Genomic DNA, 56,014 nt, shown 5'->3' with positions numbered 1-56,014 from the left:
GGGACAGCGCAGGCACGGGCCGATGCTAGGCCTCGCGACTGCGATCCGCTTGCACGTCGGCCGAGGGAGCGGTCGAGGCGGGTGCCGCAGACGCTGGGCCGCCGTGCTGCGCCGCCCAATGCGGGCTCCGGATGAGGCCGAGCACGTTGCCGAACGGGTCGACGACCGACGCGGTCACGAACCCGCCGCCGCGCTCGATCACCGGCTCGAACGTCGTCGCGCCGCGCTCGAGCAGCGCGGCGAGCGCCGTCAGCACGTCGTCCACGTGCATCGACACGACCGCGCCGCCAGGGCTGGCGAGCGCGGGCCGGTAGGCGCTCGACATGAGGGCGAGCTCGTCCTCGTCGTCGCCGAAGCGCCACTCCGCGTACTCGACGGGGCCCTCCTCGGGGCGCGCGAAGTACGGCTCCTCGGCGAGCACGATCGTGTACCAGGCGACCGCAGCGGGCATGTCGTCGGCGACGAGGTTCAGGTTCGCGAGTCCGCGCAGCACGGGTGCCTCCAACGATCGGGTGCCGCGATCCTCGTCCGCGAGCGAGCGCGGGGCGACCGCTTGCGCGTCTGGGCGTTCCGTGCAGCCATGCCGGTCAGGCGCGGTAGGCCACGAGGGAGCCCCGCTCGGGCACGAGCAGCACGTCGCCGAGCGCGAGGCCGACGACGGAGACGACGACCGGGTGCAGCAGCGGGTCGGCGACGACGTCCGCTGCCGTGTCGCACCAGGCGACGGAGCCCGACATCGTGACGCGCACGTCGTCGTACGCGAGGGTCTCCTGCTCGCCGACGCTGCACGGCAGCGCCGCGCCGGCTGGCACGGCGGTCGTCGCGCCCGATGCGACGTCGACGATCGTTGGCTGTCCGTCCGCGCCGGCGAGGATGAGCGGGTCGCCGAACCACGTCCACCCCTCGCGGTCGTTCTCGATCGCGAGGCCCGCGTCGTCGAGCGCGACGCTCCACCGCTCGCCGCCCGTGCGCGGGTCGACGCCGCGCACGACGATCGACGTGAACGATGGCGCGTCGTACGACCCGTCGCCCGTCGCGTCGCACAGCACGATCTCGTCGCTCGTCGCGCACGGGAACGAGCCCGGCGACGTCCACAGCAGGGCACCCGTCGCGACGTCGATCGCGGCGGTCTCGTAGCCGGTCGCATCGTTCGACCCCGTCGACCAGCCCGCGAACGTCGTCACGACCATCGTGTCGCCGTGCTGCACGGCCTCGAGGCCGCCGTCGACGAACGGCGCCTGGAAGACGTCGACCCACGGCCGGCTCCACCGGCGGCTGCCGTCGACGAGCAGCTCGACGGTCTCCTGCCCGTCGTCGGTGTAGACGCCGAGGTCGGTGGCGAAGATGCGGCTCGCCGTCGAGGGGTACGGCGTCGTGTCGATGCCCGCATCGGGCCGCAGGCGCAGGAACTCCGCCGTCTGCCCCGTGCCGTCGTCGACGGCGAAGCACAGCGCGGCCTGGTCGTCGCCCGGGGCGCACCGCCACACCTGGTGGATGCGTGGCCACACGGCCGACGACCCGTCGATGCGCGTCGTCCACTGCTGCACCTCGCCGGTCGCGACGTCGACGGCGCCCCATGCGACGCCGCCGTCGACGGGGGAGACGAGGGGGATGCGGGTGCCGGAGGCGACGGGCACCACGTCGGCGAGGAGGCCGTCTGCGAGCGGCGCCGTCGGCACGGTCCACGCCTGAGTGCCGTCGGCGCGCCACGCGGTGAGCGCGAGGTCGTCGTCGGCGGCAGACGTGTAGGCGACCGCGAGGTCGCCCACGATCTGCGGGTACGACACGAGGCGCTGCTCCACGCGCCACGCCTCCTCGGCCGCTGGAGCGACCGGCGGCTGCAGGACGCACCCGGTGAGCGCGAGGGCGAGGGTCGCGACGGCGGTGGCGGCGAGTCGGCGATGCATGCCCTCAGTGCAGCACGCGGCGCTGGATGCCCCGTGCGGTGCCGCTGGTCGGCGGCGGGACGCCCGGGGCGAAGCCCCTGGGCATCCGGCGTCGTCAGCCGACGGGAGCCAGCGCGGTCCGCCGCAGCTGGAAGCGCTGCCGGTAGGCGCTCGGCGTCGTCGACAGGTGCTGCTGGAAGTGGTGTCGCATGAGCGCTGCGGTGCCGAATCCCGCCTCGGACGCGACGGCGTCGAGTGCGAGGTCGGTCGCCTCGAGCAGCTGCTGCGCTCGGCGCACGCGGTGGCTCGCGAGCCACGCGGCAGGGGTCGTGCCGAGCTCGTCCTTGAACCGTCGCGCGAACGTGCGCTCCGACATGTGCGCGCGGGCGGCGAGCGATGCGACGGAGTGCTCCTGGTCGAGGGTGCCAGCCATCCACTCGACGAGCGGCGCGAGCGTCTCGGCGCGGCGCTCGACGACGGGGCCCGTCGCGTACTGGCTCTGGCCGCCGTCGCGCTGCGGCGGCATGACCATGCCGCGCGCGATCGTCGAGGCAGCCTGCGCGCCCAGCAGCAGCGTGACGAGGTGCAGCGCGGCGTCGATCGAGCCGGCGGTGCCCGCGCTCGTGATGACGCGACCGTGCTGCACGTAGAGGGCGTCGCACGCGACGTCGATCGTCGGGAAGTCGTGCTGCATGCGGTCGGCGTGGCGCCAGTGGGTCGTCGCGCGGCCGTCGTCGAGCAGGCCCGCGCGAGCGAGCACGAACGCGCCCGTGCACAGCGACAGGATCCACGCGCCACGGGCGTGCGCGCGACGGATGGCGTCGAGCACGGCGACGCCGCACGTCTCCTCCGCGCAGTCGCGGAACGCGGGCACGACGACGACGTCGGCCTCGTCGGCGAACGAGAGGTCGTGGTCGACGTGGAGCGAGAAGCCGCCCTGGTAGTCGACGGCGACGCGGCCGGGGGTGGGCGTCACGACCCGGAAGTCGAAGCGCGGCACGCCGCGGTCGGATCGGTCGTCGCCGAACACCTCGCAGGCCACGCCGAGCTCGAACGGGTTGACGAGGTCGTCGACGATGCACGCGACCTTCATGGGGGCCTCCGAGGCTGGGGATGCGTCGAGCGAGCCGGCTGGCGGGATCTTGCCGGACGTCGTCCATCCTGCCACTGGTGGCAGGATCTCGCAAGGAGTGCAATTGCTGCCATGAACCCGTTCTTCGTCATCGTCATCGCCCTCGTGATCCTCGCCATCGCCGTGGTCGTCTGGGACGTCCGCTCCGACGGCTACCGAGCCAGCCCGGTCGACCCAGAGCTGCGGCAGCGGCTCCTCGATCGCGAGGAGCTGCGCGTCGCCCACGAGGACGCGCAGCGCGCCCTCGAGGCGGCGCACCACGCGCCGGTGCCGCCGCAGCTCGCCGCCTACGGCGCATCGCAGCCCACCGCGACGCCGCGGCCGCGCGCCGGCGTGCAGCGCGTCGCCGGCTGACCGCGCACCGGCCGCCGCGCACCAGCCGCCGCGCAGCCGCACGCCGTCGGGTGGCCCGCACGGGGCCGGCCATCGACAGGACAGGATGGACGCATGCCCCCTCGCCACGTCGCCCTCGCGCTGCTCGTGGTGCTCCTCTGGGGCTCGAACTTCGTCGTCATCGACATCGGGCTCGAGGAGCTGCCGCCATTCCTGCTGCTCGCGCTGCGATTCGTGCTCGTGCTGGTCCCCGCCATTTTCCTCGTGCCGAAGCCCGACCTTCCGTGGCGCACGATCCTCGCCGTCGGCGCGACGATGTCGCTCGGGCAGTTCGCCCTGCTCTACCTCGGCCTCTCGCTCGGCATGCCGCCCGGCCTCGCCTCGCTCGTGCTGCAGGTGCAGGTCGTCGTCACGATCGTCGTCGCAGCCCTCGCGCTCGGCGAGCGCCCCGGCCGCATCCAGCTCGTCGGCATCGGCATCGCCGTGGCGGGCGTCGCGATCGTCGCGCTGGGCCGCTCGGGCGACGTGCCGCTCGTGGCGCTGCTGCTCGTCGTCGTCTCGGCGGCGACGTGGGCGACGGGCAACGTCATCACCCGCAAGGCCGGTGCGGCCAGCGGCCTGGGCCTCACGGTGTGGTCGGCGATCGTCGTCCCCGTGCCGATGGCCCTGCTGTCGCTCGTCGTCGAGGGCCCCGAGCGCATCGTCGACGCCCTCGCGCACGTGAGCCCGCTCGGCATCGGCTCGGTCGTGTACACCGCCGTGCTTGCGAGCCTCGTGGGCTACGGCATCTGGAACTCGCTGCTCGCGAGGCATCCGGCCTCGAGCGTCGTGCCGTTCGCGATGCTCGTGCCCGTCGTGGGCATCGCCGCGAGCGTGCTCGTGCGAGGCGAGCGGCCCGCACCGGCGGAGCTCGTCGGCGGCGCGGTGCTGCTCGTGGGCATCGCCGTGGCGAACGGGGTCGCGGCGCGGCTCATCGGCCTGTCGCGCGGCCGGCGCCGGGCGCCCGACGCCGAGACGGCCCCCATCACGATCGCGAGCGTCGTCGAGGATCCACCCGCCGAGCGCGACGTCGACCCGGCGGCGAGGCCGGGCACCGCCTGAGAGGCAGGTGGGTGGACCGCGTGCGTCTCGCCCGTCAGGCGATCGCGTAGACGTCGAACCCGGCGTCGGTCTGCACGAGCATCCGATCGTCTGCGAAGCCGCGCGGGGAGCCCGGGACGCCCTCGCTGCGCACGGCGCCGGAGCGATCGCGAGCGTGGATGCGGTCGCTGGTGCACCACACGTAGCCGTCGAGCGGCGTGAGCAGGTTCGCGGAGTCGTCGAGCGGCTCGGCGCCGGGCCTTGGCTCGTCGCCGGACGACGACCACAGCAGGTACTGCGCCTCGGCCTCCGGCACGGTCGCGACCCATGCGACGAGGGGTGCGCCGTCGACGTCGGTGCCCACGCGCGCCGACAGCGCCGCGTCCGCGAGCTCGGGGCCGTCGCCCAGCTCGACGATCGTCTCCCCCGAGCGGGCGTCGACGATCCACGCGCGCTCGCCGTCGCTCACGACGAGGCCCTCGGCCTCCTCGTGCGGCGTGCCGATCGCCTGACCGCGCTCCGCCTGCCAGAGATCGTCGCCCGTCTCGGGGTCGAGGACGACGTGCACGGTCTCGCCGCGGTCGTCGCGCAGCCCCACGACGACGACGCCGACGCCGATCGCGACGATGCCGGGGCGCTCCCACGCCACCGTGCCGTCTGCGACCGACAGCCCCACCGTGCGCGCCCGATCCGCGCGCGCGGGTGCCGTGCTCGGGTCGATGGCGTAGTCGCTGAGCCCGGCACGCGCCACGACGATCGTCGCGGTGCCTCCGACGGGCTCGACCCTCGTGTCGTTCGCGATCGTCGACGCCGGATCGCCGCGGTCGACGGGCGGCTGGACGAGCGCGTGCCAGCGCACGTCGCCCGAGCCGACGCCGATCGCGACGATGCCGCTGCCCTCGGTCGCGTCGGTCGACGAGCTCGAGCAGATGCCGGCGTTGCCTGGGCACGGGTTCACGTAGGTCGAGGTGAGCAGCAGACGGTCGTCGACGGGCCCGGCGGCGACGAACCTCGTCGGCGCGAAGGCGGAGACGCGGGGGTCGTCGGCCTCGATCTCCGCAGCCGCGTCGCGCCACGCCCACGCGGTCGCGCCCGTCGCGGCGTCGAGCGCCAGCAGCCGACTCTCGGTGGCCCCGGAGTCGTCGTACAGGAGCACGCGCCCGCCGACGAGCCCCATCGTGTAGAACGACGACGTCGACACGACCTCCTGGCCGAACAGTCGCGTGAGCGTGAGCTGCGGCAGCTCGTCGACGATCGGGTCGACGTCGGCGAACGGATCGGGCGGGGGCGTCTCGGAGGGCGACGGGTCGTCCTGCGTGCGCGCGCAGCCCGCGAGCGACAGCAGCCCGAGGCCGAGCAGGCCCGCAGAGCCGGCGAGGAGGGTCCTGCGATCGAGCGTGCGCATGGGGTCACGGTAGAGACGCCGCCTGGATGCGCGCTGTCGTGGACGCGCCCGTCGTCGATGCCGCGGGCGCGACGCGCACGCCAGTAGCGTGACGACGTGAGGATCACGCGCGCGCGACTGCAGGACGGCACGACGGTCGACGTGGAGGTCGGTGGCGGCCGCATCGCCGCCGTCGCACCGTCGTCCGGGGTCGCGGACGGCGACGTCGACCTCGACGGCCGCACCCTGCTGCCCGGCCTGTGGGACGAGCACGTGCACCTGGGGCAGTGGGCCGCGCATCGTCGTCGCCTCTCGATCCTCGACGCGGACAGCGCCGCCGAGGCTGCCGCGCGCATCCGCGATGCCCTGCGCACCCATCCGGCCGACGAGCCGCTCGTGGCCGTCGGCATGCGCGAGGGGCTGTGGTCGGACGCGCCGAGCCGTGCGCTGCTCGACGCCGTCGCAGGCGACCGCGCCGTCACGGTCATGAGCGCCGACCTGCACGCGTCGTGGTCGAGCAGCGCGATGGGGCGCATGCTGCACGTCGACCTGCCCGACGACGGCATGCTGCGCGAGGCGCCGAGCTTCGCGGCGATGCGCACGCTCGAGGCGACCGTCGACGACGCGACGCGCGAGCGCTGGATCCGCGACGCCCTCGCCGCCGCGGCCGCGAGGGGCGTGGTCGGCATGACCGACCTCGACCTCGACGACGCCGTCGGCGCGTGGTCGCGCCGTGCGGGCTCGCCGCTGCGCATCGAGGTGGGGGTCTACCCCCACGACCTCGACGAGGCGGAGGCGCGCGGCGACCGCACGGGCCGCGCCATCCACGACCGCGTGCACGTGGGGCCGCTCAAGGTCATCACCGACGGCTCCCTCGGCACGCGCACCGCCTACTGCCACGACCCCTACCCGGACGGCGGGCGCGGACTGCTCGAGGTGCCGCCCGACCAGCTCGCGGCGGTGCTCGGGCGCGGAGCGGCCATGGGGCTGCGGCCCGCGGTGCACGCGATCGGCGACGCGGCGCTCGCGCACGTGCTCGACGTGTTCGCCGCGACGGGCATCACGGGTCGCATCGAGCACGCGCAGCTCGCGACGGACGCCGACGTCGTGCGCATGGGCGAGCTGGGGGTCGTGGCCTCGCTGCAGCCGGAGCACATGCTCGACGACCGCGAGCTCATCGCCGTGTACTGGGCGGGCCGCGAGCGGCTCGCGTACCGCATCCGCTCCCTGCTCGACGCAGGCGCGCGCGTGATCCTCGGCTCGGATGCGCCGGTCGCGCCGCTGGATCCGTGGGTGGCGATGGCGGCGGCCGTGACGCGCACGCGCGACGGCGACGTGCGGTGGCAGCCGCAGGAGGGCATCGACGTCGCGACGGCGCTGTCGTGCTCGGTGCGCTCGCGCATCGCGGTCGGCGAGCCGGCCGACCTCGTGGCGGTCGGCGACGACCTGTCCGCGGAGCGTCTGCGGACCATGCCGGTCGACCTCACGATCGTCGGCGGCGACGTGCTGCACTCGACGCTGTCCTGATCGTTGTCGATCAGCCACCACCAACGCGCCCGCTGGTAGGAGGATCTCCACAAGTGAAGTCGGCCGGGCGCGAGCGTCGCTCGTGGCATGGCACAGGGGATGCCGAACGCCCCGGAACGAGGCGTACCGTCGCTGCCATCAGCGTCCGACGAGCGAAGTTCCAGGAGGATCCGGTGGTCGACACCCTGTCCGCATCCGAGCCGCTCGAGGTCGACGAGGCCCACACGCCCCTCGACCTCGCGCCCAAGCCGCGCACCGCAGCGATCGACGTCGACTGGCTCGGCCGCGACCTGCTGGGGCGGTGGGCCGACCGGCGCCTCGCCGCACGTGCGAAGGCCGCCACCCCCGCCTACCAGCGCATCCCGAACCAGACGATGGAAGACCACCGCGAACGCACCCTCGGGCAGCTGCGGATGCTCGTCGACGACCGCGCGGTGCTCGCCGCCTTCCCCGAGTCGCTCGGCGGCGAGGACGACCACGGCGGCAACATCGCAGGCTTCGAGGAGCTCGTGCTCGCCGACCCGTCGCTGCAGATCAAGTCGGGCGTGCAGTACGGCCTGTTCGGCGCCGCCGTGCTGCACCTGGGCACGGCGCACCACCACGAGACGCTCCTGCCGCCCATCATGCGCCTCGACGTGCCCGGCGCGTTCGCGATGACCGAGACGGGCCACGGCTCGGACGTCGCGTCGATCGGCACGACCGCGACGTACGACGAGGCGACGGAGGAGTTCGTCATCGCCACGCCGTTCCGTGGCGCGTGGAAGGACTACCTCGGCAATGCCGCGAACGACGGCCTCGCCGCCGTCGTGTTCGCGAAGCTCGTCACGAAGGGCGTCGACCACGGCGTGCACGCGTTCTACGTCGACATCCGCGACCCCGAGACGCGCGAGTTCCTGCCGGGCGTCGGCGGGGAGGACGACGGGTTCAAGGGCGGCCTCAACGGCATCGACAACGGCCGGCTGCACTTCGACGGCGTGCGCGTGCCCCGCACCAACCTCCTCAACCGCTACGGCGACGTCGCCGCCGACGGCACGTACTCCTCGCCGATCGAGAGCCCCGGCCGACGCTTCTTCACGATGCTCGGCACCCTCGTGCAGGGTCGCGTCTCGCTCGACGGCGCCTCCGTCGTCGCGTCGAAGGCGGCGCTCGCGATCGCGATCCGCTACGGAGCCGAGCGGCGCCAGTTCACGGCGTCGAGCGACGTCGACGAGGAGGTGCTGCTCGACTACCGCAGGCACCAGAAGCGCCTCTTCACGCGCCTCGCCGAGACGTACGCCATGTCGTACGCGCACGAGCGGCTGCTCGCCGAGTTCGACGGCGTCTTCTCCGGCCGCACCGACACCCCGGAGGCGCGTGAGGACCTCGAGACCCTCGCAGCAGGCCTCAAGGCGCTGTCGACGTGGGCGGCGCTCGACACGCTGCAGGAGGCTCGCGAGGCGTGCGGCGGCGCCGGGTTCCTGGCCGAGAACCGCCTGACGATGCTGCGCGCCGACCTCGACATCTACGCGACGTTCGAGGGCGACAACACCGTCATGCTGCAGCTCGTCGGCAAGCGGCTGCTCGGCGACTTCGCGAAGCAGTTCAAGGGCGCCTCGGCAGCGCACCTCGCGCAGTTCGCCGCGAAGGAGTTCGCCGGTCGTGCCGCGGCGCAGGTCGGCCTGCACACCGTCGCGCAGGACGTGCGCGACCTCGGCCAGCCGGCCACGGCATCCCGTGCGCTGCGGCAGGCGTCGGTGCAGCGCGAGCTGCTCACCGACCGCGTCGAGACGATGGTCTCGGAGATCGCCGGCCGGTTGCGCCACGTGACGCGCGGCGATCAGGCGAAGACGGCCAAGGCGTTCAACAACGTGCAGAACGAGCTCATCGAGGCTGCGCGCGCGTGGACGGAGCTGCAGCAGTGGAAGGCGCTCACGGAGGCCCTCGAGCGGATGACGGGCGAGACCGCACGCGTCATGACGTGGGTGCGCGACCTGTTCGCGCTGACGCTGCTCGAACGGCACCTCGCCTGGTACCTGTCGAACGGTCGGCTCTCCGGCGCTCGTGCGAAGGTCGTCACCTCGACGATCGAGCGACTCCTCGTGAAGCTGCGCCCGCATGCGCTCGACCTCGTCGACGCGTTCGGGCTCGGCGACGAGCACCTGCGTGCTCCGATCGCGTCGGGTGCCGAGGGGCGCCGTCAGGACGAGGCGAGGGCGTACTACGAGGCGCAGCGTGCCGCGGGCACGCTGCCCACGCCCGAGAAGCAGGCCAAGCGCCGCTGATGCGCTGACGGAGGCGGGTGCATCCCACGGGATGCGCCCGCCTTCGTCGTGCGCATCGCACCGCAGCATCGCCGCGGCCCGGTATCGTCGCAGCACGTGAGCGAGAGTCTGTGGGACGTGTCCGGCGACGAGCTGCTGCGACGCACGGCATCGGCCGATCCGACCCCGGGCGGCGGCTCGATCGCCGCCGTCTCGGCATCGCTCGGCGCCGGCCTCGTGCTCATGGCGATCGACGTGACCCTCGGGGCGTCGAGCACCGACGAGGATGCCGCCGCGACGCTGCGCGAGGCGCGCACGCGCGGCACGAGCCTGCTCGAGACGCTGCGCGGCGCCGTCGACGACGACGTGGAGGTGTTCGACGCCCTCATGGCCGCGTATCGGATGCCTCGCAGCGACGACGCCGAGCGAGCCGAGCGCACCGCGGCCATCCGCGTCGAGACCGTCGTCGCGACGGTCGCACCCCTCGACGTCGCAGACGCCGCGCTCGAGGCCGTCGCGTTCTCGCACGCCGTCGAGCCGCTCGTGAAGCCCGGCGTGCGCAGCGACGTGCTCGCCGGGCGCGACCTGCTGCTGGGCGCCGCGCGCGCCGCGATCCGCACCGCCGACGTCAACCTCGCGAGCCTCGACGGCGAGCCCGCGCTCCACGAGCGCAGGCAGCGCGCGTGGGATGCGATCCTCACCGCCCTCTGACCGCCCACCCTGGAGGCTCCATGCCCGCGATCGTCGTCGACCCGTCCGAGGTCGCACGCGCCTACCGCGACGAGGTGCGCGCATCCGTCGCCGCGCTCGCCGACCGCGGCCGCACCCTGCGCGTCGTCGGCATCCTCAGCCAGCACGACGGCCCGGCCGCGACCTACGCCCGCTACGCGGCGAAGGGGTGCGAGGCCGTCGGCATCGCGATGGACGTGCAGCACGTGGGTGCGGACGGCGTCGAGGCCGCCATCGCCGCCGCGAACGCCGACGCGTCGGTCGACGGCATCTTCCTCTACTACCCGCTCATCGACCCGCAGGCCGACCGGTGGCTGCGCGAGCTCGTCGATCCGCGCAAGGACATCGAGGGCATGCACTCCTTCTGGAGCCGCCTGCTGTACGAGAATCGCCGCTTCGTCGACGACGGCGGCCTGCAGCGCGCCATCCTGCCGTGCACGCCGCTGGCGATCCTCAAGCTGCTGCAGCACGCCGGGATGCGCGGCGAGGGCTCCGAGGCTCCCCTCGAGGGCATCACGGCGTGCGTCGTCAACCGGTCGGACATCGTGGGCAGGCCGCTCGCGGCGATGCTCGCGAACGACGGCGCCCGCGTCCACTCGCTCGACGTGCACGGCTCGCTGCTGCTCGAGCCCGCGATCGGCAGGCACACGCACGACGTGCGCGACTCCACGGCGACGCGCGCGGAGGCGCTGGCGCAGGCCGACGTCGTCGTCTCGGCGGTGCCCGCTGCGTCGTTCGCGCCCATCACGGGTGCGGAGCTGAAGCCCGGCGCGCTGCTCGTGAACGTCGCCGAGCGTCGCAACTTCGACGACTCGGCGATGGACGTCGCGTCGGCGTTCGTGCCGCGCGTGGGTCCGCTCACCGTCACGATGGCGACGCGCAACCTCGTGCGCCTCGTCGAGACGCTGCGGGCCTGACCCGTCGGGGCGGCGTCAGGCGGGGGAGTCGACGATGCCGACGAACCTGGAGCCGATGCCCTCGACCTCGGCGCGCACGGTGCCCGCGGCGCGACGCGGCGCCTCCGACGGGTCGTGGCGGTCGCACACGACGGCCGTGAGCTCCGGCCACCACTTCTTCGGCCGCTCCCACTCGACGAGGCCGCAGACGACGCACTCGAGTCGCACCCACACGGGCCGGGCATCGGCGCGACGGTTCGCGCGCGACTGCACGAGCCACGCGGGCGGCTCCGCCTCGAGGGCGGCGAGCTCCGACTCGCGCAGCGAGGAGGGGATGCCGTGCCGCTGCGCCATCTCGAGGGGGATGTCGAGTCGGATGGCCGCCTCGCGTCGCGTGAACATCCCTCCAGCGTAGGCGGGTCGCTCGTGCGCGCCCTGCCTGCCGCGGGCGGCGACCCGCCGAACCGGCACGTGGGCGGGTCCTCGCGCGCACGGAGCGCCTCAGGGGTCGCTCACGTGTCGGTTCGGCACGGTGGCGCCGTGGCGCCGGCCTGCCTCACGCCGCCGAGGAGCGGGCGGCGACGAGATCCGGGTGGTGGATGGCGGCGACGTCGGGGTGCGCCCGCAGTCGCGACTTCAGCGCGTTGTCGCCGTAGGTCGCGTGGATGGGGTTGCCGGGGTCCTGGGAGACGCCGCGGGCCACGGCGGCGAGCTCGGGCGGCAGCTCGAGCACCGGCACCTGCGCGTCGAGCGACGGGTTGAGGAAGAAGGGGATCGAGACGCGATCGCTGCCGGACGGTGGCGAGAGCACGCGGTGGCGAGTCGCCTGCAGGTAGCCGCCGGTGGCGTGCTCGAGCAGCTCGCCGATGTTCACGACGAACGCGCCGTCGATGGGCGGCGCATCCACCCACTCCCCGTCGATCTCGACCTGCAGGCCGTCCTTGCCGGGCTCGACCCAGAGCAGCGTGAGCACGCCGGAGTCCTTGTGCGCGCCGACGCCCTGGCCGGCGCGGCGGGCGTCGGAGCCCGGGTAGCGCACGATCTTGATGAGCGTCGAGGGCGCGGCGAACGATGCGTCGAACACGTCGGCGGGCGCGCCGAGCGAGCGTGCCCACGCCGCGAGCAGTCGCTGGCCGACCTCGGTCAGCCGGTCATGCCACTCGGTGACGACGACGGCGAGCTCCGGCAGCGCGGCGGGCCAGAGGTTGGGGCCCTGCAGTCGCCAGTAGTCGGCGTCGTCGCGGTCGGTGGCGGGCCGCTCGGGGCCGATGTCGATCTGCTCGCGCCAGTCGACCTTGCCCTCGGTGCGCTCGCCGCCGACGCGCGTGTAGCCGCGGAAGTGCGGACTGGCGAGGTTCTCGATGCTGCGCTTGTCGTCGTCGGGCAGGGCGAAGAAGGCTCTCGCGAGCCCGTGGACGCGACTCTGCAGGTCGGGGTCGATGCCGTGGCCGACGAGGTAGAGGAACCCCACCTCGCGTGCCGCCTCGCGCAGCCGCGTGCGGAACGACGCGGCCGATGCCTCGCCGCGGTCGAGGTCGGTCAGGTCGAGGACGGGAAGGTTCGCCATGTCGGGCACGGTATCCGCGTCCCCCGACGCCGGCCAGGGAATCGCGTCACATGACGACCCGGGGGAGGAGCCTCCCGTCGGAGCACGCAGGGGCCTCCCGAGGGCGGACGCCGTCGCGTGGGCCGCTGGCTACGCTTTCGCCATGCCCGCCCGCCCGACGCGACTCGCGACCGTCGGCGCCGCCGTCTCCGTCGTGCTCGTGACGGGGGCGACGCTCGCGCGCCTCACGATCGCGCCGCGGGCCGGCCGAGCGTGGCAGCACGAGGGCCTCGACCTCGTCACGGCGCCCCTCGCGGTCGTCGCGGTCGTCGCAGGCCTCGTCGCATGCGCCGCCCTCCTCGTCGTCGACCGCCGGCCGCGCGCGGGCATGGCGATCGTCGCGGTCGCCGCGACCGCCACCTGGATGCTCGTGCCGTGGCCGCCGCCGGTGGCGGCGGTGCCGTACGCGATCGCGATCGTGCTCGCCGTGCGCCGAGGCGCCGCGACGTGGGCGGTGGGCAGCATCGTCGGCTCCCTCACCGTCACGGTCGTCGTCATCGCGCTCACGGGGCTGTCGCGCGGGTGGGTCGTCGGCACGATCGCGACGTGCGTCGCGCTCACGATCGTGCTGGTCGTGTCGGCCACGCGCCGCGCGCGCCGCGAGCAGGCGCGCATCGCCGCCGAGCAGGCCGACGAGCGGGCGCGCACGCGCCACGCTCGGGAGCGCGAGGACATGGCGCGCGAGCTGCACGACGTGCTCGCCCACTCGCTGTCGTCGATCTCGGTGCAGGCGAACGTGGCGCTGCACCTCGCCGACCGCGAGCCGGGTCGCGCGACCGAGGCGCTCGCGACCATCCGCGACACGAGCAGGCAGGCGCTCGACGACGTGCGTCACATGCTCGGCGTGCTGCGCGGCGACGCCGACGGCCCGCTCGTGCCCGAGGCGAGCCTCGACGCGCTGCCCGCGATCGTCGCAGGGGCGGAGGCGATGGGCGTGCTCGCGACGCTCGACGACGCCCTGCATCCCCGGCCGGCGACGGCGATCCAGTCGGCCATCGTGCGCATCGTGCGCGAGGCCCTCACGAACGCGGCACGCCACGCGCCCGGCGCGCACGTGCGCGTCGCCCTCGTGCGCGACGACGGGCGCGCGACGGTGCGGGTCGTCGACGACGGCCCCGCCGCAGCCGCAGCCGCGACGCCGGGGGCCGGCACGGGCATCCTCGGCATGCGCGAACGGGTGGCGCTGCTGGGCGGCACGCTCGAGGCTGGCAGCCACGGCGCCGGCTTCGCGGTCGTCGCGACGTTCCCGGAGGCCACGTGATCACGGTCGCGGTCGTCGACGACCAGGCGCTCATCCGCGCCGGCCTCCACGCGCTCGTCGACTCCGAGGACGACATGCGCGTCGTCGGCGAGGCGGCCACGGGCGAGGCCGCCGTCGCGCTCGTGCGCGCCGAGCGTCCGGACGTCGTGCTCATGGACGTGCGCATGCCGGGCGGCGACGGGCTGTGGGCGACGCGGCAGATCGTCGCCGACCCGGGCCTGGCAGGCACGCGTGTCGTCGTCGTCACGACGTTCGAGCTCGACGAGCTCGTCGGCGATGCGATCGTCGCAGGCGCGAGCGGCTACGTCGTGAAGGATGCCGACCCCGTCGACCTGCTGCGTGCAGTGCGCGTCGCAGCGGCAGGCGACGCGCTGCTGAGCCCCAGCGTGACCCGCAGGCTGCTCGACCGCGTCGCCGAGGGCATCCGCCCCGTCGACGACGCCGTGCTCGCCGTCCTCACCGACCGGGAGCGCGAGGTGCTCGCGCTCGTGGGCGAGGGCCTGACGAACGACGAGGTCGCGCGGCGCCTCGTGCTGAGCCCGCTCACGACGAAGACGCACGTGTCGCGCATGATGGGCAAGCTGGGCGCGCGCGACCGCGTGCGGCTCGTCGTGCTCGCCTACGAGACGGGGCTCGTGCGTCCGGGGTGGTCGCAGGGCTGACGCCCCGAGGCGCATCCCACGGGAGGTGCGAGGTGCATCCCGTCGCGGGACGCGGCAGGGGGCCGCGACGCGGGAGGTTCGACGTGCGGCCGCAATGGCCGTCTCGTCAGGAGGACGCCATGCTCACCACCATCACCCACGCTGCGGCCCCGGCCGCGCCCGCATTCGCCGAGCACGCGACCCGGTGGGGGCCGGGCGGCGGAGGAGGGCTCTGGCCGCTCGCGATCCTCGGTCCGCTCCTGTGGATCGCGCTCATCGTCACGCTCGTGCTGCTGCTCCGGCGATCGATGCAGCGTCGCCCGTTCGTGCATGCGGCAGCCGCGGGGGAGTCGGCGCTCGCCACCCGCTTCGCGAACGGCGACGTCGACGAGACCGAGTACCGGTCGCGGCTGGCGGTGCTGCGCTCCGAGCGCGGCGGGCGCTCCGCGTAGCGGGTCCCGCGGGGCCGGGCGCCGCCTCGCGGCGGCGCCCGGCACGGCACGGCTACGCGGACGCGGCCGCCGCGTTGCGCGCGGCGATGCGGCGCACGAGCCACATGACGAACGCCACCTCGACGGCGGGCATCGCGTCGGGCGCGTGCAGCTCGGGCTTGTACGACCAGAACGACGACGATCGCACCGAGCCCACCTCGGCGCCGCCTGCGCGTGGCTGCGGCATGCGCTCCCGCGTAGCGTGGTGGGAGCGAAGGGGGATTCGATGACGCAGCCACGCATGCCGATCCGGCGAGCGCTCGCCAGGATGTACTGGCGGTGCAGCAGATGGACGCTCGTGCGCGAGAGCCCCGCGGTCACCGGCCCACGGCTCGTGATCGGTGCCCCGCACACGTCGAACTGGGACTTCGTGCTCATGCTCGCGATCGCGTGGGAGCACGGCATCAGCCCCCGGTTCCTCGGCAAGCATCAGCTCTTCCGCGGCCCCGGCGGCTGGGTCATGCGCCGCCTCGGCGGCATCCCCGTCGACCGCAGCGACCCGTCGCGCATCGTCGACGAGGTCGTCGCGCTCATCGCCAGCGGCGAGGAGATCCAGCTCGTCGTGACGCCGGAGGGCACGCGCGGCGCGGGCACGCACTGGCGCAGCGGCTTCCACCGCATCGCGGTGGCGACGGGCCTGCCCGTGACGCTCGGGTTCCCGGATGCGACGACGATGACGGCGGGTCTCGGCCCGACGGTGCGCATGACGGGCGACGTCTCGGCCGACATGGACGTCATCCGCGCGTTCTACGCCGACAAGGCCGGCGTGCGCCCCGAGCTGCGCACGGAGCCTCGCCTGAGCATCGAGGACGCGATCTCGGCCGACGACGCCGCCTGAGGCCCGCATGCGCCTCCTCGCGCTCGCCTCGAGCCGCTTCGGGCGATCCGCAGGGGAGCACGACGCGCATCCGGCGACGATCGACGTGAGCGTCTCGGGCGTCGTCCTGCCGAGCGAGCGAGGCTAGGGGAGGCGACGGAAGCGCGGTCCCGTCCAGCCATCGCGCTCGACGTGCTCGGTGAACATCGCCAGCGGTCGCACCCAGTGCGCGCCGTCGCCGTATCCCTGTCGGTAGACGACGAGCCGCTCGCCGGTCTCGCTGTGCGTCGCGACGGCGACGACCTCGTAGCTCGCGCCCTTGTGGTGCTCGTACCAGCCGGGCGTCACGTCGTCGGTCACGACTGGCATCCTGCCAGTCGTGCCAGCGTGGCCCTGCGCGGCGCGCACGCGCGACGGGCAGCGCCCGCGGGCATGAGCGAACCCCCGCGATGTAGAAGCTACGCGGGGGTTCAGCAGCGGTGTAATCTCCGCTGCGTGGCTCCGACGGGCGTCGATCCCGTGACCTCACGATTTTCAGTCGTGCGCTCTACCAACTGAGCTACAGAGCCGAGGAGCACTTCCGTGGTCCTAGCGAGAACCCCTCGCTCTCGCGAGGGGCCCACCGCGACCCTGACGGGACTTGAACCCGCGACCTCCGCCGTGACAGGGCGGCGCGCTAACCAGACTGCGCTACAGGGCCTTGCGTCATCGATCCAGTGACCCCAACGGGATTCGAACCCGTGCTGTCGCCGTGAAAGGGCGATGTCCTAGGCCGCTAGACGATGGGGCCATGCGTCCAGGACTCATGGCTACCGAGCGATGACTCTACACAGGCGATCGGCGCACGCGCAAACTGAGCCCGATCGAACGGTCTCCGGCGTGTCGAGGCGGGCGTCGCCGGCCACTCGCCGCAGGCCTCCTGCGTGTCGCATCCTCGGCCGTGCCACCATGGACCCCGCCGGTTCGCCCGCTCCATCGCGGTCGATGCTGCCGGCCTGGGCGCGCATCCTTGACTCTCAACCTTCGGTTGATAGTCTGGCGCGACCCGCACCATCTCCATCTCGTGGCGAGGCCCCCCACATGCACAGCAGCGCGCATCCGTCGCGTCGGTCGTTGCGCTCCCGCGCCGGCCTCGTGGCAGCGACGGCGATCGCAGCGCTGGCGATCACGATCGTCACCCCGGGCAGTCCCGCGCAGGCCGAGGACGCCTGGGGCTTCCCGACGTGGGGAGAGGTCGAGGCCGCGCGAGGCGACGTCGCATCGCAGCAGACGCAGATCGCCGAGATCCGCGACCTCATCTCGCGACTCGAGACGGAGCAGGCGGCTGCCGAGCAGCTCGCCAACACCCGAGCGCAGGAGGCCGCTGCCGCCCAGGAGCGCTTCGACGAGGCTGCGTACACGTCGGACCAGCTGCAGGCGCAGGCCGACGCGGCCCAGCGCGTCGCCGAGCAGTCGCAGCTCGCGGCATCGCAGCTCGCGGCGCAGCTCGCCCGCACCGGCGGCACCGGCGACCTGAGCGTCGAGCTCTTCGCGAACCCCGGCAGCGCCGACGAGTGGCTGTACCGCCTGAGCCTGCTCGACAGCGCGGCCTCGTCGGCCGACACGCTGTACACGCAGGCGCAGCAGGATGCGAACACCGCGCAGTCGCTGCAGGATCAGGCAGGCGTCGCCCGCGACGAGCGGGCCAGGCTCAGCGACGAGGCGAACACGGCGCTCGACGCCGCGACGGCCGCGGCTGCGGAGGCCGCTGCTGCCGTCGACCGCACGAACGCGCACAAGGCCGAGCTCGAGGCGCAGCTGAGCGTGCTCGAGGAGAACCGCGCCGCGACCGAGGCCGACTACAACGCCGGCCAGGCCTGGTACGCGTACCTCGCCGAGCAGGAGCGCCTCCGTCAGGAGGAGGAGCGCAGGCAGCGCGAGGCCGCGGCAGCGCAGGCAGCAGCGGCGCAGGCGCAGGCGCAGGCCGCGGCTGCGGCTGCGGCAGCGGCTGCGAACCAGGGCGGCTCGAGCAGCGGCGGCGGTGGCGGCAGCAGCGGCGGCGGTGGCGGCGGAGGCGGCGGCTACGCGGGCCCCGGCGTCTCCGGCAGCGGTTGGACGTCGCCGCACTACGGTCGCATCTCGTCTGGCTTCGGCTGGCGCACCGACCCCGTCTCCGGCTCGTTCTCGAAGCTCCACGCTGGCCTCGACATCGTCGCGGGCTGCGGCACGCCGATCTACGCGGCAGCAGGCGGCACCGTCGCCGTGCGCGGGCAGGACACCTACGGCGCGAACATGATCTGGATCGACCACGGCGGTGGCGTGCAGACGCGGTACTACCACATGGCCGCGCCGTCGCCGCTGGGCTACGGGCAGTCCGTCGCGGCCGGCCAGGTCGTCGGCTACGAGGGCTCGACCGGCTGGTCGACCGGCTGCCACCTGCACTTCGAGGTGCGCATCAACGGCGTGGCGCAGGACCCGCTGCCGTTCCTGCGGGCACGCGGCGCGAACCTCTGATCCGCACCCGCTGACACGACGAGGGCGGCGCATCCGATGGATGCGCCGCCCTCGTGGCGTTCGGGGTGCGTCAGTCGCGGCCGGGCTGCGGGGCCTCGACGGCGCCGTCGTCGCCCGCGTGGTCGGACGACTGGAACGCGTCGAAGCCGGCCTGCACCGTCGCCTCCGCGGCCTCGCGGCCCTCCCAGCCTCCGAGCTTCGCCCACTTGCCGGGCTCGAGGTCCTTGTAGTGCGTGAAGAAGTGCTCGATCTCGTCGCGCGTCTGCTTCGGCACGTCCTCGATGTCCTGGATGTGCGCCCAGCGGGGGTCCTTCTCGAGCACGCAGATGACCTTGGTGTCGATGCCGCCGTCGTCCTCCATGTTCAGCTGGCCCACGGGGCGCACCTTCACGAACACCCCGGGCGGCACCGAGTACTCGAGCAGCACGAGCGCGTCGACGGGGTCGCCGTCGAGGCCGAGGGTGCGGTCGAAGAACCCGTAGTCGGTGGGGTAGACGAAGGTCGTGAAGAGCACGCGGTCGAGGAAGACCCTGCCCGTCTCGTGGTCGACCTCGTACTTGTTGCGGCTCCCCTTGGGGATCTCGATGACGACGTCGTACGCGGCCACGGGCGCTCCTGTCTCACGGTTCGGAATCGGCAATAAGATCATGGCATGCCCTCCTTCGACGACCGCCGTCCACGGCTGACGCCCGCGGTCGCCGACACGCGCCGCGCCGTGCGCGAGTCGCTCGCAGGCATCGACGAGGGCTCCCTCGTGCTCGTGGCGCTCTCCGGCGGCCCCGACTCCCTCGCCCTCGCAGCGGCGACGGCGTTCGAGGGTCCGCGCGCCGGCATGCGCGTCGGCGGCGTCGTCGTCGACCACGGGCTGCAGGAGGGCTCGGAGCAGGTCGCCGAGACCGCGGCGCAGCAGGCGCGCGACCTGGGGCTCGACCCCGTGCTCGTGCGGCGCGTGACGGTCGATGGCCACGGCGGGCCGGAGGCGGCTGCGCGGCAGGCCAGGTACGCTGCGCTGCTCAAGGCGCGCGCGGAGGTCGACGCGGCGACGGTGCTGCTCGGCCACACGCTCGACGACCAGGCCGAGACGGTGCTCATCGGCCTCGCGCGCGGCTCGGGCCCGGAGAGCCTGTGGGGCATGCACCCCGCCATCGGCTTCCTCCGCCGCCCGTTCCTCACGGTGCGCCGCGCCGACACGAAGGCCGCGTGCGGCGACCAGGGCCTCGTGCCGTGGAGCGACCCGCACAACCACGACGACCGGTTCCTGCGCGCGCGCGTTCGCGACCGGGTGCTGCCGATCCTCGATCAGGAGCTCGGCGGCGGCGTCGTCGAGGCGCTCACGCGCACGGCCGACCAGCTGCGCGAGGACGCCGAGGCGCTCGCGCACTTCGCGCAGGAGCAGATCGGCGACCTCGTCGAGCACGCCGAGGGCGGGCTGTCGCTGCACGCGGGCGCGCTCGCGGCGAACCCGCCTGCGCTGCGCCAGCGCATCATCCGCCTCGCGGTGCAGAGCGAGTTCCACGTGTCGCTCTCGCGCCAGCAGACCCTCGAGGTCTCGCGGCTGGTGACCGACTGGCACGGCCAGGGCCCCATCCACCTGCCAGGCATCCGCGTCGCGCGCGAGGGCTCGCTGCTGCTGCTCACCGCAGCCTGACCCGGGCTCCGACGCGCGACGAGGCGCTGCGCCGTACGTCGTCCTCGTGATGCGACGGCGAAGTGTGACCTTCCGTCCGTGCCGGACATGACGGGATGGAGGCAGCATCCTCCGTCGTCCCGCACCACCTCGGAGAGGACCCGCCCGTGACCCGCTCGGCCCCGATGCTCGGCATCGCCGCAGCCCTCCTCGTCGCCCTCGTCGGCTGCGCTCCGTCTGTCGACGAGGGTGCGTCCGATGCGTCCGATGCCCCGTCGCCGAGCGCCTCGGCGTCGCCGGAGCCGACCGTGGAGCCGGGGCCGGAGGAGAGCGCTGCGCCGGCGCCCGAGCCCGCGGGCCCGACGGCCGACTGGGCACGGGAGGATCTCGGCTGGGTCAGCATCCCGCTGCCGACGGGATGGACCGTCGACCAGTGGAGCGAGAGCCACTGGGTGGTGATGGACGACCGCGGCCTGAAGATGGTGAGTCTCGACCTCGTGGCCACCGGCGGACAGACCCAGGTGGATGCCGCCTCGTGCGCGCCAGGCGATGCCTACCACCGCGAGCTGCTCGAGGCGCTGCCGTACGACGGCGGCGACACGGCGACGGCGGCCGCGTGGAGCGCGTCGAGCGCCGAGATGGTCGTGGCGACGACGGTCCTCGAGGCGCTTGCGCCCGTTGGCGACACCTCGTGGTTGCTGGGGATGGGGCTGACGACCGCCGAGATCCTCGAGAGCCCCTGCTCGTGGTTCTTCGCGGCCGACCTCGCCGATGGCGCCTCGACGCTCGTGTACGTCGTCCCGGACCCGGCCTACGGCCTCACGTTCGAGACGCGAGAGGCGGCGCTCGCCTATCTCGACAGCGCCGAGCACCAGACGCTCGCCGACCTGCTGCTGGGTCTCCGATTCCCATGACGGGGCCGCTTCGTCGACCCGCGCGACGACACCTCCGCGCACCCATGGTGGACGCCACGCGCCGCGCCGCCCGGCCCCTCGCGCTCGGAGGCGCGCTCGCTCTGGCTCTCGTCGGATGCGTGAGCCAGGGACCGGCTGACACGGCGGAGACGCCCGTGCCCTCGAGCGCGCCCTCGAGCGCGCCCTCGACCGCGTCACCGACGCAGACCACCTCGACCCCCGCGCCGAGCGAGGACGCCGACGGGATCGACACGAGCGAGTGGGTCGCGTACACGTCGCCGGAGGGCGATCTCACCTTCCGCCACCCGGCGGACTGGACGCTCGCGACGACCCGCTCCGAGCCGATCGAGGCCGCAGGGCCGACGGGCAACCGATCGCTCGACGCCGTCGAGCTCACCGCGCCGAACGGCCAGCTGCTGCTGAGCTCGTACGACTTCGTCGACATCGGCGGCGCGTGCCGCGAGGTGTTCCCGGTCGAGGTGCTGGCGAGCGAGCCATCGGCGGTCGGCCCCGTCGCGCAGGAGCCGCCGGCGGTCATCGCGACCGTCGCGCTCGGCACGGCCGACGGGCGCTGGCGGTTCGGCATGGGCATCGCGAGCGCGGACGCGCTGCCGTCCGCAGGTCAGCAGGGCTGCGCGCAGTACTTCACCTTCGGCACGAGCGACGGCGGCACCTCGATGGGCACGCACTTCCAGATGGTCTCGGGCGGGGACGATCCGCTGTGGACCGTCGACACGCTCGACGATGCCCAGGCCTACATGGAGACCGACGAGTACGCCACGATGCTCGAGATCCTCCGATCGGTGGAGACCTCGTGACGCGGGCAGATCGCTTCCGGCTGCTCGCCAGCGCGATCGCGGTCCTCGCGCTCGCCGGCTGCGCGTCGCCGCAGCCGGAGCCGACCCAGGCGCCCGCCACCTCCGCGAGCCCGAGCGCGACGCCGAGCGCCAGCCCGAGCGCCGAGCCGAGCCCGACGGAGGAGCCGTGGCAGACCGTCACCGCGGAGGACGGCGCGACCTGGCAGATGCCCGCCGACTGGACGACGGCGGATGCGAGCATCGAGAACGTCGTCGGTCGCATCCTGCAGGTCGACGTGCGCGACGCCGAGGGCATGACGGTGCTGTCGTACGTCCACGACCTCGGCGGCGCCGGCGGGCTCGGCGGCGCGTGCGAGACGTTCCCGGTCGTCGAGGCGTTCGCGACCGAGCCGTCAGAGGCGGGCTTCGCACCGCTCGGCGACGAGGCCTTCGTCGACGCCGCCTACGCGATCGAGCAGCCCGACGGATCCGTGTCGCTCACGATCGGCGTCGTTCCCGACACCGTGCTCGACGCGTCGCTGCCCGCGTGCCTCGTGTACAACATCGGCCAGCACCCTGGCGACGGCCGGACGGTGTCGTTCGCGACGGCCTTCCAGTCCGGCGTCGCCGCCGTGGCCGGCGGCCCCGATGAGCGGTGGACCCACGCATCGTTCGACGACGCCGAGGCGTTCGTCGAGTCGGAGCTCGGGCAGGAGCTGCTGCAGGTCGTGGCGTCGCTGCGACTGCAGCCGTGACCGAGCGCCTACGGTGGGCGCATGACTCGCATCCTCGGCGTCGTGCTCGGCGTGATCCTCATCGCGGCAGGCAGCCTGTTCTTCCTGCAGGGGATCGGCCTCGTCGCCGGCTCCTCGATGACCGGCACGACCACCTGGACCGTGCTCGGGCCGATCATCGCGATCGTCGGCCTCGTGGTGCTCCTCGTGACGCTGCGCCGCACCCGGAGACGGTAGGCGCCATGCTTCGCATCGCGACCCTCGCCGCCGCCGCGCTCGTGCTCGTGATCGCAGGCTGCGCGACCTCGAGCGAGCCGTCGACGTCGGGGACGCCCTCGCCGTCGCCGTCCGCGAGCCCGTCGACCTCGGCCCCTCCGACGGACCCTCCGACGGCGGAGGCGTCCGAGCCCGCCGACGCGACCGCCGGCTGGGTGCGGGAGGATCTCGGCTGGGCGAGCATCCCGCTGCCGGAGGGCTGGACGCTCGAGCAGCGCGGCCCTGCCGAGTGGATGGTCGTGAGCGACGGTGGGCTCGACATGGTGAGCGTCTTCCGCGTGCCGGAGGGGCAGTACGCGCAGGACCTCGCATGCCTGCCGGAGGACCTGCCCGCGTTCGAGGCCGTCGAGACGCTGCCGTTCGCAGGTGCCGAGGGGGCGACGGCCCAGGCGTGGGCGGCGGCGGGCACGGTCGTCGAGGTCGGCACGACGGTGCGGGAGCTCGAGATCGGCTTCGACGGCGACGTCGCCTACGCGGTGCAGATGGGCATCGCAGAGGCGCAGATGCTCGGCGCCGAGTCGTGCGAGCCGTTCTTCGCCGTGCTGCCTGCAGACGGCATCCCCACCGGCGTCTTCGTCGTCGAGGATCCCGCAGGCGGCCTGACGTTCGACACGCGCGATGCGGCCCTCGCGTACCTCGAGACCGCCGAGCACCAGACCCTCACGGACCTGCTGCAGGGCATCCGCATCCGCTGACGACGCCGGGGCGCACGCCGCCCGCATCCCGGCGGCCGAGCGACCAGCACGCCGCCGGTAGGTTGGGAGACCCGAGTCGACCGACGAGCGCCAGGAGCCGAGCCCATGGACCTGAAGGACATCGAGCAGGACCTCGCAGGCGTCCTCCACACCGAGGCCGAGCTGCACGCTCGCCTCGACGAGCTCGCTCGCGAGATCGAGCGCGACTACGAGGGCAGGTCGATCCTGCTCGTCGGCGTGCTGCGCGGCGCCGTCATGGTCATGGCCGACCTGTCTCGCGCGCTCAAGCGCGACGTCGAGATGGACTGGATGGCCGTGTCGTCGTACGGCTCCGGCACCACCTCGAGCGGCGTCGTGCGCATCCTCAAGGACCTCGACACCGACATCAGCGGCCGCGACGTGCTCATCGTCGAGGACATCATCGACTCCGGCCTCACCCTGTCGTGGCTGCAGGCGAACCTGCGCTCGCGCGGCGCCGCCTCGGTCGAGATCTGCACGATGCTGCGCAAGCCCGATGCGCTGAAGGTCGAGGTCGACGTGCGCTACTGCGGCTTCGACATCCCCAACGACTTCGTCATCGGCTACGGCCTCGACTACGCCGAGCGCTACCGCAACCTGCGAGGGGTCGCCGTGCTCGCCCCGCACGTGTACGCGCCGGCCGACGACGCCTGAGCGCCGCCGGGCACCACCCCCGAGCGGCCGCGCACCGCGCGCACGCCCATCCATCGCCCGCCCACAGCGAACAGCGCAGGGATGCCCTGCGACGCCCGGGTAGCCTGGTCGGCACCGACGTGACGCAAGGACTCCCTTGAACTTCAAGAAGCTGCTGCGCGGCCCCATCCCGTGGGTCGTGCTCGCCCTCATCATCGGCGTGTTCGCCTTCTCACTCTTCACCAGCGAGACGTTCCGCGACGTCACGACCGACGAGGGCATCGAGCTCATCGAGTCCGGTGCGGTCCAGCAGGCCGAGATCATCGACGGCGAGCAGCGCGTCACCCTCGTGCTCTCGGAGACTGACGACGACCTCGGCACCGACCGCGTGCAGTTCGAGTACGTCCTGCAGCGCGGCGAGGCGATCGTCGCCGCGATCGACGACGCCGACCTGCCGGACGGCTTCGACGACCGCGTGCCGCAGGGCAACTGGTTCCTGTCGATCCTCGGCATCCTGCTGCCCGTGCTGCTGCTGGGCGCCCTGTTCTACTTCCTCATGACGCGCATGGCCGGTGGCGGCAACGGCGTCATGAAGTTCGGCAAGTCGAAGGCCCAGATGGTCTCGAAGGACATGCCGCAGGTGAAGTTCACCGACGTGGCGGGCGCCGACGAGGCGGTCGAGGAGCTCGCGGAGATCAAGGAGTTCCTGCAGGACCCCGCGAAGTTCCAGGCCGTCGGCGCCCGCATCCCGAAGGGCGTGCTGCTCTACGGCCCTCCCGGCACGGGCAAGACGCTGCTCGCGCGCGCCGTGGCAGGCGAGGCGGCCGTGCCGTTCTACTCGATCTCGGGCTCCGACTTCGTCGAGATGTTCGTGGGCGTCGGCGCGAGCCGCGTGCGCGACCTGTTCGAGCAGGCGAAGCAGAACGCGCCCGCGATCATCTTCATCGACGAGATCGACGCCGTCGGCCGCCACCGCGGTGCCGGCATGGGCGGCGGGCACGACGAGCGCGAGCAGACGCTCAACCAGATGCTCGTCGAGATGGACGGCTTCGACGTCACGGCGAACGTCATCCTCATCGCAGCGACGAACCGCCCCGACATCCTCGACCCCGCGCTGCTGCGCCCCGGTCGCTTCGACAGGCAGATCGGCGTCGACGCCCCCGACATGAAGGGGCGCGAGACGATCCTGCGCGTGCACTCGAAGGGCAAGCCGATGGCCGACGACGTCGACCTCGGGGTGCTGGCCCGCAAGACGCCGGGCTTCACGGGCGCCGACCTCGCGAACGTGCTCAACGAGGCCGCGCTGCTCACGGCCCGCACGAACCAGAAGCACCTCACGAACGAGTCGCTCGACGAGGCCGTCGATCGCGTCATGGCCGGCCCGCAGCGCCGCACGCGCGTCATGAACGACAAGGAGCGTCTCATCACGGCGTACCACGAGGGCGGTCACGCGCTCGCGGCGGCGGCGATGAACCACTCCGACCCGGTCACGAAGGTCACGATCCTGCCGCGCGGTCGCGCCCTCGGCTACACGATGGTCATGCCGATCAACGACAAGTACTCCGTGACGAGGAACGAGCTGCTCGACCAGCTCACGTACGCCATGGGCGGGCGCGTCGCGGAGGAGATCGTCTTCCACGACCCGACGACGGGTGCCTCGAACGACATCGAGAAGGCGTCGGGCATCGCGCGCAAGATGGTCACCGAGTACGGCATGACGGCGTCGCTGGGCGCCGTGAAGCTCGGCGGCGGCAGCGGCGAGGTCTTCATGGGTCGCGACATGGGCCACGGACGTGACTACTCCGAGGACGTCGCGCGCGAGATCGACGGCGCCGTGCGCGCGCTCATCGAGCAGGCGCACGACGAGGCGTGGACGGTGCTGAACGCGAACCGCGTCGTGCTCGACCGACTCGCGACCGACCTCATGGAGAAGGAGACGCTCGACCACCTGCAGCTGGCCGAGATCTTCGCCGACGTGCAGAAGCTCACGCCGCGTCAGCAGTGGCTCTCGAGCGACGCCCGCCCGGTGAGCGACCAGCCGCCGATCTCGCTGCCCGTGTCGCAGCAGGTCGACGAGGCGGTCGACGTCGACGTCGAGGATCCGGCTGCGGAAGGCCAGAGCGGGGCCTGACGATGGCGGTGGATCGGGCGCGCGTCGCGGCTGCGGTCGGCGAGCTGCTCGCCGCCATCGGCGACGATCCGACGCGGTCGGGGCTCGCCGAGACGCCCCGCCGCGTCGCGGAGGCGTACGCCGAGTACTTCGCGGGCGTCGGCGTCGACGCCGCCGAGCACCTGGTCGACTCGACGAGCCTCGACGGCGAGACGGGCGAGCTCGTGCTGCTGCGCGACATCGAGCTGCGCTCGATCTGCGAGCACCACCTGCTGCCGTTCACGGGCGTCGCGCACGTGGCGTACCTGCCGGGCGAGCGCATCGTCGGCCTCGGCCGCATCCCCGCCGTCGTCGACACCGTCGCCGCACGCCCGCAGATCCAGGAGCGGCTCACCGACGAGGTGGCCGACGCGCTCGTGCGCGGCCTCGCGCCACGCGGCGTGCTCGTGGTCATCGAGGCGTCGCACGGCTGCGTCACCGCACGCGGTGCCAGGCAGGCGCGCTCCTCGACCGTCACGATGGCGAGCCGCGGCGTGCTCGCCGAGCCGCTGGAGCGCGCCGAGATCATGGCGCTCATCGGGGAGTCGCGGTGACCCGCATCCTCGGCGTCCTCAACGTCACGCCCGACTCGTTCAGCGACGGCGGCCGGTTCGAGGATGCGGGTGCTGCGATCGCGCACGCGCGGCGGCTGCGGCTGCAGGGCGCCGACGTCGTCGACGTCGGCGGCGAGTCGACGCGACCGGGTGCGACGCCCGTGGCCGTCGAGGCCGAGCTCGCCCGCATCCTGCCGGTCGTGGAGGCGCTGTCGCGCGAGGGCGTCACGGTGTCGATCGACACGATGCACGCCCAGACGGCGCGTGCTGCGGTCGAGGCGGGGGCGACGATCGTCAACGACGTCTCCGGCGGGCTCGCCGACGCGCGCATGGCAGAGGTCGTCGCGGGCCTCGGCGTCACGTACGTGCTCACGCACTGGCGTGGCCACGATCTCGCGCTCGGCACGACGTACGCCGACGTCGTCGCCGACGTGCGCGACGAGCTGTCGGCACGCGTCGACGCGGTGGTCGCGGCGGGCGTCGACCCGTCGCGCATCGTGCTCGACCCCGGCCTCGGCTTCTCGAAGGGGGCGGACGACAACTGGAGGCTCGTCGCGGGCCTCGACCGCATCGTCGACCTCGGGCTGCCGGTGCTCGTGGGCGCGAGCCGCAAGCGATTCCTCGGCGCGCTGCTGCCGGACGGGTCGCCGATGGATGCGCGCGACCACGGCACGGCGGCGCTGTCGGTGCTCGCCGCCCAGGCGGGCGCGTGGGGCGTGCGCGTGCACGACGTCGTCTCGACCAGGCGCGTGCTCGACGTGCTGCGTGCCGTCGAGCGGGTCGCACCCGCGTCGACGACGACGCTCGCGCCCGTCGAGGGCGTGGCGGATCGCATCGCGCTGCGCGGCCTCGTCGCGTTCGCGCATCACGGCGTCTTCGACCACGAGCGTCGCGACGGGCAGCGGTTCGTCGTCGACCTCGATGCGACCGTCGACCTTGCGGCGGCGGCGCGCGGCGACGAGCTCGCGCGCACCGTGCACTACGGCGAGCTCGCCGACGCGGTCGTCGCGGCGGTCGAGCGCGACCCCGTCGATCTCATCGAGACGGTCGCCGAGCGCGTCGCGGGCGTCGCATTGGGGTTCGCGGGCGTCGAGCGCGTGCGCGTGACGATCCACAAGCCCGACGCGCCCATCGCGGTGCCGTTCGACGACGTCGCCGTCGTCATCGAGCGCAGGCGCCGATGATGCTGCGCGAGGCCGAGGCCGTGCTGTCGATCGGCGCGAACCTCGGCGATCGCGCCGCCCGCGTCCGCCAGGCGATCGACCTGCTCGACGAGCTCGACGGCATCCGCGTCGTGTCGCGCTCGCGGCTGTGGGAGTCGCCTGCGTGGAAGCCGGACGGCGCCGGCGACGCGCCCGACTACCTCAACGCCGTCGCCGTCGTGCGAACGGTGCTCGAGCCGCTCGACCTCCTCGACGCGGTGCACGCCATCGAGGATGCCCTCGGTCGCGTGCGCGTCGAACGCTACGGCGACCGCACGATCGACGTCGACGTCGTCGTCTACGACCGCGTCGTCTCCGACGACCCGCGCCTCACGCTGCCGCATCCGCGCGCGCACGAGCGGCAGTTCGTGCTGCAGCCGTGGCTCGAGGTGCAGCCTGACGCCGACCTGCCAGGGCACGGCGGCATCGCAGAGCTCGCCGAGTACGCGCACGGTGACGTGTGGCCCTACCGGGGCGCAGACGCATGAGCCGCACCTCGCCGGTGACGCTCGTGCTCACCGCCCTCGTCGCCGCGACGGTCGGCTTCCTCGTCGACACCGCGCTCGTCGGCTCCGGCAGGCCCGTGCTGCCGATGCCGCCGACGGTGGGGCTCGTGCTGGCGGTGGTGGGCGTCGTGCTCGTCGTCTTCGCGTGGCCCGTGCGACGCATGGTGCGCGGCGGACGGCCCGTCGGGTTCCGGCACGCGACGAGCGCGCTCGCGCTCGCGAAGGCGTCGTCGCTCGTCGCCGCGGTCGCCGGCGGCTTGGGTGCCGGGGCGCTGCTGTTCCTGCTCACGCGCACCGTCGTCCCTGGCCAGATCGTCACGACGGGGCTCGTGACGGTCGGCGGTGCGCTCCTGCTGCTCGTCGCAGCGCTGCTGGCGGAGTCGTGGTGCGCGCTGCCTCCCGACGACGAGGGCGCCTCGCCCGCCTGACGGGCATCGCCGGTCCGCGCTCGCCCGCCAGGCGGAGGCGCTGGTCCGCCGGTCGAGGGAACCGGCGTCCAGCCGTGGCACCTAGCCTGGAGGCATGGAACGCATCGACCTCGCAGGCGACTGGCGACGCGTGAGCCCGCGGTACGCGTGGGCGGAGCTGTGGACCACGGCGATCTGGGGCGTCATCATGGCGGCAGCCGTCGGCGTGTTCCTGTGGTTCGTGAGCGACTGGGCGCGATGGATCGTCGTGCTCATCGGCGCGGGCATCCTCGTGCTCATGCTGCTCATGGGCCTGCTCGGGTTCCTCCGCGTGCGCACCATCGGCTTCGCGATGCGCGACGACGACCTGCTCGTGCGGCGCGGCATGCTGTTCCGCCGGTTCGTGAGCGTGCCGTACGGCCGCATGCAGGTCGTCGACATCACGCAGGGCCCCGTGGAGCGGATGCTCGACCTGCGGACCCTGAAGTTCGTGACCGCTGCGGCGACGAGCGCCGTGACGATCCCGGGGCTGCCCGGCTCCGACGCGGAGGTGCTGCGCGACGAGCTCGTCGCCGTCGCCGAGTCGCGTCGGGCGGGACTGTGACCGACGAGCGGTCGCCGCAGCCCGGCGAGGCTGTGCCGACCCCGACGCCGGCCCCGGCTCCTGGTCACGCCGACGCGCCGCAGCCGGCCGCAGGCGAGCCGCAGCAGCCCTTCGGCGCGCAGCCGGCGGCCGCGGTGCTCGCGCCCGCTGGCGACCAGCCGCCGGAGGCGGCGCAGGAGCGCGCGCTGTCGCTCGTCGATGGCGACTGGCACCGCCTGCACCCTGCGACGCCCCTGCTGCGCGGTGGCCTCGCCGTCATCGTCGTCGGCGCGATCCTGCTGAACTCGCTGCGCGACCGCATCGTCGCGTTCTTCCTGCCGTCGGATCTCGACTACGACGGCGACGGGCCCGATGCCATCGAGGCCGCGCAGCGGCTCGCCGCCGAGGGCACGCTCATCTGGGTGCTCGCCGCGTTCGTCGGCGTCCTCGCCGTGGTCGTCGTGGGGTTCTGGCTCGCATGGCGCGTGCACCGCTTCCGCATCACGGGCGACGTCGTCGAGGTCCGCCAGGGCATCCTGTTCCGCTCGCATCGCCGCGCGCCGCTCGCGCGCATCCAGGGCGTCAACGTCGAGAAGCCGTGGTTCGCGCGTCTCTTCGGCGCGTGCAAGCTCGAGATCCAGTCGGCGGGTGCCGACGCGAACGTCGAGCTCGCATATCTGTCGAACGCCGTCGCGGATGCGCTGCGCTACGAGATCCTCGCGCGCGCCGCGGGCCGCGACGTGCAGCAGCATCAGCAGCAGGACGGCACCCGCACGCAACGCGTCGTCGCCGACTTCCTCAACCCCGACGCGGAGCTCGCGGGCGTCGAGTCGGGGTCGCTCGTGCGGCTCAAGCCCTCGACGGTCATCCTGTCGTCGCTGCTCGACCTGGGGCTCGTGATCGGCGTGCTCGTGGCGGTCGCGGCGGTCGTCGTCATGATCGTGCTCGACATCCCGTGGCTGCTGTTCTCGCTCATCCCGGCGATCTTCTCGATCGTGAGCATCACGGTGCGCACGCTGTCGCAGAAGCTGCGGTACTCCATCGCGCAGACGCCCGATGGCATCCGCCTCGCGTACGGGCTGCTGTCGACGACGACGGAGGTGCTGCCAGCCGGGCGCATCTTCTCGATCTCGGTGAGCCAGCCGCTGCTGTGGCGGCCCATGGGGTGGTGGAAGGTCTCCTTCACGCGGGCGACGAAGTCGACGGATGCCTCCTCCGGCCAGCAGCGGCAGTACGCGAACCAGCTGCTGCCCGTGGGCACGCGTGCCGAGGTCGACCTCGTGCTCGGGCTCGTGCTGCCGGCGCTGCGCGGCTCCGCCGTGCTCGACGCAGGCCTCGTGGGACGAGGCGACCGGGACGCAGACGTCGAATCGGATGCCGTGGCGGCGGGCGTCGGCGCTCCCGCGGACGCCGCGGCACCGCTCGAGCACGCGGGCGTCCCCTCGCCCGTCGGCGACGGCTACGTCACGACCCCGCGGTCGGCGCGCATCCTGCGACCGTGGTCGTGGCGCCGCAACGGGATCGCGTTCTCCGACGACGCCGTGCTGCTGCGCAAGGGACGCATCTGGCGCTCGCTCGCGATCGTGCCGCTCGCGCGCACGCAGTCGTTCGCGATGCATCAGGGGCCCCTCGAAGGCGCGCTCGGCGTCGCGCACGTGGCGGTCCACGTCGTCGGCAGCGTGCTGTCGCCGACGATCGGCGCGCTCGCCGTCGACGACGTGCAGCGTGCCTTCGAGCGAGCGCGCGAGGTCGTGCCCGCGGCGATCGGGGCCGACACCACCGAGACGTGGCGCGTGCGCACGCCTGCGGCCGAGCCCGTGGATGCGCAGGCGCCCGCCGCGGTGTCGAGTACGGTCGATGGGTCGACCTCAGGACCCGTCGACGGCATGGAGCAGCAGCACGTGAGCACGCGACCGGATGCGGCGCCCGCAGCGGGCTGGGCGCACGACGGCGCCGTCGCGCCCGCGCAGGACGCGCAGGCCGAGCGCCCCGACGAGCAGCGCCCGTGAGGCCGGCTCGTCTCGGCGTCGGCATCGTCGGCGCCGGCAGCGTCGGGCCCGTGCTCGGCGCGGCGCTCGCTGGCGCGGGGCACGCGCTCGTCGGCATCTCGGGCGGCGGCGACCGCGTCGAGGCCATGCTGCCGGGGCTGCCCGTGCTCGACGTGCCGACGATCGTGGAGCGCGCAGAGCTCGTGATCCTCGCCGTCCCCACCGATCAGCTCGCGGGCCTCGTCGAGGGCCTCGCCGCCACGGGGGCGTGGCAGCCGGGGCAGCTCGTCGTGCACACGGCAGCCGAGCACGGCGTGGAGGTGCTCGAGCCAGCGCGGGCCGCGGGCGCCATCCCGCTCGCGATCCATCCGGCGATGGCGTTCACGGGCACGACCCTCGACCTGGCGCGCCTGCGCGAGGCGGTGTGCGCCGTGACGGCGCCCGCGCCCGTGCTGCCGATCGCGCAGGCGCTCGTGGTCGAGCTGGGCGCGGAGCCCATGGTCGTCGCCGAGGCCGATCGCGCCGACTACGCGGCCGCGGTGGCGCTCGCGGCCGACGTGGGCGAGCGCGTCGTCGTCGACGCGCTCGAGCGGCTCGCGGCGATCGGCGTCGAACGGCCCGTGCGGCTGCTGGGGCCCATCGTGCGGTCGAGCGTCGAGCGTGCGCTGTCGCGTGCGCCGTCGCATCCCGAGACCGACGTCATCGACGACGAGGAGGCAACCGAGTGGACACGCTGACCACGATCGCCGAGGTGCGTGCTGCCGTCGCGGCGGCCAGGGGCCGTGGCGAGCGCGTGGCGCTCGTGCCGACGATGGGGGCGCTGCATGACGGGCACCTCGCGCTCGTCGACGCCGCCCACGAGCACGCCGACCTCGTGATCGTGTCGATCTTCGTCAACCCCATGCAGTTCGGCCCGAGCGAGGATCTCGCCAGGTATCCGCGCGACCTCGACGCCGATCGCGCCCGCCTCGCCGAGGCTGGCGTCGCGGCCGTGTTCGCGCCGACGGTCGACGTCATGTACCCAAGCGGCCAGACGTCGCCGACGATCGTCACCGCCGGCCACCTCGGCATGGTGCTCGAGGGGCGCAGCCGGCCCGGCCACTACGACGGCGTGCTCACCGTCGTGTCGAAGCTGCTGCACATCGTGGGGCCCGACGTGGCCGCGTTCGGCGAGAAGGATGCGCAGCAGCTGTTCCTCGTGCGCCGCATGGCGACCGACCTCGACATGCCCGTGGAGATCCTCGGCGTGCCGACGGTGCGCGACGCCGACGGCCTGGCCCTCTCGAGCCGCAACCGCTTCCTCTCCGCCCACGACCGACGCACGGCGCTGCACATCTCGCGAGCGCTCGAGGCGGCAGGCTCGTCTGCCGACCGCGGCGTCGAGACGATGCTCGCGGCAGCGCAGGGCGTGCTGCAGTCCGACACGGGGGTGCAGCTCGACTACCTCGCGATCGTCGACCCCACGTCGTTCCGCATGGTCGGCGACGACCACCGCGGGCCGGTGCAGGTGCTCATCGCGGCCCGCGTCGGTGCCGTGCGGCTCATCGACAACGCGACGTACGCCATCCCCTGACCCACGCGTGTGAGGATCTCGGTCGCTCGCGAGGTCGCGAGCGGCCGAGCTCATCCTCCTGGCTGCGCCGGGGGACGCGCGGGTGTGACCGCTGCCGCCCGCCGGACATGACGGGACGAGGAGGTGCAGGCAAGCGACGCGTCGTCGACACGCCCGGGATGCGTCCAGGGGCACCGCAGGAGGGGTGCTGGACAATCCAGGGCGTGGACGCCGAGCAGACCGACGCGCAGCTGTGGGCTGCCGTCGCGCTCGGCGACGGCATCGCGTTCGCGACGGTCTTCGACCGTCACGGCGATCGCGTGTGGCGCCACGTCTGGAGGATGATGCAGCACAGGCAGGACGCGGAGGACGTCGTCTCGGCGACGTTCGCCGAAGCCTGGCGCAGGCGAGCGAGCGTGCGCATCGTCGACGACTCGCTGCTGCCGTGGCTGCTCGTGACCGCGACGAACTGCGCACGCAACGCCGGCCGCAGCAGGCGACGGCTCGACCGGCTCATCGCCCACATCCCACGTGCCGACGACGCGCCCGACGCCGCCGACGTCGTGGGCGACCGGCAGGCCTCCGCCGACGCGAAGGCAGCGGTGACGGGCGCGCTGCGGGCGCTCTCGCCCGCCGATGCGTCGCTCATCGCGCTCGTGATGCTCGAGGAGGTGCCGCTCGCCGACGCCGCACGCGCGCTCGGCATCGGCTACGGCGCCGCGAAGACCCGCATCCATCGTGCGCGCGGCCGCATGCGTGCGCAGCTCGAGGCGGCAGGCGTCGCCCCGACGCTCGAGGAGGTGCCGTGAACGACGAGGCCCGTCCCGAGATGGACGACGAGTTCGCCGCGCGGATGCGCCGCGGCCTCGCCGCCATGGCGCCGCGCGAGGTCGCGCGCACCCGACGCATCCGCCGCCGCGCCGCCGGTGGCGTCGTCGGCGCGCTCGCGATCGCGGCCGTGACGGTGCTGGGCGTGCAGGTCGTCGGCGCTGGCGACGGTGGCGGGGTCGAGGCGGCGCCGACGCCCACCCCGACGCCGTCGGTCACGGCGACGCCCGAGCCGAGCGTCGAGCCGACCCCCGAGCCGTCGTCGCCCGAGACGCCGGTGCCCGATCCCGAGCCGACCCCGCCGCCCGGCTTCGAGGGGGTCGCGGCAGGCGTGCCGGTCGTGACGGAGACGTTCGACACCGCAGGCGGGGGCGGCTACGGCGACGCGGGTGCCGCAGGCGGCGAGCCGCTCCGCGTGCACGACGTCTACGTCCTGTGCCGTGGCCAGGGCGTCGTGGAGACGCCGCTCGAGACCGTCGACTGCGCCGCCCAGGCTCCGCTGACCGTCATGGCGTACCTCGGGACCACGAGCCTCGTCTCGGAGGGCGGCTACCCGCGCGTCGTGCTGAGCGACGACTTCACGGGCACCGTGCGCATCGTCGCGCCAGGCGAGACGCCCGGTGGCATCGGCGTGGCCGGCGTGGCCTCGGTGTGGGTCGACTGCCCTCCCCGCATCGAGACGGTCGGTGGCGTCGCGTTCGCATGCACCTGGCGCCAGGGCACGATCCTCCCGCTCGAGGAGGCCGCGTGGGGCATCCCGTACTCGGCGGACCAGCTCGTGCCGCCCGTGGTGCGCGCCGACCCCGAGGGCGCCGCCGCGGTCGTGCGGTTCGTGCTCGACCCGGAGGATTGACGCCCGCACGCATCGTTCGCAGCGTGTGACCTGCGCGGGTGGCCGGACATGTCGGAGCGAGCAGGTGCGCCCGGCGCCCGCGGTGAGGAGATGTCGTCATGGCGACCAGCAGGCAGACGCTGACGACGACGGGAGCCGCGCTCGCGGTGGCGATGCTGGCGGGCTGCGCGGCCGGATCCCTCGACCCTGCCCCGGAACCCGTCGGCCAGCAGCCGTCGGCTGCGAGCCCGTCGTCGACCACGTCGTCACCGCCGGAGCCGAGCGCGGTCGGCACGGTGTTCACGACGCAGAACGGCACCGCGTCGTTCACCCTGCCCGCCGGATGGGCGGTCGAGGATGCGAGCGTGCTCCAGCCGCAGAGCTTCCATGGCGGTCCCGCATGGCAGAACGACGTGGCAGTGCTCGACGCGGGCGGCGTGCTGCGCGCCACGTACGCCGACGGCTACGGCGACGACGTCGGCGCCGCGGACGAGCTCGGCGAGGTGCGGTCGATCCCGGCCGCGAACGGACTGCATGCGGCCGCGTGGTGGACGTCGTCGCTCGAGGGCGACGCATGGTGGGTGGAGGCGGCGGTGGTCGCCGACACGTCTGCCCCGCACCGCACCGTCAGCCCCGACGGCTTCGAGCGGCTGCACGCGTTCACGGCCGACCTCGCGAGCGTGCCCGAGTGCGCATCCGTGGTGGACGAGGCGAGTGCGCTCGCGTGCCTCGAGGCTCCCGGCACGACCGAGGCGCTCGATCTGCTGGCGACGCTCGAGCTCGTCGAGCTGCCCTGGGATGCGATGCCGGAGGGCGTCGACCCCCAGACCGACGTGCCGTGGATCGATCACGTCTCCGACGACGGCGCGATCGCGTTCTCGTATCCGGCGTCGTGGTCGCTCCTGGATCACGGCCCGCTGGTGGGCGCCCCGGGCGGCACGATGGTCACGCTCGTGACCCCCGACGGCTACCAGGCGCTCGACATCGCCACATCGCCCGCACCGCCCGAGTCGTCGAGGTGCGAGGCCGACCAGACGGCACCGGGATGGACGCCGGTCGTGGTGCTCTCCGGCGAGTCGGTCGACCCGTTCGCCGACCCGTCGCTCGACCAGGGCGCTGCCCTGCAGCTGCTCACGTTCGACTTCGGCGAGGGAACGATCGGCGTGGCGATGCTGCGTGCCGCCGATGTCGAGCGCGGCTGCTTCGAGCCACTCCTGGCGGCCGGCAGCGGCGGCATCCACGTCTCCACGCCGTGGGGCACCGACGCCGAGGGGTTGATCTACGACCGGTACCCGGACGGGGCGGGGTTCGTCGGATCGTATGAGCACGACGTGATGCTCGAGGTGGTGCGGTCGCTCCAGGTCCGCGCCTGAGGGCCACCGGACGCGTGCGGCCGGATGCGACCGGCATCCGCGGGTCGCCCGTAGGATCGGTGTCCGTGAGCGACGCCACCCAGACCCCTGCCGACGTCCGCGACGACTGGGTCTCGAGGCTCGCCGACGAGGTGATCGAGAAGGCCGCGCGCCTCGGCACCACGCCCGTCGTCGCCTCGGGCCTGTCGCCGTCGGGCGTCATCCACCTCGGCAACTTCCGCGAGGTCATGAGCCCGCACCTCGTCGGCGACGAGATCCGCCGCCGAGGGCTCGAGGTCGAGCACATCATCTCGTGGGACGACTACGACCGCTTCCGCAAGGTGCCAGGCGGCATCGAGGGCGTCGACGAGACGTGGGCGCAGCACATCGGCAAGCCGCTCACGTCGGTGCCGGCCCCTCCCGGCTCGACGCACGAGAGCTGGGCGGCGCACTTCCGCGCGCAGGCCGAGGAGGGGTTCGCAGCCCTCGGCATCCGCTACCGCGGCATCTCGCAGACCGAGCAGTACACGGCGGGCGCGTACACGGAGCAGATCCTCGACGCCATGCGCAAGCGCCGCGAGATCGACGCGATCCTCGCGCAGTTCCGCACGCTGCCGGCCGCGAAGGACGAGGACGAGGAGCTGCAGCGGGCCCTCGACGCAGGATCGGGCGCCGCGACCGAGGACGACGGCTCCAGCGGCGCCGAGTACTACCCCTACAAGCCGTACTGCACGGCGTGCGGCACCGACCTCACGACGATCACCGCCTACGACGACGACTCGACCGAGCTGACCTACACGTGCGCATGCGGCCACGGCGAGACGGTGCTGCTGCGCGAGTTCCGCTCCGGCAAGCTCGTCTGGAAGGTCGACTGGCCCATGCGCTGGGCCTACGAGCGCGTCGTGTTCGAGCCGTCGGGCGTCGACCACCAGTCGCCGGGCTCGTCGTTCCAGGTGGGCCTCGAGCTCGCGCCGCTGTTCGGCTGGGAGCGCCCGTACGGCCCCATGTACGCGTTCGTCGGGTTCGGCGGCGCCGCGAAGATGTCGTCGTCGCGCGGCGGCGCACCCGCGCCGCTCGACGCGCTGCAGGTCATGGAGGGGCCCGTGCTGCGCTGGCAGTACGCCAGGCGCCGCATGCACCAGTCGTTCGACGTCGCGTTCGGCTCCGAGCTGCAGCGTCTCTACGACGAGTGGGATGCGCTGGGGCGCAAGCTCGCAGCTGGCACGGCGGGCGCTGCGGAGATCGCCGCGCACGCCCGCGCCGTCGGCACGGCCGACGAGACGCTCGAGTCGACCCCGCACCCGGTGGCGTTCCGCACCCTCGCGTCGCTCGTCGACCTCTCGACCGGCGACCCTGCGCAGCTCGTGCGCCTCGTGCGCCAGGTCGACCGCGCCGTCGACGACCTCGGTGCGCTGCAGCCGCGGCTCGGCCGCGTCGAGACGTGGGTCGCGACGCAGATGCCCGCCGACGAGCGCACCGTCGTGCGCGACGAGCCGGATGCAGCCGCCCTCGCCGCGCTCGACGAGCTCCAGCGCGAGGCGATCGCGCTGCTGCTCGACGGCGGCGGCGGACTGCCCGCCATCGGCGACGCGTGGACGATCGACGGCCTCACGAACCAGGTCTACGGCGTCGTGAAGGTGCAGCGAGGCCTCGAGCCGTCTGCGATCGTCAAGGGCGACAAGGAGATCGGCGCCGCGCAGCGAGCGTTCTTCACGACGCTCTACCGCCTGCTCGTCGACCGCGACGCGGGCCCGCGCCTGCCGACGCTGCTGCTGGCGATCGGCGAGGAGCGCGTGCGGAGGCTGCTGGGCGGCTGATCAGGTCGGCGGCGAGGGGCGCGCGCACCGCGGCGGTACCATGGAGCCATGCCGCAGGACTTCTGGGGGAACGCGATCTTCTCGCTGGTCCCGACGATCATCGTCGTGACGATCTTCTGGTTCGTGCTGCGCTCGATCTTCCGTGCCGACCGCACCGCACGCCGCGTCTACGACCGCATCGAGGCCGAGGAGCGCGAGAAGGCAGGGCTTCCGCCCAAGGCGTGAGCCTCGCCGTCGCCGCCGAGGCGGCGTCAGCCCTCGTCGGGTGAACGGCTGCCGTCGGCGGGCGGCGCAGGCGGCTGCCACGTCGCCTGCTGAGCGGGCTGCTGCTGGACGGGCTGCTGCTGCCCTCCCCATGGCGCGGGAGCCTGCTGCGGCGGGCCCCACTGCTGCTGCTGCTGCTGCTGTGGTGCAGCCGGGGGCCACGCCTGCTGACCCGGGTGCGGCGACGTGGCCTGCTGCGGCCACCCCTGCTGCTGGGCGCCGTACCCGGGTGCTCCGTACCCGGGTGCTCCGTAGCCGGGTGCTCCGTAGCCGGGGGCGACCGCGCCGGGTGCGACGCCCGCCATCGCGAACGCCGGCTGCTTCGGCAGCAGCAGCGCCTCGGCGCCCGGCGCGCCCTCGGTGCGGCGCTGCCACCCCTTCGACATGAGGTGCACGGCCACGTACGACAGGCCGAGCGCCGCGATGCACGCCACGAACGCGACGAGCTGGATCCAGAACGGCCCCTGCTCGCCCGACGACGTCGCGAACGGCGACATGCCCATGAGCGCGAGCGGCAGCATGATGAAGACGTTGTTCGCCGTGTGCACGACGCACGCAGCCTCGAGACCGCCCGTGCGGAACGTGAGCATGGCGCACGTGAATCCCACGAGCGACACCTGCAGGATCGCCAGCGGCGGGTAGCCGATGTGGGCGAGGCCGAAGACGAGCCCGATCGCACCGCCGGTCACGAGCGACGACACCCAGGGGTTCCGCATCCAGGAGCCGAGCTGCTGCGTGACGATGCCGCGGAACGCGAACTCCTCGCCGGAGGACTGCAGCGGCGTCGTGAGCAGCACGATCGCCACGAGCAGCCAGTCCGGCTGGAACCGGAACTCGAACGTGGGGTCGATGAGGAACGTGATCGCGACGTAGATCGCGAAGATCGGGGCCACGACCATGGCCGTGCGGCCCACGGCGCGCCAGCGCCACCTGCCCGCGACCGAGAACGCGAAGCCCATCGCCTTGTCGCCGTAGGCCGCGAGCGCCACGACGGCGCCGGGGATCATCGCCGCCCACGACAGGTTCACGCCGAGGAACGCCATGGGCGAGCCCATGAGGGTGTCCATGACGTAGGCGGGATCGGATGCCGCGACGCTGAGGTCGGAGAACAGCTCGATGACGCCCGGCATCATGAGCGCGAGCGCGATGGCCTGCCCGAGGAAGAAGAAGCCGATCGCGATCGCCCACGCGAGGAACCAGCGCCCCACGCGCTTCGTGAGGGGGCGCAGCGCCTGCGCGTACACCTGCCCCTCGAGCGGCAGCGCGGCGGGCACGCGGGCCCGCGACGGTGCGGCGGGCGGCTGCTGCCATCCGGGAGCGCCTGGCGCGCCGCCGTGCTGCGCGCCCTGCTCGTGCGCCGCCACCTGCGCGGCCCACTCGCGCTGGGCGCGCACGAGGTCCTGCTGGATCGCGTCCTCGCCACGGCTGAAGCCCGACGGCACGACGCGATCGGGCTCGCGATCCGGCGCGGCGACCGGGTTCGCGACCGGCGCCGACGGATCGGCGGGCTGCTCGGGGCGGCGGATCGGCGCGGGGGCGTCGGTGCGACGCGGGTCGTCCTGGCTCACGAGACCTCCATGCATGGCAGGGTATCCAGCCAGCATCGGTCGCACCTGTGCGCCGCCATGCCGACAGCGAACAGGCCTCCGCGGCTGGCTCGTTCGGTCTAGCCTCGAATCCAGACGTCAGGAGGCATGCGATGTTCGAACGGTTCACCGATCGCGCCCGCCGTGTGGTCGTCCTCGCCCAAGAAGAGGCGAAGATGCTCAACCACAACTACATCGGCACCGAGCACATCCTGCTCGGCCTCATCCACGAGGGCGAGGGGATCGCCGCCAAGGCGCTCGAGCAGCTCGGCATCTCGCTCGACGCCGTGCGCGAGCAGGTGCAGGACATCATCGGCACCGGTGCGCAGCAGTCGAGCGGGCACATCCCGTTCACGCCGCGTGCCAAGAAGGTGCTCGAGCTGTCGCTGCGCGAGGCGCTGCAGCTCGGCCACAACTACATCGGCACCGAGCACGTGCTGCTCGGTCTCATCCGCGAGGGCGAGGGCGTCGCCGCCCAGGTGCTCGTGAAGCTGGGCGCCGACCTCAACCGCGTGCGCCAGACCGTGAACCAGCTGCTCTCGGGCACGCAGTCGCGCGAGTCGGCGACCGTGGGCGGCGAGACGCAGCAGCAGGGTGGCGACCAGAAGGGGTCGCAGATCCTCGACCAGTTCGGGCGCAACCTCACGCAGGCTGCTCGCGACGGCAAGCTCGACCCCGTCATCGGGCGCGAGAAGGAGATCGAGCGGGTCATGCAGATCCTCTCGCGCCGCGGGAAGAACAACCCCGTCCTCATCGGCGAGCCCGGCGTCGGCAAGACCGCCGTCGTCGAGGGCCTCGCGCAGGCGATCATCAAGGGCGAGGTGCCCGAGACGCTGAAGGACAAGCAGGTCTACACGCTCGACCTCGGCTCGCTCATCGCAGGCTCCCGCTACCGCGGCGACTTCGAGGAGCGTCTCAAGAAGGTGACGAAGGAGATCCGCACGCGCGGCGACATCATCACCTTCATCGACGAGATCCACACGCTCGTCGGTGCAGGCGCCGCCGAGGGCGCGATCGACGCTGCGAACATCCTGAAGCCGCTCCTGGCACGTGGAGAGCTGCAGACGATCGGCGCGACGACGCTCGACGAGTACCGCAAGCACTTCGAGAAGGATGCCGCGCTCGAGCGCCGCTTCCAGCCGATCCAGGTCGCGGAGCCCTCCGTGGCGCACACGATCAACATCCTCAAGGGCCTGCGCGACCGCTACGAGTCGCACCACAAGGTGACGATCACCGACGGTGCGATCGTCGCGGCGGCGAACCTCGCCGACCGCTACGTGCAGGACCGCTTCCTGCCCGACAAGGCCATCGACCTCATCGACGAGGGCGGCGCACGCCTGCGGCTGTCGATCCTGTCGGCCCCGCCCGAGCTGCGCGAGTTCGACGAGAAGATCGCCGACGTGCGCACCCGCAAGGAGCGCGCGATCGAGGACCAGGACTTCGAGGGCGCCGCGCGTCTGCGCGACGAGGAGAAGAACCTCCTCGGCGAGCGCCTGCGGCTCGAGAAGCAGTGGCGCTCCGGCGACGGCGGCCCCACGGGCACGCTCGACGAGGGGATCATCGCCGAGGTGCTCGCGAACGCGACCGGCATCCCCGTCTTCAAGCTCACCGAGGAGGAGTCCGCTCGCCTCGTGTTCATGGAGAAGGCGCTGCACGAGCGCGTCATCGGCCAGGATGAGGCGATCGGTGTGCTCGCGAAGTCGATCCGGCGCCAGCGTGCAGGCCTCAAGGACCCGCGCCGTCCGTCGGGATCGTTCATCTTCGCCGGCCCCACGGGCGTCGGCAAGACCGAGCTCGCCAAGGCGCTCGCCGAGTTCCTGTTCGACGACGAGGACGCCCTCATCTCGCTCGACATGTCGGAGTACAGCGAGAAGCACACCGTCTCGCGCCTCTTCGGCGCCCCTCCCGGATTCGTCGGCTACGACGAGGGCGGCCAGCTCACCGAGAAGGTGCGCCGCAAGCCGTTCTCGGTCGTGCTGTTCGACGAGATCGAGAAGGCGCACCCGGACATCTTCAACTCGCTGCTGCAGATCCTCGAGGAGGGTCGTCTCACCGACGGTCAGGGTCGCGTCGTCGACTTCAAGAACACCGTCATCATCATGACGACGAACCTCGGCACGAAGGACATCGCAGGCGGCCCCGTCGGCTTCGTCCTCGAGGGCTCCACGGCGAACGACTACGACCGCATGCGGGCGAAGGTCAACGAGGAGCTGAAGAAGTCCTTCCGCCCCGAGTTCCTCAACCGCGTCGACGAGACGATCGTGTTCCCGCAGCTCACCCCGCACGAGCTGCTGCAGATCGTCGACCTGTTCGTGAAGCGTCTCGCGGACCGCATGATGGACCGCGACATGACGATCGAGCTCGAGCAGTCGGCCAAGGAGCGTCTCATCCACCTCGGCTACGACCCCGCGCTCGGCGCCCGCCCGCTGCGGCGTGCGGTGCAGCACGAGATCGAGGACACGCTGAGCGAGAAGATCCTGCACGGCGAGCTCGAGGCGGGCGCGCACGTGCTCGTGCGGTTCGTCGATGGGGCGTTCGAGTTCACGGTCGAGGACCGCTCGAGCGCTGCGGAGGCCATCGAGGCCACCGCGGGCTGACGCCTCCCTCGCACGTCCGACGCCCCCGCATCCACTGGATGCGGGGGCGTCGTCGTGCGCCCCCGCGCCACCGGCCGTTCGCGTTTCGCAGGTGATCAGGTGGGGTCGAGGGAAGATGCCCCTCGAACCCCCCTGATCGCCTGCGAAACGCAATGGTCTGCGGGGTCAGGGGGTCGTGGAGGCGGCCTTCCTGCGCCGCACCGCGACGATGCCGGCGACCGGGCCGAGCGTCGCGACCACCGCCGCGAGCAGACCGAGTGCGACGACGAGCGCGAGGTCGGCGGGGCGTTCGTCGGGCTCGGGAGGCAGCTCGAGCGTGGGCGTCTCGTCGGACGCGGTGACGACGCCCTCGGGGTCGAGCCTCGCGACGGCGGCGACCGGGTCGACGACGCCGCCGCCGACCGACGGGTCGAGCGTCTCGCCCTCTGCGAGCGGCGCCGTCGAGGCATCGGCGGTCACCACGAGCCGCGCGCCGACCTCGGTGGCGGTGAGGTCTGGCCACTCGGCCCGCACGAGGGCGGCGGCGCCCGCCGCGTACGCCACCGCGAGCGTGCCCTCGTCGCCCGTGACGTGGCCGTCGCCGTCGGGCACGGCGCCCACGAGGCCGCCGGAGGGCGCTGCGAGGTCGGGAGGGGCGCCGAGCTGCGAGGGCTCCGCGCCGCCGTCCTCGTCGAGCGGCGCGACCGACAGCACGCCGTCGATGCTCGCAGGGTAGGCGAGCGCGTCGGTGGTCGGTGCGCTCGCTGCAGCGACGACGAGCACGTCGGCGGCGATCGCCACCTGCACGGCCTGCTCGAGCTCCGGCGAGGTCGACGCGGACGTGAGCGGGATCGCGACGACGCGAGCGCCGCCGTCGACGGCGGCCGTGATGCCTCGCGCGAGCAGGCCGGGGAGGTCGCCTGCGAACGCGAGGGCGTCGGGGTCGTTCGTGAGGCGCACCGGCAGGATCGTCGCGCCAGGCGCGATGCCTGCGAACTCGGTGCCCTCGACGGGGTGCCCGGCGATGAGCGAGCCGACGAACGTGCCGCGTCCGTAGCAGTCGACGTCTCCCGTGCCGCCGGCGAGGTCGGTGCCGGGCAGCACGGCACCCTGCAGCGAGGCCGCGTTCGCGCTGACGCCGGTGTCGAGCACCGCGACGATCACCTCGCCCGTCGTGCGCGGCCACGCGCGCTCCGCACCCATGCGCTGCTGGCCCCACGATGCGCCCTCGATCACGGGGGAGCCCGCCGACGCCGCGCACGACTCGGCGGACGCCTCCGTCGCGTTCGCACCCGGCAGGAGCACGCTCGCGACGACCGCGAGCGTCGATGCGGCCGCGACGATGCCGGCGCGGCTCGTCGGAGCGCCTGACCCTGCGCGCCCGCCGCTGCCGGGTCGCCGCGCCATCGTCCGTCCGCGCCTGCGTGCGCCGATCATGCCTGCGGCTCCGTCCAGCCGATCTGCAGCCCCGCACCGCCGCGGCGCGTGAGCAGCGAGGCCCTGCCAGGCGGCAGCGGCCGGCCTCGGCCCGGGGTGAACGTGAGCGGCTCGGAGGCGGGGAGCGACAGCGTGAGCTCCGGCGTGTTCGACTCGTGCAGCCTGCGGATCACGGCATCCATCGCCGTCCTGCTCGAGCCCGCGCCCGCGCGGGCGAGCACGAGGTGCAGGCCGATGTCGCCAGCCTGCGGGATGAGCTCGACGAGCGGCGTGAGCGGACCGCCCATCGCGCTCAGCAGCAGGTCGTAGTCGTCGACGAGCACGAAGTGCTCCGGTCCGCTCCACCAGTCGCGCCGCCGCAGCTGCGCAGGCGTGATGTCGGCGCTCGGCACGCGCTCGCGCAGCTCCGCGACGAGCCGCGCGACGACCTGCTCCGTCGCCGACGTCGAGAACGCCGTGGCGAACTGGTACTCCTCCGGCACCGACTCGACGACGCCGCGGCGCGGGTCGATGACGGTGATGCGCGCCTCCTCGGGCCCGAACGCGTCGACGACGCCGCTCGCGATGAGCCGCAGCGCGCCGGTCTTGCCGCTGGCGGAGTCGCCGACGATGCTGAGGTGCGGCCGTGCGGCGAAGTCGTGCCACACCGGCTGCAGATCCTGCTCGCCGTGCCCGAGCGCGATGCGGGGGCCTGGCGCGGTCGGCGCGGGCAGCAGCGCAGCGTCGAGCACGGCAGGCAGCATGCGCACCTCCGGTGCCACCGCGCCGCTCCAGGCCTCGTGCACGGCCTCGCCGAGGTCGCGGGAGGCGGCGGCGAGCGCATCGACCGTCGTGCGGCCGTCGATCCTCGGCACGCCGGCGAGGAAGTGCATGCCGTCGACCGTGATGCCGCGCCCGGGCAGCTGCGGCACCGTCGCAGCCTTGCGCATGCCGTGGACCGAGTCGATCGGATCGCCGAGCTTGAGCTCGACGCGGGTGCCGAGCTGGTCGCGCAGCGAGCTGTGCACGTCGGTCCAGCGATTGGTCGAGATCATGACGTGCACGCCGTATGCGAGGCCCTGGCGTGCGATCTCGCGCAGCGCCATGTCGTGCTGCTCGAACTCGGCGCGCAACGCAGCCCAGCCGTCGACCACGAGGAACACGTCGCCGAACTGCTGCTCGGCGAGCTCGCCGGCTGCGCGCCGGGCGCGGTACTCGGCCATGCCCTCGAGCGACGCGTCGGTGAACAGCTGCTCGCGGTCGTGCAGCAGCGTGCTCACCTCGGCGATCGTGCGCGCGACCTGCTCGCCCTGGCGCCGCGTGGCGACGCTGCCGACGTGCGGCAGACCCTCGAGCGTCGAGAGGCCGCCGCCGCCGAAGTCGATGCAGTAGACCTGCACCTCGGCTGGCGTGTGCGTGAGCGCGAGGGCGCTCACCATCGTGCGCAGCAGCGTCGTCTTGCCCGACTGCGGCCCGCCGGCGACGCCGACGTTGCCGCCGGCGCCGGCGAGGTCGATCTCGTACAGCTCGCGCGTCTGCTCGTACGGCTTGTCGACGACGCCGATCGGCACGCTCAGGTGCCCGGAGCCCGTCCAGCCGATGGCGTGGAGGCCGCGGTCCGCATCCGGCAGCAGCGGCGGCAGCAGCTGGTCGAGCGTGGGAGGGGGGCCGAGCGGCGGCAGCCACACCTGATGCGCGGGCGGGCCGTGACCGACGAGCTTGTCGACGATCATCGACATGACGGTCTCGTCGGAGGCCGACTCGGCGGCGGTGTGCGTCGGCGCGACGACGGCGTCCTCGGTCTCGGGCTGCACCGCATCCTCGCTCGCGGGCGGTGCGACCGGCGCGGCGGAGAACAGCACCACCTGCTGGCGCACCTCCTCCTGCCGCTGCTCGCGCGTGCGCCTACGGTACGCGCCAGACACGTAGGCGGCCTTGAAGCGCGTGAGCGTCGCGACGTCGCTGCGCAGGAACCCGTTGCCAGGCGCGTTCGGCAGCTGGTGGGCGTCGGGCACGCCGATGACGCTGCGGCTCTCCATCGCCGAGAACGTGCGGAGGCCGATGCGGTAGGAGAGGTGGCTCTCGAGCTTCGTCATGCGGCCGTCCTCGAGTCGCTGGCTCGCGAGCAGCAGATGCACGCCCAGCGAGCGCCCGAGCCTGCCGATCATGACGAAGAGCTCCGCGAAGTCCGGGTTGGAGGCGAGCAGCTCGCTGAACTCGTCGACGATGACGAACAGGGTGGGCATCGCCTCCAGCGGCGCCCCCGCGAGCCTGGCCTTCTCGTGCTCGAGCAGCGAGCTGTAGTTGCCTGCGGCGCGCAGGTACTCCTGGCGCCGGTTGAGCTCTCCTGCGAGGGCGTCCTGCATGCGCGTGACGAGCGTCGCCTCGTCGGCGAGGTTCGTGATGAGCGCGGAGACGTGCGGCAGGTCGTCGAGGCCGAGGAAGGTCGCACCGCCCTTGAAGTCGACGAGCACGAAGTTCAGGGTCTCGGACGAGTGCGTCATCGCCATGCCCAGCACGAGCGTGCGCAGCAGCTCGCTCTTGCCGGAGCCGGTCGCGCCGATGAGCAGGCCGTGCGGCCCCATGCCGCCCTGCGCCGCCTCCTTGATGTCGAGGTCGACGGGGTGCCCCCGCTCGTCGACGCCGAGCGGGATGCGCAGCCTCGAGCGATCGAGCTGCTCGCGCATGGAGCCTGCAGGCGACCAGTGGTCGACGTCGTCGATGCCGAGGAGCGTCGGCAGCTCGAAGTCGGAGACCATGGGCTCGCTCGCGTCCGCCGACCTGCTGCCCGCCCGGTACGGCGCGATGACGCGCGCGAGCGCCGTGGCCGCCGCGACGCTCATGCCGTCCGGCGTGCACAGCGCCGTGCGCTGCAGGCCCTCCGTGCGATCGGTGCGCAGCATGTGCACGACGTCCTGCTGCACGTCGAGCAGCAGGCCGGACGTGTCGTGCTCGTCGATCTCGGTGCCGAGCGTGACGACCGTCGTGCAGCGGTAGCCTGCCGCCGCGAGCCGCGAGCCCGTCGGCGGCGCGATGCCGTCGAAGACGACGAGGTGGTACGGCTCGTCGGCCGTGGGCGAGGCGCCCGGCTCGAACCGCGACCTGCCGTTGAGCTCGCCGTCGAGCAGCTCGACGAAGTCGGCGAGGTCGACGCCGAACAGTCGCGTCGATCCAGCCCCGTCCTGGCTGCTGGGATGCTGCGCGTGGGGCAGCCACTTCACCCAGTCCCAGTCGGCGGCGCGCTCCGGGGTCGTGCAGATCGCCAGCCGCAGCTCGTCGGGCGCGTGCGTCGTGACCGCCTGCGCCACGACCGCGCGCACCATGGCGCGCGCTGCATCCTCGTCGCCCATGAGGCGGACGTCGGCGAGTCGGCGCAGGAACAGCGACACCGGCAGCTCGGGCACCGAGCCGTGCACCGCGATGAAGCGGCGCAGCGCCCTGGCAGACAGCGGCTCGAGGTCGGCGATCGGCTTCGTCGACAGCGGCGTGATGCGCTGGCTGAGGCTGTGCGATCCCGTGCCGATCCGCAGCTCGCCGAAGTCGCCATGGCTGCCCCTGCGCTCCCACAGCCGCGCCGTCATCGCGAGGTTCGACAGCGACGCCGGATCGGGGTGCCGCCAGGTGAGCGATGCGCGCTGCTGCGCGGCGGCGCCGCGCACCCGCTCGCGCATCTGCCCCAGGTAGCGCATGAAGTCGCGGCGATCGCCGCGCACGGTCGTGCGACGCTCGGCTGCGGCGCGCGTGAGCTGCACGAGCACCATGAGCACGGCGAGCCCGAGCATGCCGAGGAAGAGCCCGACGGCGAGCGCCGGATTGCGCTGGCCCAGGAAGACGAGCATCATCACGCCGCTGATGAGCATCATGGGCACCATCATCAGCATCATGAGCGGGTCCTTGGGCTGCAGCTCCGGCAGCGAGGGCGGCTCCTGCAGCTCGATGTCGCCGGAGGGCAGCTCCGGCGGCTTCTCCCGCTGCTGCCTGCGGAATGGGATGGTGCTCATCTCGGCTCTCCTCGATGGGACTGCGTCACCGAGCCCACGGCTGCGACCCCCTCGAGGGGTTCACCGGCGGCGCGGCTCGACGGATCCGCGATCGCGGTGAACCGATCGCGCGCGACAGCGCGTGTGCTGGGCATGACGACCCTCGAACGGCGCATCGAGACCGGCAAGAGCATCGCGCAGCCCGCGGAGCCCCCCGTCGCCGCAGCGGCAGGAGCCGGCGACATGTGCAGGCTGAGCGTCGTGGGACCGACCTCGCGGGTCGAGCTCGCGGTGCCGTCGCACATCCCCATCGCCGAGCTCGTGCCGACGATCGTCGGCCACCTCGACCCCATGCTCGCCACCCGCGGGCTCGACCACGGCGGCTGGGTGCTGCAGCGACTCGGTCACCCGCCGCTCGACGAGGATCGCGGCACGGCAGCCGCTGGCCTGCTCGACGGCGACGTGCTGTACCTGCGACCGCGCACCGGCGCCCTGGCGCAGGCGCAGTACGACGACCTCGTCGACGGCGTGCAGACGGTGCTCGACGCGCGCGAGGACGCCTGGAGCGCCGTGTGGACGAGGCGAGCGGCGCTCGCAGCGGCCGGGATCGCGTGCGCGACGGCGATCGCGGTCGCCGCGGCGACGGGCACGGCGGCGCCGATCGTCGTCGGCGCGCTCGCCCTCGTGCTGCTCGCAGCCGGTGCGCTCGTCGGCAGGCTGTGGGACGACGCGATCGGCTCGGTGCTCATCGGCAGCGGCGTGGTCGCGGCCGCGGTCGCGGGCACGCTGGTGCCGGCGACGCTCTTCCCGGGAGCGGGGTCGCCTCCGCTCGCGGCTGCGACCGTCGGCGCCGCGACCACTGCGGTCGCCGCCGGTGCTGCTGCCTACGCGCGCGGTGGCGTGCGCCCCGTGCTGCTCGCGACCGCCGGCGCGGCGACCGTCGTGGTCGTCGCGTTCGCCGTGCCGCTCGTGCTGGGGCTCGACCTCGTCGCGGGCGCCGCGATGGTCGTGCTCGTCGCGCTCGCCGTCGCGCGCGGCATCCCCGGCCTCGCCGCCTGGATCGGCGGCCTGGGCGTCGACCCCGTGCCGCTGTCGTCCAAGGAGTTCCAGACGGGCCTCGACGCGGTGCCCGCCGACGAGGTCGAGCGCAAGGCGACGATCGCGCAGGGGCTGGCCTCCGCGCTCTGGATGGCGTGGGCGGCGATGCTGTGCGCCGCGATCGCCGTGCTCGCGCTCGCGCCGGGATGGGCGAGCGTCGCGCTCGCGGTCGCCGCGAGCCTCGGCGTGCTGCTGCAGGCGAGGGAGCTGCACGCGACGCTGCAGCGCGGCGCGGTGCTCGTGGCGGCGACGGTGCCGATCGTCGTGCTCGCTCTCGCGCAGGCCGCGAGGCTCGACACGCTGTGGCAGATCCTCATCGCCGCAGCGCTCGTCGTCGTCGCGGCCAACGCATGCGTCGCGGCGCTGCTGCTGCCGCGCAGGCGGCTCGCGCCGACGTGGGGGAGGGCGGGCGACGTCCTGCACTGGTGCTGCGCCATCGCCGTGCCCGCGCTCGTGCTCGCCGTCGTCGGCCTGTACGCATGGGTCGCCGATCTCGTGTGAACCATCCGGGGTGCGTGCGTCGTGGTCGAGGTGAAGGCAGGAGAGGAGGCAGGGCATGTACGGACGACGTGATCTCGTGGACGCGCACCTGTTCCTGCGTGGACGGCTCTCCGCTGCGGTGCTGCGCTCCGACCCCGACGCTCCCGACCGCCCGCTGCGGCGCACGTCGACGGGGATGGGCATCGGCATCGCGGTCGCCGCGGCCGCCCTCGTCGTCGTGGTCGTGCTCAACATCTTCCTCTTCACGACGAACGACGGCTGGCGCGACCAGCCGGGTGCGCTGCTCGTGGACGAGTCGACGGGCAGTCGCTACCTCCTCATCGACGACACGCTGCACCCCGTGACGAACCTCGCCTCGGCAGCGCTGCTCGTGGGTGCGCCCCCGACGGTCGTCCAGGTCTCGAGCGACGACCTCGCGTCGGTGCCGCGCGGCGAGGCGGTCGGCCTCGAGGGGCTGCCGGACGAGCTGCCGGCGCCCCAGGCGACCAACCCCGCATGGACGGCGTGCGTCGCAGACGCCGGGACGGCGCTCGACGTCGGCGGCACCCAGGAGACCGAGCCGCTCGGCGACGACGAGGCGGTGCTCGTGACGACCGGCGACGAGCTCTCGCTGCTGTGGCAGGGCGTGCGCTCGCGACTCGAGGCTCCGTGGGTGGCCAGGGCCATGGGGCTCGAGCCGACCTCGGCGGTGCAGGTCGATCCCGCATGGCTCGACACGGTGCCGAGCGGACGGGACCTCGGCCTGTCGGCGCTGACGCTCGGCGGCGACGGACCGACGATCGCGGGCGAGCCGACGACGCTCGGGCAGCTCGTCGAGGCCGAGGGCGACGGCGCACGCTACGTCGTCGCCGCGGACGGCCTCATGCCCGTCACCGACACCGTCGCCGCGCTGCTGGCGGCAGAGCAGGACCACGCCCTCCCCGAGCCGCGCACCCTCACGACGCGCGACCTCGTCGCCGCCCAGGTGACGGATGCCGCCGCCTGGCAGGGCGAGCTGCCGTCGGCGCCGCCGACGCCGATCGCCGCCGACCTCGCTCCATGCACGGTGTGGGAGGACGGCGAGACGAGCATCGCGGCCGTCGACGCCTCGTCGCTCGCAGAGGCGGCGGGCACGGTGGCCGTCGCGCCCGGTGCCGGGCACCTCGCGGCCAGCGCCGCCGCGCCCGGCGTGCGCGGCGCGGGCCTCTACCTCGTCGGCGACGACGGAGCCAAGTACCCCGTCGCCGACGCCGACACCGCATCCGCCCTCGGGCTCGATGCCTCCAGCTCCCCCGCGGTGCCCGCAGCGCTCCTCGCGCTGCTGCCGACGGGGCCCACGATCGCGACGTAGGAGAGGAGACCTTCCACGACGCGCGCAACCGACCTCCAGACCATCACGACCATCACTCGACCCTGAACGAACCGACGAAGGAGTACGCACATGGCACAGCTCACCGGATTCGAGGCCAACACGCTTCGACAGATCATCAGCCGCACGATGGAGCAGGTCTCCGCGATGGAGGCCGCCCGCGGCCGCGTCGAGGACTCCACCCAGACGCTCGCCGCAGCAGCGCAGGCGCAGGCGGGCACGGTGCTCCGCCAGCGCCTCACCGAATGGCAGAGCGAGTACAGCGACATCAAGAACAAGCTCGACGTGCTCAACACGCAGGTGCAGACGCTCCTGTCGCAGCGCACGAGCACCGACGACTCGACGACGTCGAGCGCCGCGGCCTGACCCCACCACCTCCACGAAAGGAAACCGACATGTCCTTCAACGTCGACCTCGTCCAGTTCGAGGTAGCCAACCAGTCGCTCAACAGCTCCTGCCAGGAGGTCGAGCAGATCCTGCAGAACATCTACGACACGATCCGTCCGATGGGCGAGGCCCAGTGGGGTCGTTCGCTGCCCGTGTGGGGCGAGCTGCAGCAGCGCTGGAACACCGAGTACCAGGAGGTCCAGCAGGCGGGCCTCAACATCAAGAACGCCGCCGTGCGCGTGCGCGAGGAGTTCTTCGACGGCGACCTGCGAGGCGCAGCCGTCTTCAGCTGAGGCACCGGGGTGGGCGCCCCCGCAGGGGGTTCGTCGAGCGGGTCGACCGCGACGGGCGACATGGGGCTCGAGGCGCTCCTCGGGCTCGTGACCGGCGTGGAGGACAGCGGCCTCGCGACCGTGCTCGAGCAGCTGCAGGATCCCAAGACGGGATGGATCACCGGCACGCAGGGTGGCGAGGACCGCGATGCGTGGTCGCCGAACATGCAGTACGGGTACTACCACTACGAGGACAACGTCCGCTCGTACGAGCTCATCAACAATCCGGGCCCGCAGCCGCAGTTCTCCGACGCCTACGAGGCGCTGCGCAGCAACATCCAGACGATCGCCGACGACAACTCGCCCGGCCTCAGCGCGAGGCGAGCGGACACGGCAGCAGCCCTGTTCGCGAACTTCACGACGGTCACCGGGCAGAACGCCGAGCAGATCTCGGCGCTCGCGACGGCGCTGGGCGCCGACGACTCGTCGATCCGCGGATCCGCTGCCGCCGCCCTGCTGGCGCAGCTCACGGCGCAGCAGAGGTCGCTCGAGGCCATGCACCGGCAGCTGACCGACGACGGCGGCGTCGCCGCAGGGCTCGAGGGGGTCGCGGAGGCGGTCCGCACGTTCATGACGTCGGTGCTGAGCACCTGGAACGAGCACGGTCCCGCCATGGGCAGCCTGGCCGGGCGGGCGAAGTCCGCCGTCATGGCCGACATCGTGCAGTACATCCAGGATGCCGACCAGGCGTGGCGCGCGGGTGCGAGTGGCCGGAACGGCATGACGGTCGAGCACGCGAAGGGCGTGTTCGCCGCCTACACGTGGGCCGATCGCGCGGGACTCGCGCCCGAGGGCTTCACGAGCGTCGGCGGCGACCTGCGCAGCGAGGCCACGTACGGCTCCATCAACCGCGCGATCTCGCAGTCCGTCCGCGAGGTCTTGGCGACCATGGCCGGCGAGGTCTACACGGCGCAGCAGACGCTCGAGACGGCGATGCGCACGTCGCTGCGGTCCCTCAAGAACATGCAGGACCCCACCGCGGTGCCCGACGACACGACGCCCGACTACACGGGCGGAGGCGGTGCGGGCGGCGACGGGCCTGGCGGCGGGGGCGACGTGCCCGACTGGGACGAGATCTTCGGCGACGGTCCAGGCGGCGGCCAGGGCGTCGGCGGTGACGGCCCAGGTGGTGGCGGCGGGGCCGGCGGCGACGACATCTTCGGCGAGGGCCCTGGCGGCGCTGGCGACGGCATCGGTGGCGGCGGCGATGGCGTCGGCGGCGACCTCGGTGGTGACGGCGGTGCCGGTGGTGCGTTCGGCGGTGGCGGAGGCGTCGGTGGCGACCTCGGTGGTGGCGGCGGTGCCGGTGGTGCGTTCGGTGGCGGCGGAGGCGTCGGTGGCGAGCTGGCTGGTGGCGGCGGTGCCGGTGGTGCGTTCGGCGGCGGCGGCGGTGCCGGTGGCGACCTCGGTGGTGGCGGTGGTGCCGGTGGTGCGTTCGGTGGCGGCGGAGGCGTCGGTGGCGAGCTGGCTGGTGGCGGAGCCGGTGGTGCGTTCGGCGGCGGTGATCTCGGCGTCGGCGACGGCCTGGGCGGCGACGGCGCTGGGTCGTGGTCGGCTGAGGACGCCCCTGGCGGAGGAGCGGGTGTCGTCGGCGGAGGTGCCGGCGTCGTCGGTGGTGGCGGCGTCGGAGGGTTCGGTGGCAGCCGCGGTCTCAGCGGCGGGAGCGGGAACCAGAGCGGCGGGCCAGCCTCGACGAACCAGGACGACGGCGGCGACGGCGGCGCCGGTGCATTCGGCGACGTCGCGATGCCGGATCTCGAGGACCCGAGCAGCTCGTTCTCGGATCTCACGAACCCGTCCGAGGATGGCGGAGGCGCGGGCGTCGGCGGTGGCGCGGGCGTCGGCGGCGCGCCTGCCGGGCAGGGCGTCGGCGCGGGCGCCGGTGCGGGCCCTGGTTGGGGTGGTGCTGGTGCGGGCGCTGGTGGCGAGGGTCTGGCCTCCGAGTGGGGTGGCGCTGGCGTCGGTGGCGAGGGTGCGGGCCCTGGTTGGGGTGGTGCTGGTGCAGGTGCTGGTGGCGAGGGTCTCGGCTCCGAGTGGGGTGGCGCTGGCGTCGGTGGCGAGGGTGCGGGCTCTGGTTGGGGTGGTGCTGGTGCAGGTGCTGGTGGCGAGGGTCTGGGCTCCGACTGGGCCGGCTCGGGCGCCGGTGGCGAGGGTGCGGGCTCTGGTTGGGGTGGTGCTGGTGCGGGCGCTGGTGGCGAGGGTCTGGGCTCCGACTGGGCCGGCTCGGGCGCCGGTGGCGAGGGTGCGGGCCCCGGTTGGGGTGGTGCTGGTGCGGGCGCTGGTGGCGAGGGTCTGGGCTCCGAGTGGGGTGGCGCTGGCGTCGGTGGCGAGGGTGCGGGCTCCGGTTGGGGTGGCGCTGGCGCCGGTGGCGAGGGTCTCGGCTCCGACTGGGGCGGCTCGGGCGCCGGTGGCGATGGCTTGGGCTCCGACTGGAGCGCTGGTGCTGGCGTCGGCGGCGGCGACGCGCTCGACGACTTCGCGGCAGGCGGTGGCGCAGGCAGCGGAGGCGCAGGCAGCGGCGGTGGAGCCGGATCGCTCTCGACCCCTGGCGGGGGAGGATTCTCGCCAGGCGGCGGCATGGCCGGGCTGTCTGCGAGCGAGCTCGGCGGTGCAGGCTCCGGCCTCGGCAGCGATGCCTCGTTCGGCACCCCGGGTGGTGGCGCGGGCGGTGGCGCCGACGGATTCGGCTCGACCGCCGGTCGTGGCGAGGACGCGTTCGGTGCAGGCGGCGGCGCGGGCGGTGGCGCAGGCGACGGCTCGGCAGCGAACGGCGGTGGCAACGGTGGCGGCGCGGGCGGTGGCATGGGTGGCGGCGGCATGCCGATGGCGCCCATGGCACCGGGCTCGCAGGGTGCGAAGGACCGCGACCGCGAGCGCAACACCTGGCTCGCGGAGGACGAGGACGTGTGGGGCACGACGAACGCCGAGGGCAACGGCGTCATCGGGCTCGGTGACGAGCGCGAGCCGGTGCAGCCGGCCCACGTGCCTGCGGGCGTGGCCGGTGGCCGGCCACCCGAGGCGAGTCGACGTGCCGGGTCCGGCGCGTCCGAGCAGGCTGCGGCAGCGCAGCAGGAGGGAGCATGATGCAGCTCACCGGAGACGACATCGAGCAGATGATGGCCGAGGTGCGCCAGACGCACGCCGACCTCGCCGAGCGTGCGGCCGAGGTCGACGCGCTCACGGCGACCACGACGTCGAAGGATCGCGTGCTGAGCGCGACGGTCGACGCCCGCGGCGTGCTCACCGACCTGAGGATCACGGGGCAGTCCTGGCGCGAGCTCGCGCCGAAGGAGCTGTGCTCGAAGATCGTCGCCATCGTCGCGCAGGCACAGCAGGAGGTGCAGGAGCAGGGGCGGGCGCTGCTCGGCGAGGGCGCCCCCGACGGCCTCGACCCCATGGCCGGCATGCCGTCGGCCGACGAGATGACGGCGATGATGCAGGGGCTCGTCGCGCAGTTCGGGGAGGTGCGCCATGAGCGTTGAGCCGTTCGCAGCCGACCCCGACCGCCTGCGCCAGAGCGCACAGCGCCTGCGCAGCCTGCAGAGCCGCGTGCACGGGCTCTCGGCGACGGTCGACCAGCTCGCATCCCGCTACCCCGACGCGGCCGGCGACGGCGACTTCAAGAAGTCGTACGACACGAACTACGTGCCGGCCGCCGCTGCGGCGAAGGACTTCATGACGCAGCTGTCGGCATCGGTCGAGGAGGTCGCCGAGGACACCACGACGATCGCGCGCGAGTTCGCCGCCACCGAGGACACGGCGACGCGCGAGAGCCGCCACCAGATGTAGGCGGCCGGGTCCGCGGACCCGCCAGGAGGCCCCGCGGGGCTCGAGGGAGAGGAGGATGCGATGGCGCTCATGGTCAGCAACGAGGCCGCGAACCTCTTCCTCGTGCTCGCGGGCGAGCGCTTCCCCATGGCCAACGAGGACCAGCTGCGCGCCCTCGCGCAGGGCTGGGAGCTCGCAGCCCGTGAGCTGAACGACCTCGACGGCGACCTGCGCCGCGACCTCGCCGCGACGCAGCAGGGCTTCTCGGGCATGAGCCGCGACGCGTACGACGAGTACGTCTCGTCGCTCACCGAAGGCGACGGGCTGCGCGAGGTCGCGGAGTCGATGCTCTCGAGCTCGCAGTTCCTCGAGCAGCTCGCGCTCGACGTCGAGTACACGAAGTACACGCTCATCGGGGCGCTCATCGCCCTCATCGCCGAGATCGCCTGGGCCATCGCGATGGCCGTGCCGTCGTTCGGCGCGTCGCTGGCCTGGCTCGCGGCGCGCAAGGCGATGTACACCATCCTGTTCCGCACGATCCTGCGCAAGCTGCTCGCCGAGATCGCGAAGGGCGCAGCGTTCAACGTGCTGAGCGAGGTCGCGATCGATGCCGTCGCGCAGCTCACGCAGATGGCTGAGGGCAACCGCACCGAGTGGGATCACGACAAGACGTCGGGTGCCGCTGCCGGCGGGGCGCTCGCCGGGATGTTCGGCGGCGCGGTCATCCTCGGTGGCGCGGGGATGGGCAAGGCGTTCGGCAAGGGCGGCGGGCCGGGCG

At 73.3% G+C, this 56,014-nt stretch carries 54 protein-coding genes and 3 tRNA genes (1 of these 57 cut by a window edge); 41 read left to right on the top strand and 16 right to left on the bottom strand.

Translation table 11 applies throughout. From position 1 onward, the window contains the following. From ACZ6H8_RS01200 to ACZ6H8_RS01185, 4 genes are all read right to left on the bottom strand, one after another. A protein-coding gene (locus ACZ6H8_RS01200) for a PQQ-binding-like beta-propeller repeat protein (RefSeq protein WP_464143582.1) crosses the window boundary here: on the bottom strand, positions 1-16 show its beginning. The gene continues 1,280 nt to the left of window position 1, outside the view; only the first 16 of its 1,296 coding nucleotides appear in the window; it begins with the start codon at positions 14-16; the stop codon falls past the left edge of the window. Between the two features lie 9 nt (positions 17-25). Further along, entirely contained in the window at positions 26-493 is a 468-nt protein-coding gene (locus ACZ6H8_RS01195; protein WP_464143581.1) for a VOC family protein, read from the bottom strand. A 94-nt stretch (positions 494-587) separates the two neighbouring features. Next, positions 588-1,907 (bottom strand): PQQ-binding-like beta-propeller repeat protein, encoded by a 1,320-nt coding sequence (locus tag ACZ6H8_RS01190; protein WP_464143579.1) that lies wholly within the window; start codon positions 1,905-1,907, stop codon positions 588-590. 94 nt (positions 1,908-2,001) lie between these two features. Continuing rightward, entirely contained in the window at positions 2,002-2,979 is a 978-nt protein-coding gene (locus ACZ6H8_RS01185) for a helix-turn-helix domain-containing protein (RefSeq protein ID WP_464143729.1), read from the bottom strand. Positions 2,980-3,090: 111 nt separating this feature from the next. On the opposite strand from ACZ6H8_RS01185, the gene ACZ6H8_RS01180 reads away from it, so the two are divergent. After that, positions 3,091-3,372, top strand: coding sequence for a hypothetical protein (locus ACZ6H8_RS01180; RefSeq protein ID WP_464143577.1), 282 nt, complete (start codon positions 3,091-3,093; stop codon positions 3,370-3,372). Between the two features lie 93 nt (positions 3,373-3,465). Further along, a complete protein-coding gene (locus tag ACZ6H8_RS01175; protein WP_464143575.1) occupies positions 3,466-4,452 on the top strand; it encodes an EamA family transporter in 987 nt (328 codons plus the stop codon). 34 nt (positions 4,453-4,486) lie between these two features. Here the strand turns inward: ACZ6H8_RS01175 and ACZ6H8_RS01170 are convergent, their stop codons facing one another. Then, positions 4,487-5,836 carry a hypothetical protein gene (locus ACZ6H8_RS01170; RefSeq protein ID WP_464143573.1) on the bottom strand — a complete coding sequence of 450 codons (1,350 nt, stop codon included), beginning with the start codon at positions 5,834-5,836 and terminating at the stop codon, positions 4,487-4,489. Positions 5,837-5,932: 96 nt separating this feature from the next. On the opposite strand from ACZ6H8_RS01170, the gene ACZ6H8_RS01165 reads away from it, so the two are divergent. The 4 genes from ACZ6H8_RS01165 to ACZ6H8_RS01150 all read left to right on the top strand — a co-directional run bounded on the left by ACZ6H8_RS01165 (position 5,933) and on the right by ACZ6H8_RS01150 (position 11,228). Continuing rightward, positions 5,933-7,342 carry an amidohydrolase gene (locus ACZ6H8_RS01165; protein WP_464143572.1) on the top strand — a complete coding sequence of 470 codons (1,410 nt, stop codon included), beginning with the start codon at positions 5,933-5,935 and terminating at the stop codon, positions 7,340-7,342. Positions 7,343-7,515: 173 nt separating this feature from the next. Next, positions 7,516-9,603 carry an acyl-CoA dehydrogenase family protein gene (locus ACZ6H8_RS01160; protein ID WP_464143570.1) on the top strand — a complete coding sequence of 696 codons (2,088 nt, stop codon included), beginning with the start codon at positions 7,516-7,518 and terminating at the stop codon, positions 9,601-9,603. A 96-nt stretch (positions 9,604-9,699) separates the two neighbouring features. Beyond that, positions 9,700-10,293 (top strand): cyclodeaminase/cyclohydrolase family protein, encoded by a 594-nt coding sequence (locus tag ACZ6H8_RS01155; RefSeq protein WP_464143568.1) that lies wholly within the window; start codon positions 9,700-9,702, stop codon positions 10,291-10,293. A 20-nt stretch (positions 10,294-10,313) separates the two neighbouring features. Then, complete coding sequence (locus tag ACZ6H8_RS01150; protein ID WP_464143567.1) at positions 10,314-11,228, top strand: bifunctional methylenetetrahydrofolate dehydrogenase/methenyltetrahydrofolate cyclohydrolase; 915 nt, start codon at positions 10,314-10,316, stop codon at positions 11,226-11,228. A gap of 15 nt (positions 11,229-11,243) precedes the next feature. Here the strand turns inward: ACZ6H8_RS01150 and ACZ6H8_RS01145 are convergent, their stop codons facing one another. Together ACZ6H8_RS01145 and ACZ6H8_RS01140 are read right to left on the bottom strand one after the other, a co-directional pair. Beyond that, positions 11,244-11,609: a hypothetical protein gene (locus ACZ6H8_RS01145; protein WP_464143565.1), complete on the bottom strand. Its 366-nt coding sequence runs from the start codon at positions 11,607-11,609 to the stop codon at positions 11,244-11,246. Positions 11,610-11,763: 154 nt separating this feature from the next. Then, positions 11,764-12,774 (bottom strand): isopenicillin N synthase family dioxygenase, encoded by a 1,011-nt coding sequence (locus tag ACZ6H8_RS01140; RefSeq protein WP_464143564.1) that lies wholly within the window; start codon positions 12,772-12,774, stop codon positions 11,764-11,766. 142 nt (positions 12,775-12,916) lie between these two features. Between ACZ6H8_RS01140 and ACZ6H8_RS01135 the strand changes: the two genes are divergently transcribed. The 3 genes from ACZ6H8_RS01135 to ACZ6H8_RS01125 all read left to right on the top strand — a co-directional run bounded on the left by ACZ6H8_RS01135 (position 12,917) and on the right by ACZ6H8_RS01125 (position 15,167). Then, a complete protein-coding gene (locus tag ACZ6H8_RS01135) occupies positions 12,917-14,074 on the top strand; it encodes a sensor histidine kinase (protein WP_464143562.1) in 1,158 nt (385 codons plus the stop codon). Beyond that, on the top strand, positions 14,071-14,736 hold the full coding sequence (locus ACZ6H8_RS01130) for a response regulator (protein WP_464143560.1): 666 nt from the start codon (positions 14,071-14,073) through the stop codon (positions 14,734-14,736). The genes ACZ6H8_RS01135 and ACZ6H8_RS01130 overlap by 4 nt, the downstream gene beginning before the upstream one ends. A 119-nt stretch (positions 14,737-14,855) precedes the next feature. Further along, a complete protein-coding gene (locus ACZ6H8_RS01125) occupies positions 14,856-15,167 on the top strand; it encodes an SHOCT domain-containing protein (protein WP_464143559.1) in 312 nt (103 codons plus the stop codon). 52 nt (positions 15,168-15,219) lie between these two features. Here ACZ6H8_RS01125 and ACZ6H8_RS01120 read toward each other — a convergent pair whose 3' ends face one another. Beyond that, on the bottom strand, positions 15,220-15,393 hold the full coding sequence (locus ACZ6H8_RS01120) for a hypothetical protein (RefSeq protein WP_464143557.1): 174 nt from the start codon (positions 15,391-15,393) through the stop codon (positions 15,220-15,222). A gap of 39 nt (positions 15,394-15,432) precedes the next feature. Here ACZ6H8_RS01120 and ACZ6H8_RS01115 point away from each other — a divergent pair, with 39 nt between their 5' ends. Then, on the top strand, positions 15,433-16,044 hold the full coding sequence (locus ACZ6H8_RS01115; protein ID WP_464143555.1) for a 1-acyl-sn-glycerol-3-phosphate acyltransferase: 612 nt from the start codon (positions 15,433-15,435) through the stop codon (positions 16,042-16,044). Between the two features lie 123 nt (positions 16,045-16,167). Here the strand turns inward: ACZ6H8_RS01115 and ACZ6H8_RS01110 are convergent, their stop codons facing one another. The 4 genes from ACZ6H8_RS01110 to ACZ6H8_RS01095 all read right to left on the bottom strand — a co-directional run bounded on the left by ACZ6H8_RS01110 (position 16,168) and on the right by ACZ6H8_RS01095 (position 16,813). Then, positions 16,168-16,383, bottom strand: a complete 216-nt coding sequence (locus ACZ6H8_RS01110; protein ID WP_464143554.1) for a DUF1653 domain-containing protein — start codon at positions 16,381-16,383, stop codon at positions 16,168-16,170. Positions 16,384-16,519: 136 nt separating this feature from the next. Further along, positions 16,520-16,592 (bottom strand) — tRNA-Phe (locus tag ACZ6H8_RS01105). Positions 16,593-16,648: 56 nt separating this feature from the next. Then, positions 16,649-16,723 (bottom strand) — tRNA-Asp (locus ACZ6H8_RS01100). A gap of 17 nt (positions 16,724-16,740) precedes the next feature. Next, positions 16,741-16,813 (bottom strand) — tRNA-Glu (locus tag ACZ6H8_RS01095). A gap of 290 nt (positions 16,814-17,103) precedes the next feature. Between ACZ6H8_RS01095 and ACZ6H8_RS01090 the strand changes: the two genes are divergently transcribed. Further along, positions 17,104-18,516, top strand: coding sequence for a peptidoglycan DD-metalloendopeptidase family protein (locus ACZ6H8_RS01090; RefSeq protein WP_464143552.1), 1,413 nt, complete (start codon positions 17,104-17,106; stop codon positions 18,514-18,516). A 70-nt stretch (positions 18,517-18,586) separates the two neighbouring features. Here ACZ6H8_RS01090 and ACZ6H8_RS01085 read toward each other — a convergent pair whose 3' ends face one another. Continuing rightward, positions 18,587-19,123 (bottom strand): inorganic diphosphatase, encoded by a 537-nt coding sequence (locus tag ACZ6H8_RS01085; protein WP_464143550.1) that lies wholly within the window; start codon positions 19,121-19,123, stop codon positions 18,587-18,589. Positions 19,124-19,168: 45 nt separating this feature from the next. Between ACZ6H8_RS01085 and tilS the strand changes: the two genes are divergently transcribed. From tilS to ACZ6H8_RS00980, 21 genes are all read left to right on the top strand, one after another. Continuing rightward, positions 19,169-20,164, top strand: a complete 996-nt coding sequence (gene tilS, locus ACZ6H8_RS01080; RefSeq protein WP_464143548.1) for a tRNA lysidine(34) synthetase TilS — start codon at positions 19,169-19,171, stop codon at positions 20,162-20,164. A 146-nt stretch (positions 20,165-20,310) separates the two neighbouring features. Next, positions 20,311-21,057, top strand: a complete 747-nt coding sequence (locus tag ACZ6H8_RS01075; RefSeq protein WP_464143546.1) for a hypothetical protein — start codon at positions 20,311-20,313, stop codon at positions 21,055-21,057. A gap of 119 nt (positions 21,058-21,176) precedes the next feature. After that, a complete protein-coding gene (locus tag ACZ6H8_RS01070) occupies positions 21,177-21,875 on the top strand; it encodes a hypothetical protein (protein WP_464143545.1) in 699 nt (232 codons plus the stop codon). Beyond that, complete coding sequence (locus ACZ6H8_RS01065; protein WP_464143543.1) at positions 21,872-22,609, top strand: hypothetical protein; 738 nt, start codon at positions 21,872-21,874, stop codon at positions 22,607-22,609. The genes ACZ6H8_RS01070 and ACZ6H8_RS01065 overlap by 4 nt, the downstream gene beginning before the upstream one ends. 21 nt (positions 22,610-22,630) lie before the next feature. Then, a complete protein-coding gene (locus ACZ6H8_RS01060; protein ID WP_464143542.1) occupies positions 22,631-22,825 on the top strand; it encodes a hypothetical protein in 195 nt (64 codons plus the stop codon). A 5-nt stretch (positions 22,826-22,830) separates the two neighbouring features. Then, on the top strand, positions 22,831-23,559 hold the full coding sequence (locus tag ACZ6H8_RS01055) for a hypothetical protein (protein WP_464143540.1): 729 nt from the start codon (positions 22,831-22,833) through the stop codon (positions 23,557-23,559). A gap of 105 nt (positions 23,560-23,664) precedes the next feature. Next, positions 23,665-24,231 carry a hypoxanthine phosphoribosyltransferase gene (gene hpt, locus ACZ6H8_RS01050; RefSeq protein ID WP_464143538.1) on the top strand — a complete coding sequence of 189 codons (567 nt, stop codon included), beginning with the start codon at positions 23,665-23,667 and terminating at the stop codon, positions 24,229-24,231. A 136-nt stretch (positions 24,232-24,367) separates the two neighbouring features. Beyond that, a complete protein-coding gene (gene ftsH, locus ACZ6H8_RS01045; protein WP_464143536.1) occupies positions 24,368-26,341 on the top strand; it encodes an ATP-dependent zinc metalloprotease FtsH in 1,974 nt (657 codons plus the stop codon). 2 nt (positions 26,342-26,343) lie between these two features. Then, positions 26,344-26,913, top strand: a complete 570-nt coding sequence (gene folE, locus ACZ6H8_RS01040; RefSeq protein WP_464143534.1) for a GTP cyclohydrolase I FolE — start codon at positions 26,344-26,346, stop codon at positions 26,911-26,913. Further along, positions 26,910-28,097, top strand: coding sequence for a dihydropteroate synthase (gene folP / locus ACZ6H8_RS01035; protein ID WP_464143532.1), 1,188 nt, complete (start codon positions 26,910-26,912; stop codon positions 28,095-28,097). The genes folE and folP overlap by 4 nt, the downstream gene beginning before the upstream one ends. Next, complete coding sequence (folK, locus tag ACZ6H8_RS01030; protein ID WP_464143530.1) at positions 28,094-28,603, top strand: 2-amino-4-hydroxy-6-hydroxymethyldihydropteridine diphosphokinase; 510 nt, start codon at positions 28,094-28,096, stop codon at positions 28,601-28,603. The genes folP and folK overlap by 4 nt, the downstream gene beginning before the upstream one ends. Next, complete coding sequence (locus ACZ6H8_RS01025) at positions 28,600-29,049, top strand: DUF3180 family protein (RefSeq protein ID WP_464143529.1); 450 nt, start codon at positions 28,600-28,602, stop codon at positions 29,047-29,049. Before folK ends, ACZ6H8_RS01025 begins: the two co-directional genes overlap by 4 nt. Positions 29,050-29,143: 94 nt before the next feature. Next, entirely contained in the window at positions 29,144-29,632 is a 489-nt protein-coding gene (locus tag ACZ6H8_RS01020; protein ID WP_464143527.1) for a PH domain-containing protein, read from the top strand. Next, a complete protein-coding gene (locus ACZ6H8_RS01015; RefSeq protein ID WP_464143525.1) occupies positions 29,629-31,620 on the top strand; it encodes a PH domain-containing protein in 1,992 nt (663 codons plus the stop codon). The genes ACZ6H8_RS01020 and ACZ6H8_RS01015 overlap by 4 nt, the downstream gene beginning before the upstream one ends. After that, on the top strand, positions 31,617-32,336 hold the full coding sequence (locus tag ACZ6H8_RS01010; protein ID WP_464143524.1) for a DUF2520 domain-containing protein: 720 nt from the start codon (positions 31,617-31,619) through the stop codon (positions 32,334-32,336). The genes ACZ6H8_RS01015 and ACZ6H8_RS01010 overlap by 4 nt, the downstream gene beginning before the upstream one ends. Further along, positions 32,333-33,172 carry a pantoate--beta-alanine ligase gene (panC, locus tag ACZ6H8_RS01005; RefSeq protein ID WP_464143727.1) on the top strand — a complete coding sequence of 280 codons (840 nt, stop codon included), beginning with the start codon at positions 32,333-32,335 and terminating at the stop codon, positions 33,170-33,172. Before ACZ6H8_RS01010 ends, panC begins: the two co-directional genes overlap by 4 nt. Positions 33,173-33,375: 203 nt before the next feature. Further along, positions 33,376-33,960: an RNA polymerase sigma factor gene (locus ACZ6H8_RS01000; protein WP_464143522.1), complete on the top strand. Its 585-nt coding sequence runs from the start codon at positions 33,376-33,378 to the stop codon at positions 33,958-33,960. Further along, complete coding sequence (locus ACZ6H8_RS00995) at positions 33,957-34,832, top strand: hypothetical protein (RefSeq protein ID WP_464143520.1); 876 nt, start codon at positions 33,957-33,959, stop codon at positions 34,830-34,832. Before ACZ6H8_RS01000 ends, ACZ6H8_RS00995 begins: the two co-directional genes overlap by 4 nt. Before the next feature lie 98 nt (positions 34,833-34,930). After that, positions 34,931-36,184, top strand: coding sequence for a hypothetical protein (locus ACZ6H8_RS00990; protein WP_464143519.1), 1,254 nt, complete (start codon positions 34,931-34,933; stop codon positions 36,182-36,184). Positions 36,185-36,249: 65 nt separating this feature from the next. Further along, positions 36,250-37,980, top strand: a complete 1,731-nt coding sequence (gene lysS / locus ACZ6H8_RS00985; RefSeq protein WP_464143517.1) for a lysine--tRNA ligase — start codon at positions 36,250-36,252, stop codon at positions 37,978-37,980. 48 nt (positions 37,981-38,028) lie between these two features. Next, positions 38,029-38,205 carry a hypothetical protein gene (locus ACZ6H8_RS00980; protein ID WP_464143515.1) on the top strand — a complete coding sequence of 59 codons (177 nt, stop codon included), beginning with the start codon at positions 38,029-38,031 and terminating at the stop codon, positions 38,203-38,205. Positions 38,206-38,231: 26 nt separating this feature from the next. Here ACZ6H8_RS00980 and ACZ6H8_RS00975 read toward each other — a convergent pair whose 3' ends face one another. After that, positions 38,232-39,812 carry a lysostaphin resistance A-like protein gene (locus ACZ6H8_RS00975; protein ID WP_464143514.1) on the bottom strand — a complete coding sequence of 527 codons (1,581 nt, stop codon included), beginning with the start codon at positions 39,810-39,812 and terminating at the stop codon, positions 38,232-38,234. A gap of 131 nt (positions 39,813-39,943) precedes the next feature. On the opposite strand from ACZ6H8_RS00975, the gene ACZ6H8_RS00970 reads away from it, so the two are divergent. Then, complete coding sequence (locus tag ACZ6H8_RS00970; protein ID WP_464143513.1) at positions 39,944-42,427, top strand: ATP-dependent Clp protease ATP-binding subunit; 2,484 nt, start codon at positions 39,944-39,946, stop codon at positions 42,425-42,427. 165 nt (positions 42,428-42,592) lie between these two features. On the opposite strand, the gene ACZ6H8_RS00965 is transcribed toward ACZ6H8_RS00970, so the two are convergent. Then, positions 42,593-43,843 carry a S8 family serine peptidase gene (locus ACZ6H8_RS00965; RefSeq protein WP_464143511.1) on the bottom strand — a complete coding sequence of 417 codons (1,251 nt, stop codon included), beginning with the start codon at positions 43,841-43,843 and terminating at the stop codon, positions 42,593-42,595. Then, entirely contained in the window at positions 43,840-47,823 is a 3,984-nt protein-coding gene (eccCa, locus tag ACZ6H8_RS00960; RefSeq protein WP_464143510.1) for a type VII secretion protein EccCa, read from the bottom strand. The genes ACZ6H8_RS00965 and eccCa overlap by 4 nt, the downstream gene beginning before the upstream one ends. A 132-nt stretch (positions 47,824-47,955) precedes the next feature. On the opposite strand from eccCa, the gene eccD reads away from it, so the two are divergent. The 8 genes from eccD to ACZ6H8_RS00920 form a co-directional block, all read left to right on the top strand. Next, a complete protein-coding gene (gene eccD / locus ACZ6H8_RS00955) occupies positions 47,956-49,401 on the top strand; it encodes a type VII secretion integral membrane protein EccD (protein WP_464143508.1) in 1,446 nt (481 codons plus the stop codon). Between the two features lie 55 nt (positions 49,402-49,456). Continuing rightward, positions 49,457-50,731: a type VII secretion protein EccB gene (eccB, locus tag ACZ6H8_RS00950; RefSeq protein ID WP_464143507.1), complete on the top strand. Its 1,275-nt coding sequence runs from the start codon at positions 49,457-49,459 to the stop codon at positions 50,729-50,731. A 90-nt stretch (positions 50,732-50,821) separates the two neighbouring features. Next, on the top strand, positions 50,822-51,115 hold the full coding sequence (locus ACZ6H8_RS00945) for a hypothetical protein (protein ID WP_464143506.1): 294 nt from the start codon (positions 50,822-50,824) through the stop codon (positions 51,113-51,115). A gap of 29 nt (positions 51,116-51,144) precedes the next feature. Beyond that, complete coding sequence (locus tag ACZ6H8_RS00940; protein ID WP_464143505.1) at positions 51,145-51,429, top strand: hypothetical protein; 285 nt, start codon at positions 51,145-51,147, stop codon at positions 51,427-51,429. A 9-nt stretch (positions 51,430-51,438) separates the two neighbouring features. Beyond that, positions 51,439-54,552 carry a hypothetical protein gene (locus ACZ6H8_RS00935; protein WP_464143504.1) on the top strand — a complete coding sequence of 1,038 codons (3,114 nt, stop codon included), beginning with the start codon at positions 51,439-51,441 and terminating at the stop codon, positions 54,550-54,552. Beyond that, positions 54,549-54,950, top strand: a complete 402-nt coding sequence (locus ACZ6H8_RS00930; protein WP_464143503.1) for a YbaB/EbfC family nucleoid-associated protein — start codon at positions 54,549-54,551, stop codon at positions 54,948-54,950. Before ACZ6H8_RS00935 ends, ACZ6H8_RS00930 begins: the two co-directional genes overlap by 4 nt. Further along, a complete protein-coding gene (locus ACZ6H8_RS00925) occupies positions 54,940-55,257 on the top strand; it encodes a hypothetical protein (protein WP_464143501.1) in 318 nt (105 codons plus the stop codon). Before ACZ6H8_RS00930 ends, ACZ6H8_RS00925 begins: the two co-directional genes overlap by 11 nt. Positions 55,258-55,317: 60 nt before the next feature. Beyond that, the coding region (locus ACZ6H8_RS00920) for a WXG100 family type VII secretion target (RefSeq protein WP_464143499.1) at positions 55,318-56,014 on the top strand (697 nt) is incomplete at its 3' end.

Source organism: Agrococcus sp. AC640b (assembly GCF_979255995.1).
The sequence above is the reverse complement of the archived record's forward strand: the minus strand, read 5'-3'. Positions and strand labels throughout refer to the sequence as shown.

What these genes read in the sequence shown, in the direction of transcription:
- ACZ6H8_RS01190 (WP_464143579.1), bottom strand. Translation starts at nt 1,907, where the DNA reads ATGCATCGCCGACTCGCCGCCACCGCCGTCGCGACCCTCGCCCTCGCG.
- ACZ6H8_RS01185 (WP_464143729.1), bottom strand. Translation starts at nt 2,979, where the DNA reads ATGAAGGTCGCGTGCATCGTCGACGACCTCGTCAACCCGTTCGAGCTC.
- ACZ6H8_RS01180 (WP_464143577.1), top strand. Translation starts at nt 3,091, where the DNA reads ATGAACCCGTTCTTCGTCATCGTCATCGCCCTCGTGATCCTCGCCATC.
- ACZ6H8_RS01175 (WP_464143575.1), top strand. Translation starts at nt 3,466, where the DNA reads ATGCCCCCTCGCCACGTCGCCCTCGCGCTGCTCGTGGTGCTCCTCTGG.
- ACZ6H8_RS01170 (WP_464143573.1), bottom strand. Translation starts at nt 5,836, where the DNA reads ATGCGCACGCTCGATCGCAGGACCCTCCTCGCCGGCTCTGCGGGCCTG.
- ACZ6H8_RS01150 (WP_464143567.1), top strand. Translation starts at nt 10,314, where the DNA reads ATGCCCGCGATCGTCGTCGACCCGTCCGAGGTCGCACGCGCCTACCGC.
- ACZ6H8_RS01145 (WP_464143565.1), bottom strand. Translation starts at nt 11,609, where the DNA reads ATGTTCACGCGACGCGAGGCGGCCATCCGACTCGACATCCCCCTCGAG.
- ACZ6H8_RS01140 (WP_464143564.1), bottom strand. Translation starts at nt 12,774, where the DNA reads ATGGCGAACCTTCCCGTCCTCGACCTGACCGACCTCGACCGCGGCGAG.
- ACZ6H8_RS01135 (WP_464143562.1), top strand. Translation starts at nt 12,917, where the DNA reads ATGCCCGCCCGCCCGACGCGACTCGCGACCGTCGGCGCCGCCGTCTCC.
- ACZ6H8_RS01125 (WP_464143559.1), top strand. Translation starts at nt 14,856, where the DNA reads ATGCTCACCACCATCACCCACGCTGCGGCCCCGGCCGCGCCCGCATTC.
- ACZ6H8_RS01120 (WP_464143557.1), bottom strand. Translation starts at nt 15,393, where the DNA reads ATGCCGCAGCCACGCGCAGGCGGCGCCGAGGTGGGCTCGGTGCGATCG.
- ACZ6H8_RS01115 (WP_464143555.1), top strand. Translation starts at nt 15,433, where the DNA reads ATGACGCAGCCACGCATGCCGATCCGGCGAGCGCTCGCCAGGATGTAC.
- ACZ6H8_RS01090 (WP_464143552.1), top strand. Translation starts at nt 17,104, where the DNA reads ATGCACAGCAGCGCGCATCCGTCGCGTCGGTCGTTGCGCTCCCGCGCC.
- tilS (WP_464143548.1), top strand. Translation starts at nt 19,169, where the DNA reads ATGCCCTCCTTCGACGACCGCCGTCCACGGCTGACGCCCGCGGTCGCC.
- ACZ6H8_RS01060 (WP_464143542.1), top strand. Translation starts at nt 22,631, where the DNA reads ATGACTCGCATCCTCGGCGTCGTGCTCGGCGTGATCCTCATCGCGGCA.
- ACZ6H8_RS01055 (WP_464143540.1), top strand. Translation starts at nt 22,831, where the DNA reads ATGCTTCGCATCGCGACCCTCGCCGCCGCCGCGCTCGTGCTCGTGATC.
- hpt (WP_464143538.1), top strand. Translation starts at nt 23,665, where the DNA reads ATGGACCTGAAGGACATCGAGCAGGACCTCGCAGGCGTCCTCCACACC.
- folE (WP_464143534.1), top strand. Translation starts at nt 26,344, where the DNA reads ATGGCGGTGGATCGGGCGCGCGTCGCGGCTGCGGTCGGCGAGCTGCTC.
- folK (WP_464143530.1), top strand. Translation starts at nt 28,094, where the DNA reads ATGATGCTGCGCGAGGCCGAGGCCGTGCTGTCGATCGGCGCGAACCTC.
- ACZ6H8_RS01025 (WP_464143529.1), top strand. Translation starts at nt 28,600, where the DNA reads ATGAGCCGCACCTCGCCGGTGACGCTCGTGCTCACCGCCCTCGTCGCC.
- ACZ6H8_RS01020 (WP_464143527.1), top strand. Translation starts at nt 29,144, where the DNA reads ATGGAACGCATCGACCTCGCAGGCGACTGGCGACGCGTGAGCCCGCGG.
- ACZ6H8_RS00990 (WP_464143519.1), top strand. Translation starts at nt 34,931, where the DNA reads ATGGCGACCAGCAGGCAGACGCTGACGACGACGGGAGCCGCGCTCGCG.
- ACZ6H8_RS00980 (WP_464143515.1), top strand. Translation starts at nt 38,029, where the DNA reads ATGCCGCAGGACTTCTGGGGGAACGCGATCTTCTCGCTGGTCCCGACG.
- ACZ6H8_RS00970 (WP_464143513.1), top strand. Translation starts at nt 39,944, where the DNA reads ATGTTCGAACGGTTCACCGATCGCGCCCGCCGTGTGGTCGTCCTCGCC.
- ACZ6H8_RS00965 (WP_464143511.1), bottom strand. Translation starts at nt 43,843, where the DNA reads ATGATCGGCGCACGCAGGCGCGGACGGACGATGGCGCGGCGACCCGGC.
- eccCa (WP_464143510.1), bottom strand. Translation starts at nt 47,823, where the DNA reads ATGAGCACCATCCCATTCCGCAGGCAGCAGCGGGAGAAGCCGCCGGAG.
- eccD (WP_464143508.1), top strand. Translation starts at nt 47,956, where the DNA reads ATGACGACCCTCGAACGGCGCATCGAGACCGGCAAGAGCATCGCGCAG.
- eccB (WP_464143507.1), top strand. Translation starts at nt 49,457, where the DNA reads ATGTACGGACGACGTGATCTCGTGGACGCGCACCTGTTCCTGCGTGGA.
- ACZ6H8_RS00945 (WP_464143506.1), top strand. Translation starts at nt 50,822, where the DNA reads ATGGCACAGCTCACCGGATTCGAGGCCAACACGCTTCGACAGATCATC.
- ACZ6H8_RS00940 (WP_464143505.1), top strand. Translation starts at nt 51,145, where the DNA reads ATGTCCTTCAACGTCGACCTCGTCCAGTTCGAGGTAGCCAACCAGTCG.
- ACZ6H8_RS00930 (WP_464143503.1), top strand. Translation starts at nt 54,549, where the DNA reads ATGATGCAGCTCACCGGAGACGACATCGAGCAGATGATGGCCGAGGTG.
- ACZ6H8_RS00925 (WP_464143501.1), top strand. Translation starts at nt 54,940, where the DNA reads ATGAGCGTTGAGCCGTTCGCAGCCGACCCCGACCGCCTGCGCCAGAGC.